The sequence below is a fragment of the Citrobacter braakii genome, assembly GCF_002075345.1.
In the GTDB taxonomy this organism is placed as follows: Bacteria; Pseudomonadota; Gammaproteobacteria; order Enterobacterales; family Enterobacteriaceae; genus Citrobacter; species Citrobacter braakii.
The window spans coordinates 1-57,671 of the sequence record NZ_NAEW01000019.1 but is presented as its reverse complement, the minus strand read 5'-3'; the positions used below and the strand labels follow the sequence as shown (position 1 = coordinate 57,671).

The window sequence follows — 57,671 nt, the reverse complement described above, 5'->3', positions numbered from 1 at the left end:
ATACAAAACAAATAAACATCCGCTAAAAACTTTTTATCTGTCTGTTACGGCCGGTATGTTTATCTCCATTGCGTTTGTTTTTTATATCACCGCCACAGTTGGCACTGCAGGGATACCTTATGGAATTGCAAAACTGATTGGTGGGATTTGTTTTTCACTCGGTCTGATTTTATGCATTATCTGTGGGGCTGATCTGTTTACATCGACGGTACTTATCGTAGTGGCGAAAGCCTGTGGTCATATTACCTGGCGGCAATTGCTGTGGAATTGGGTGAACGTTTATATTGGAAATTTGATAGGAGCGCTCTTTTTTGTCTTACTGATATGGTTATCAGGTGAGTATATGACAGCGAACGGTGGTTGGGGGTTAAATGTTTTACAAACAGCTGACCATAAAATGCATCATACATTCATCGAAGCTGTTACTCTCGGTATTCTCGCTAATTTATTGGTTTGCCTTGCTGTATGGATGAGTTACGCTGGCCGTACCTTGGTAGATAAATCAATAATTATGATTCTTCCTGTGGCAATGTTTGTTGCAAGTGGTTTTGAACACAGTATTGCAAATATGTTTATGATCCCGATGGGGATTATTATCCGTTATTTTGCAAGTCCTGATTTTTGGAATGCGATTAATTCAAGTCCGGCAGATTTTGCGCATCTTACTGTAGTGAATTTTATTACTGACAACCTATTTCCGGTTACCATTGGGAACATAATCGGAGGTGGAGTTTTCGTCGGATTGGCATACTGGATTATTTACCTGCGTGATACTAACCATGACTGATGTGACTAAAAACGATATGGTGTTGTTTTTTTTATTAAATTCTGTATTTGGGTTTTGTGACAGCCTGTATCTGATTTATAAAAAGCAACAGGTATTTACATTAGGGAAAAATCAAAAAATAACTGCTTTTATAATTCTCAGGAGTAACTTTTTAAATTTAACACATTAAGGGGTAATGAGTGAAAGAAACATGGTCCTGGATGGATGCAAATGAGGCAGCGGAATTTATCCAGCATAATGATTTGGTTGCTTTTGGCGGATTCACGCATGCGGGTTCGCCAAAAGTGTTACCCGCAGCTATAGCCGGTCGTGCCAGTGAAATGCATCATGCACAGAAGCCTTTTCAGATTCGTTTGCTCACGGGAGCATCCATCAGTGCGTTTGCTGATGATATATTGTCTGAAGCTGGTGCTATCTCCTGGCGCGCGCCTTATCAGACGTCCCCAGGCTTACGACAGAAAATTAATCATGGACAGGTGAAATTTGTTGATATGCACCTGAGTGAAGTGGCGCAGGCAGTCAATTATGGCTTTTTTGGTGATATTGATGTCGCTGTAATTGAAGCTTCAGCCATTGCATCTGATGGACGAATCTGGCTTACCAGCGGAATCGGTAACGCTCCAACCTGGTTGCAGCGTGCCAAAAAAGTGATCATTGAGCTTAATCATTATCACCATCCCGGGATAGCTGAATTAGCTGATATTGTATTCCCCGGGGTGCCTCCTTATCGTAACTGCATTCCTGTTTTTCACACTCTGGACAGAGTTGGAACCAGGTATGTGCAAATTGATCCCAATAAAATTGTTGCGGTTATCGATACGGAACTTCCCGATAATGGGGGATTGCCTTCTCCGGCAAATCCCGTCTGCCTTCAAATTGCTGATAACGTAGTAACTTTTCTTCTGAGTGAGATGGCTGCCGGGCGGATCCCACCTGAATTTCTTCCGCTGCAAAGTGGTGTGGGTAATATCAACAATGCGGTTATGGCGCGGCTTGGCGAAAGCCCGGATATTCCGCCATTCATGATGTATTCTGAAGTACTGCAGGAGTCTGCGGTACATCTGCTGGAAGCAGGGAAAATTACAGGTGCCAGCGCTTCCAGTCTGACAGTTTCAACCAGTTCATTGCAGAAAATCTACGATAATATGGATTTTTTCGCAAATCGTATTGTGCTCCGACCGCAGGAAATTTCTAATAATCCTGAGATTATCCGGCGACTTGGCGTTATTGCATTAAATGTCGGGCTGGAGTTTGATATTTACGGACATGCTAACTCAACGCATATTTCTGGTGTCAATCTGATTAATGGTATTGGTGGAAGTGGGGACTTTGTTCGGAATGCCAGTCTTTCCATTTTTATGGCACCATCCGTGGTCAGGGAAGGTAATATTTCAACGATTGTCCCAATGTGTAGTCATGTGGATCACAGTGAACACAGTGTTAAGGTTATTATTACCGAGCAGGGCATTGCCGACCTGCGTGGGCTGTCACCAATTCAGCGTGCATACACAATTATCAAAAACTGTGCGCATCCACTTTATCAGGACTATCTGTATCGTTATCTGGAAAATGCTCCTGGTGGGCATATACATCACGACCTTTCACACGCATTTGATCTGCACCGTAACCTCATAGAAACAGGCTCGATGCTTGGTTAGTTTTGTATTCCATTTAATAAAAAGTAGCCTTTGTTAGGCTGTATCCCTTAATTACATAACTTCTTGTAAAACAGTCGGATGCAACCCAGTTTAACCATCGCCAGATAATTCCTCGCCGTTTTGTCGTAACGTGTGGCGATGCGACGATATTCTTTCAGGCGACCAAAGCAATGTTCTACAACGTTGCGATTGCGGTAGACATCACGATCGAGCTGTGAACGACAATCTGACGCCATTTTCTCTTTTGATTTGCGAGGGATGACGGTTTTTATACCTTCGTTTTTCAGCTCGTTACGTAACGCATGTCTCATGTCTGGAGTAGGCTTTATCAGCCAGTACAGTATGACCACGACGTTTCATGCTGCCGTTCTGACGCTGAACACCAATGCCGTCCAGAAGACGTAATGCGAACTGACTTTCGTGGGCTTGCCCGGGACTTAGCACGATATTTTACGGGAGGCCACTTCCGTCTGTCGCCAGATGGATTTTGGTGCCAAAACCACAGCGAGAACGACCCAGGCTGTTATCTCCGGTGATATCGGGATGTTTTCTTGCGCCCCTGCGGCACATCTGAGCGCCCGGATATTACTGCCATCCAGTGCGGTGGCAGACCAGTCAATAAGACGGTTTGCATCAAGTAACGTAAGTAACCTGTTGAAAATAAAGTTAATCACTCCCGACTTCGACCATCGATTGAAGCGATTATAAACTGTTTTCCATGGACCATATCGCTCAGACAAATCGCGCCATGGCGAGGGCGAGCCTGAACACAGCACCCAGAACTTACCGTTGATGATCATCAGGTCCACATTAATATAGGGGAATTACATGCACAAGTTTAATAAAAAGTTAGCCACCACCTGGGAAGATTTTACCAAAGGTGACTGGCAGAATGAAGTAAACGTCCGTGATTTTATCCAGAAAAATACACTCCATATGAAGGTGATTGCCTGTTTTCACAACACATTGAACTATGACTCGCTACGACCTACCCGATGAAGCATGGACTCTCATCCAGCCCTTATTACCTGCTGAATCAGCAATACCACGGGCCGGACGCCCGTGGGCAGAACATCGTATGATCATCTCCGGTATTTATTGTATCATTCAAGGCATGCTTATCTATTCAGTTCAGCCAGCTTAAGCCATGTCTGAACGATGGTATCAGGGTTCAGAGACAGGCTGTCAATCCCCTCTTCCATTAACCAGGCCGCAAAGTCTTCATGGTCGGACGGGCCCTGACCGCAAATTCCAATATATTTGCATTGTTTTTTCGCAGCGCGGATCGTCATCGACAGCAACGCTTTCACCGCGTCATTACGCTCATCAAACAGTTCGGAAACCACGCCGGAATCGCGATCCAGCCCCAGCGCCAGTTGTGTCATGTCGTTAGAGCCGATAGAGAATCCGTCGAAATACTCAAGAAACTGCTCAGCCAGCAAGGCATTAGACGGGATCTCGCACATCATGATGATCTTAAGCCCGTTTTCACCACGTTTTAACCCCTGGTGCGCCAGCTCTTCGATGACCGCTTTCGCCTGATCGACCGTACGCACGAACGGAATCATGATTTCGACGTTGGTGAGTCCCATATTGTTACGCACATATTTGACTGCTTCACATTCCATTGCAAAGCAGTCACGGAAGTTCTCGGAGATGTAACGGCCAGCCCCCCGAAAGCCCAGCATCGGGTTTTCTTCATATAACTCATACCGCTTACCACCGATCAGGTTAGCGTATTCGTTTGACTTAAAGTCTGATAGGCGAACAATAACGCGTTTCGGATGGAAGGCGGCACCTAACGTCGCAATCCCTTCAGTCAACCGACCAACGTAAAATTCACACGGTGAGTCAAATCCCTTCATCTTTTCACGGATTTCGTTTTGTAGATTTGTATCCAAATTATCAAATTCTAACAATGCTCGAGGGTGTACGCCTATCATACGACTAATGATAAACTCCAGACGTGCCAGACCCACACCTTCGTTCGGCAGGGTGGCAAAATCAAACGCCCGCTCCGGGTTACCAACATTCATTGTAATCTTCAGCGGCAGATCTGGCATAGTATCTACATCGGAGTTATTGATGCTAAAGTCAAGCCTCCCGTCATATATATAGCCTGTATTCCCCTCGGCACAGGAAACCGTGACCTCTTTACTGTCTGCTATTTGTCGGGTTGCGTCTCCACATCCCACTACTGCAGGAATACCCAATTCACGGGCGATAATTGCTGCATGACAGGTACGACCGCCACGGTTGGTGACAATCGCCGCCGCTTTCTTCATGATCGGTTCCCAGTCCGGGTCGGTCATGTCGGTAACCAGGACGTCGCCAGGTTCGATACGGTTCATTTCGCTGATGTCCTGAATGACCTTGACCGGACCCGCGCCAATGCGGTGACCGATAGCACGACCTTCAGCAATAATTTTACCCTGAGCATGCAGCGTATAACGCTCCATCACCTGGCCGCGCGAGCGCACGGTTTCCGGACGCGCCTGTACAATGAACAGCTTGCCGGTATGACCGTCTTTCGCCCATTCGATGTCCATCGGACGACCGTAGTGCTGCTCAATCTGTACCGCCTTCTTCGCCAGTTCCTGCACTTCAGCGTTGGTCAGGGAGAAAACATCGCGCTGTTCCTGCGGTACATCTTCAATCGTTACCTGCTTACCGTGCTCCTGGGTTGGTGCGTAGACCATACGGATTTTTTTCGAACCCATTGTGCGACGGACAATTGCCGGACGGTTAGCCGCCAGAGTCGGTTTGTGCACGTAGAATTCATCCGGGTTAACGGCTCCCTGCACGACCATCTCGCCCAAACCCCATGCCGAGGTGATAAAGACGACCTGGTCAAAACCGGATTCGGTATCGATGGAGAACATCACCCCTGACGAGGCAAGATCGGAGCGAACCATCCGCTGCACGCCCGCTGAAAGCGCCACGCCGCGATGATCATATCCCTGGTGAACTCGATAAGAGATGGCGCGATCGTTAAACAGAGAGGCAAATACGTGTTTCACTGCAACCAGTACCGCATCGAAGCCCTGAACGTTAAGAAACGTTTCCTGCTGACCCGCAAACGAGGCATCTGGCATATCTTCCGCCGTGGCGGAGGAACGTACGGCAAAAGAGGCATTTTCATCATCCGACGAAAGCTGCGCATAGGCATCACGGATGGCGTTTTCCAGCGCCGGCTGGAAAGGAGTGTCGATAATCCACTGGCGGATCTGTGCGCCGGCTTTCGCAAGCTCGATGATATCGTCAATATCCGTTTTATTCAGCAGTTCATAAATGCGCTGGTTTACGCCGCATTGAGCCAAAAACTGGTTAAACGCATCTGCAGTGGTTGCAAAACCATTCGGTACGGATACGCCCTGGCCGGAAAGGTTAGTAATCATTTCACCCAGGGAAGCATTTTTGCCCCCAACTCTATCTATATCATTCATGTCAAGTTGATTATACCAGAAGACCAACTGTGATGAGCTATTATTGGGCATAGAAATGTTCCTTGAGTTAGATATAAATAGGCTGAAAAGATACTTGCTACAGAACAACCATGACAAACTTATTGTTCTGAGTAAAATAGTGAATCGTTTTTGCTTTATATTATTTATTGAAATAATCAATAGGTTGCTTCATGATTTATTTTCATCATGGTGTTTGTAATACTTACATTTCTATTCAATGTTCCTGTTAATTTATTTTCTTACAGACTTAGAGCCTATCCCAATCGGTCCCTCCTGTTTGCAGGTGTCCATATAATGCTGGATAACGCGAAAATAAATGATTTCATTTTAGATGTCTTTGAAGGTACTTTGCATGCCAAGCGTATAGCTTCTTTAACCTGAGTTCGGGATAAGCGATTATAAGAGAATAACCAGCATTGTCATCTCTGAAAGCGAAAGTATGGATTGACGACCCCTGTGTTTTTTATCATTTGAAATCATGTGGTTATCGATTTGTTCTTTGACGGATTGCCAGAAATCATCGACGAGACAGTAAAGTTCGGTAATATAGTCCACAGGCACTCCCTGAGTTGTGAAATCTTGCTTTGAAAATCAGATTTAACAACGAAAAGGAGTGCTTTTCTATTTAAATCAATCGGCTATACATTTCCTTATCCCGAACTCAGGTTGAGGTTATATTATCCGTTCGGTGGAAAAAGATATTAGTGAAGCCTCCGATAGGTAAATCCAAACAATACCCTGAAATAACTTTATTTGCCATTCATGCCAGAGAAGAAAATGAAACGCCAGGAAGGAAACCTCTTGAATGGAAACTACTTACCAATATTCCGGTCGTCTGTAATAACGATGCTATCGAAAAACTCGAATGGTATGCACATCGTTGGGAAATTGAGACTTTTCATAAGGTTTTGAAATCAGGCTGTAAAGCTGAAGATTCTAAACTCAGAACAGCAGAAAGTCTGAGTAAACTGATATCTTGTTTTTGCATTATAAGCTGGAGGATCTTCTGGCTGACAATGGTTAGCCGTGAGTATTCAGATATACCTGCCGGAATAGCCCTGACACAGGCAGAATGTGAATTACTTGATAATGTTATCAAAGACAATAAAAAAACTGAAAATATCGCGCCCCTACAAAGGTATATTATAAAGCTTGCTCAGTTAGGCGGATATTTAGCCAGAGCCAACGATCGTATTTACTTTATCGCGTTCTGACTTCAGTTCTTCTGTACGCGCATTAGCTTCGGCAGAAATTTGCTCCAGTCGTTTCAGCAGGTCTTCCCGCGTGTTTTTGTGCTGGGCCTGCGCCGCATTAAGCGCATCCTGCAGCACAGTCTTCTGCTCCTGATGCCTTTCCTCGTCATTCAGTTCGGTCGCCAGCTGGGTGATGCGTTCGGACAGCGCGGCGGAGACGGCCTTCACTTCTTCAGCCACTACCACGGGCAGCCCGACAACGGGTTCAGTGACGACCGTGCTCTGCGATGCCTGGTATTCGTCCCATATCTGGCGGAGACGTGTCGGATTGCCGCCGCCCACCTGGTTACGCAGCGCGAACCCGGTGATATTCCGTCCTTCAGCATGCAGGGCCAGCCCCGCTTCAATAATTTGTTCTGGTTCGTATATCGCCGGACGCATCTGTCAGTCTCCGCATAAAAGGGGAACCAGCAGGTTCATCGCTGCCACACTGGTCTTTCCCCGGTTCCCTTTCTCATCGAGGACCACGTTTACATCCACGCCACAACGTTTTGCATTGATTTAGGCCCTGGCCACCTCCGGAGATGTGAAGGAATACGCGGGTTACTGTCAGCCGGTCATTCCGTGGTGAGTTTCTGTTTAACACACTCTGTGCTGACCACACGGAAAACACCTGGTGTATCCTGGCTGAATGCCGTGCTGCGACGGGTATTGCTGATTTTTCCTTTTATACCCAGGCGTTGTTTCATTTTTCTGTTACTGACCATAATGTCACCTCATTTTTTTGCGTCATACGATTTTAATATCCGGTACAGCTCATCCTTAATATACAGCTTCTTTTTTTTCAGCATCTCCGTTCCGGCATCCCCGAAGCCGGAAATCATTTCTCTCTGTTTTATTTCAGCATCCAGTTCGTTGTGCTTATGAAAAAGCCCTGCAAAATGTGCATCCTCATTTTTCAGGCGTGATATCAGCGCTCTGTATTCCGGAAACATAGACCCTCCACAGGTGATAACATTGTTTACTCTTTAATACAGGCACAGGGAGAATGTAAAGCGTCCTGACAGGATATTATGTACCGGAATATTACCATCCTGCACGCTCGTTACCGGACGAACTGCCACACGCGGGCAGGCACTTTGTCATACAGACGGTTCATCGTCAGTTCTGCCAGACGGTGGTCTGCCGCGGAATTGAACATTTCCAGCTCATCATCTGACAATTTATAACGGTTAGATTCGGCAACTTTTTCCAGAGTTTCTTTATTACTGCATTTTCTCAGTTGATATAACCATTCATGTTTATTTTTCATCTTTATCCTTTTTCCGGAAGATAATTGTTTATAAAAAAATTATTTAACTTATACCTGCAGTTGATGAGAATAACAATCGGGAAAGAATAATACCGGTCATTACGCAGATGCAGATTTCACCCGTTCTTCGTCTGCCGGCTGATTTATCCATACGTCGCAGCGCGCTTCCCGGACGGACCTGTGTGAAGCCTGGACAAACTGACCGTGGCTTTCCAGAAAGTGCCTGACTTCCGGTATATTACGCCAGCGGCTGAGGAACAAAAAAAAAGCCGGGCCCGGCAGACTGCGGGTCAGCCAGCGCTGCCCCCGATACTGCCTGTACCACATCCCGGGGGGAATGGTGGCGAATCTTTCGGCATAGCATTCAGTCACTGCTTCCAGTCCGGGCAGCGGGCTGATGTCCAGCTCCCCGATGGTCAGCAGGCTGCGGCGCAGGTTATCAGCGAGCAGCAGCTCCACGGTGATCAGCATGACGATTTTTTACGGGATTCTCCGTCAGAGGGATACCTTCTGAACCTGTTCTGTGCATGGATACCCATTCGTTTCTGCGTGTCGGACGCCACCCGGTATACATCCTCAAAATATTCTGTTGCCGGTTCAGGTTTTCTGGCATTTTCCAGACACTGACTGCGGCGGGCCGCCAGCCAGGCCCGTTCCTCACTGTCACGGCACCGGTCCAGCACGTCCAGCCAGCGTCTCGCCGCCCGGCGGTAAAGCCCCGCAGACTCCAGCGCTTCCGCCACGGCGTCCCTGCCCGCCGGGTACTCTTCGTTTTCTTTTCGTCCCATCGCAGCCCTCCCGCGCATGACACACGTAACATTATTCCCCCGTCGCCCGGACGCGGAGTGAGGCGTAAAAACAACGCGCATGAACCGGCGGCATGCCCCACCCGGTGACCAGATGAGAGAAAAAGGTGACCGTCATCAGTCCAAAAACTTCATCGTGACGATCCCGCTCAAACACCACGCCTTCTCCGCTACCGTACCATGCAATATACAGAAGCAGCCCGTCCAGCGTGTTCCGGCTGTCCGCAAAATACGCCCGGGCCAGCGCCATCAGTTTTTCTTCGCTGCTGACCGTAACGCCCCACTCCCGCATGTCAGCAGTAAATGACCGCAGTACCGCCAGTGCCTTATGGCTGGTCACATCCGTCGTCCTGTGCATCCCCGTATCCTCAACGTAACGTAATGAGGTATTCTTTCGCGCGAAGATAAACCACATCATTTACATGGCTAATAAGTATAGAATGTAATCACGGCAGATTCAGGAGAGCAAGCCTGTCCGCACCGCATGGCACCTGTTTTTTGTGTAAAAAAGATACTGGCTTATCACTTCACCGGAGGAGGACGCTGGCCATCAGTACCGGACCACTGACCCCGAAAGAAAAAAAACAGCTGGAAGACCAGATTGCGGTATGGGTCTGCAGGAAAAAACGCCCCGTGACCGCCGATGAAATTGCCAGGTATTTTGACCTGCATATCCATACCGCCCGGCTGCTTGTCCACGCCATCATGCGCCGGACTGACGGCACCCTCTGCAGGCTGGAAGGACGCTATGTCCGCAACCCTGTGAGCAAACGGACGCGACAGGTGAAATACTTCAGCGTGCTCAGTCTGCCGGACTCACTCAGTCATTCACGGAATGAACAGGACGGCAGGGAGTGATGTATCAGGCTTCTGCGGATACCCGGTCCGGTCGTCAGCGCGGGCGGATTTTCCTCATGGGACCGCACGGTTGCCAGTGAAATGACTTCTCCGTATCCCCGGCTTTTTTATGCCGCCGGTAAGGACGTGTCTGCGGGATATCTTTCCCCAGGGACGCAATATACCCCTCACGGATACGCTGACGCGCCTGCGCGTCCGGCAGACGCCCGGTCTCTGCTGCGGCCTGGCGGTACAGGGACTCAAGGACAAACTGTTCATACGGGCTTAACGCCGGCAGTTTTCCTGTCTGAATCATGCTGGTATCCTCCCCGCATGGAGCAGGTTGTCCCCACTCTCCGTGTTGTTATGTGAACCGTCAGTAACGTCTCTGACGAAAAAGTAACCTTTCCCGGCAACGACACGCCCTTTCCCGGGCAAACAGCCATCCACTGCGGATGAGGAGCCCGGTTCGCAATCTGCTGCCAGAGTGAGGCCGGCGCCACGCCCAGCAGGCGGCCGTCCTGTTTCATCCGTTCACTCATCATGCCCTGCTCCTCCGGCTCAGGGCGTCTGCGCCAGCACCGCGCGGAGTTCCGCTTTTCTGGCGTTCTGCGCCCGGACCTTTGCCAGCCGCGGCAGCGCGTACTGCTCTTCCTCCACCGTAATATGCTCCGTCACATACCCTTCCGTGTTATACCGGCAGGCCCCGGCCTTCATCGCGCCGAAATATACTTCAGAACGGGCAATGGCTTTCAGCGCACGGTTTAACTTTTTATGTGACAGCGGAATTCCGCGCCTTGCGGCATCCTCAAACAGCACCTCATGCACGCCACAGGCGAAAATACGGGGGTGTCGCCGTCAAACAGCCCCGGCCACCAGGGCTTCAGGGTACTGACGGCCTCATTCAGCGGCGTCAGCTTCAGGTAAACCGCCAGTTCCTGTCCGGCCTGCGCTTTCTTCACCGCCAGCTCCGCCTCCCGGGCCGCCTTCTCCGACAGTTTCTGCTTCTTAACCTTCCACTTTGGCGGTGTGGTGACGTTAATCACGGTCTTCCTGCTGCGGACGGGCGCGTCGCCCTCAGTCCTGCGTTTCAAATCTGTAACGACCTGCGTTTGCTCTCCTCTGGCCCACGTGCTGGTCTGAACGAGATCAACCTGCCGGAACTGCAGGCTGGTTCTTCTATCATGCCAGCAAAAGTGAACCCAGTTGTTCCAGAAGTCGTAAACCAGGTTTGCTTTAAAGTCATCGGTAACGACATCACCGTTACCATGGCATCTGAAGCTGGTCAGCTGCAGTTGAACGTAATGGAACCGGTAATCGGCCAGGCAATGTTCGAATCTATCCATATTCTGAGCAACGCTTGCTACAACCTGCTGGAAAAATGCGTTAGTGGTTTCACTGCTAACAAAGAAGTCTGTGAAGCGTTTGTATTCAACTCCATCGGCATCGTTACTTACCTCAACCCGTTCATCGGTCACCACAACGGCGACATCGTCGGTAAAATTTGTGCCGAAACCGGTAAGAGCATACGTGAAGTTGTCCTGGAACGCGGTCTGTTGACCGAGTCTGAACTGGACGATATATTCTCTACACAGAACCTGATGCACCCTGCTTATAAAGCAAAACGTTATACTGATGAACCGGGGCGATCATAATGATTGCCCCATCAACTGTTACAGTTGCCTTCATCTCTTTTGATTGCTGTGCCATGTCACACCTCTCGCCCTCAACTATTGATTCTGCCGGGCAGCTTGCTGGTTTTGCTGCTATTAAAAGTAGCCATTGTGCGTTTATTAATCCGACACTTGCCACTTTTTTCAATGAATATGGTACCCCGGCTGGTTTTGTTCGCGCATTAATAATGAATCAGATGGATTATAAACCTGCCGTTAATGAATTAATGATAGAAAGTCTATGTGTAAATGAGTGTTATCGGGAAATGGGGATTGGACAAATCCTTCTTTCGCATATTAAATATTTAGCTGGTCAGCAGGATAAAAACCTTACTCTGGATGTTATTGCAGAGAATAACGGTGCAAGAAGATTTTATGAACGTACCGGTTTTTATGAAATTGGGCGAAAAAAATTCTTTTTTTTCCGCCCCTCTGTTTGGCTTTCGGCACGTAATAAGAATGCAGTTCAGTCCACACAGTCCTGACTCAGGATCCATGATGAGACAGTCCTGAGTGCCCTGGGCGAATATGCGAATCTCCCTGACAGCAGAAAAAATCCCTGTTTCCCAAAAGGCCACTGAGAGGAAAGCTGATAATCAAACCATTCGCTGCGTAAAAGTCCGTGAGTTGCCCCCGGTAATTTCCTGATACAGCGGGGAGTGCCCGCTGGTAGTGCTTTGGCTCAGACCGCGGCTGTTTCATCAGCGTCTACATTCCGGTCATCCTTGTCCATCAGAATTAATACCGGAGTATGTGTGCCGGAAATATCTTTTTTCGCATCAGCCAAGGAATTCCTTCGTTCGAAGTCCTGGCGCGTACATTGGGAGTTGCAGGGAAGAACAGCTGCTGCTTCTGTAAACTGGCGGTCAAAAACCACTGCTTCATGTTTTTTAGCATCCTGAATATCATTCAGGGAGCGACCTTCGCCTTTAAGTCGTTGTCCTGTACTAATTTCTTCCAGCACGACTTCAATACGACGGCGGTCTTCTTCCAGAGAAGCACCACTAAAATTTTGCTCATATTCTCGCTGTTATAGGAAAAACGCAGCATCGTCGCGTTGGGGAGTTAATTACGAAACAACTTATCACTGACGGTAATGGTTCCGCTCACGTTCAGCGTTTCTTTCTAGCTTCGCGAACAGTCGACATAAATTTCGCCGCAGTAGTGATCAAAAAACAGATATCGCCAGAAAAGAACATCGAAACCGCCTGTGCGTTTTTTGCCAGCGCAAACGTCGGCCCTTTCGTCCCTCCTGTCCCGGTGACCTAGATAATAAACAGGTCGACAGGTATTTGCAGCGCCACACCACCCAACACTTATTACGGATTAAAATCAGGACAGATTTCATAAAAACCTGTCCGTAACGAACTCAAATTACACCAGTTTTGGTAAAATATTCAGTATGTTACCAAACCAGCAAAAGATAACGACAATGCCAAAAATAATCACTACTGCTGGAATGATGCATCCACCCCATACTGTAAACATCTGATTGGGAAATTTTTTACGCGACTTCAATGCCAGTACCGCAGGAATAATAACAGCCCATATCGTTGCACATAATCCTGCGCCACCTATCCCATAGATAAAACCGTTAGGAAATAGCAGATAAAGCAGTGTTGGTGGCAGGAAGGTAAGAAGGATTGTTTTAAAACGACCAGTATGTGAGTTGTCAAATTTGAATAAATCAGCAAGAAAATCGAATAATCCCAGCGTCACACCAAAGAAAGAACTCGCCACTGCCAAATTAGAGAAAACGAGTAAGCAGAACTCAATCATGCCACTCTGATTTGTCCCAAGAAATGATCCTACCAGAGCATCAACATTTCCACCGGAAGCAATGATACCTTTGAAACTCTCGCGAGGAATATTCCCCATCGTGCAATACAGCCAAAACAAATAGATAACCAGCGCCAGAAAAGACCCCAATACAACACTTTTTATTAATTTATCTTTTCTCTTCCCATAACAAATGATAAGACTGGGAATATTACCATGAAAACCAAAGGATGCCAGACATACGGGAACCGCCATAAATATATAGGGGAAGTAGGAATGACTAGTCTCATTTACGCTGCTGATACCACTTAAAATTGAGTAATCGACCTGAAAGAAAAGTGAACCAAAAACAATAATGAAGGCAATAATTTTTATACCGAGGAAAAGCGAAGTAATCCGACTCGCAGCTACCGAACTAAACCATAACACCCCTGCCACGAACAGAGCGGTACAAACACCTATGATTCTGGGGTTAACATGTTCTCCTGAATGCATAGATATCGTTTCACTAATAATAGCTCCGTTTGCTGAAATATATGCATACGTTAATATGTATAAAACAAAGGCAACCGTAGCGCCACTAATGATATTCCATTTGTTACCAATTAGATCTTTAGTAATAGTATTGAAACTAGAACCCACTGGATAGTTTAGGTTTGCTTCCAGTAGTAACAATCCTGAGTGTAACATTGAAAACCAAGAGATTATTAATATAAACGCGCCCCAAAAAAACCAGGCACCTGCAAGATCAACGGGTAAAGCAAACATCCCTCCACCAATTACAGTTCCGGCAATAACCATAATTCCCCAAAAGGATGAATGCTTTGAACTGGAATTCTCTTCCATGCGAGCCTCTTATCTTGAGTTATATATCTTCATTGTCATGTCATTTTTATAGAGCGAGATAGAACATGAATGGCCATTAAATATGGCCATTCATGTTCGGTTGCTAATTGTCAGATTTCTTTCAGTCGGGCAGTAAAGTGACGCAGAACTTTAGGCTCATAAGTAAACGTTAATCCTTTAATATTATTGGCATTTTCTTTCACATGACCAAACGCCTCAATAATAAAGTCCATATGTGATTGCGTATATGTAGCGCGTGGAATGGTTAAACGGAGCAATTCTGCCGGACAAGGTAATTGAATTCCTGTTTTAGGATCTCTTCCCAATAAGAACGAGCCAATTTCAACAGCCCGAATCCCAGCAACTTTGTAAAGCTCACACGCCAGGGCCTGTGCAGGAAACTGTTCGGCAGGGATATGAGGTAACAACTTTCCTGCATCCACAAAAGCGGCATGTCCGCCCGCCTGCTGACAGATGACACCTATGGCTTCAAGGCCATCAACCAGGTACTGGATCTGTGCGATGCGATAGGCCAGCCAGTCCTGATCCATACCATCATAAAGACCAACGGCCAGACGCTCCATTGCCCCGCCTTCCAGACCACCATAGGTTGGGAAGCCCTCCTGGACCACGCAGAGTGTTCTGCATTCGGTGTAGACATCAAAATAACTGTCATCTTTAATGCATAACAATCCGCCCATTGGCACCATTGCATCTTTCTTCGCCGACATAGCTAACATATCAGCATATTTATATGTTTCTCGGGTTATGTCTTCAATGCTCCAGTCTTTATAAGCGGCTTCTCTTTGTTGGATAAAATATGCGTTTTCAGCGAATCGCGCTGAGTCCATTACTACCGGAATGTCGTACTTTTTCGCTACCTGGTACGTTGCTTTCAAATTTGCCAAAGATACCGGCTGACCGCCTGCGGAGTTGCATGTAATAGTGGCAACAATATAGGGGACATTATTTGGACCGACTTCCTGGATTCCGTTCTCCAGTTTATCAAGGTCAAAGTCTCCTTTGAAATCACAACGAACTGAAGTATCAAATGCTTCTTTAATATAAACATTACGAACGGTACAGCCATTTATTTGACTATGCCCTTGGGTGGTATCGAAGAAATAGTTTGAAAATACAACCATTTTGCTTCTGTCGAGTCCTTTTTCCTGCTCACGTTTACGAATTAGTACAGGAATATAAATCTGCTCGGCCCCCCTTCCCTGGTGCGTTGGAATAGTATAATGATATCCAAAAATATTCTTCACAGCCTCAGCAAGTGCATAGTAACTTCGACTTCCGCTGTATGCCTCGTCTCCCCGTAGCATTGCGGCTTGCATATTTTGGGTAACTGCGCCTGTACCACTATCTGTCAGCAAATCGATAAATACATCTTCACTGTCAAGCAGGAACGGGTTCATCCCTGATTTGAGAATGGCATTTTCACGATGAGCCCGTGTTGTACGTTTTACGGGTTCAATAACACGAATACGGAATGGCTCTGGCAAATGTTTGAAGTTCTTCATGGAATAGTCCTATATTAGGTAAAAGATATGTCAGCCTGCAGCAACTCATTAAACATGAATTACCGATGTAATTTATTTAAAACCCGCAAAATTAATCCATAATGATATTATTAGCACACCAAGCACTCCCTTATCGCAGGCTTTTTTCAGGCATACAGACAGAGAAACGTGATTGTGCAGAGAATAATTTATGGATTATTCGGGGCATGCAAAACAGACAGATTCTTTAATCTGTTTTTGTTCATCATTGCATTTATAAAGAGGAAGGGAACTTATGGGCGATGATTGACAATGATGGTATCAATGTTGAACCATTTGGGAGTTGTGTATGTATTAATTAAGCTAATCATTAGATGTCAACCCTTATTAAACATGGTGACATCATTATAGTGCGGCGAAATTTTGTCCATTATCAGATCAACTTATTGTGATAAAAGTCACTATAAATTTGTGTTGCTACGCGCTGTCGCGTGGACTCAAAATGTCCCTTCAGAATGGCAGATTCATCAACATGAGGATTTGAAAGAAACCGGTAAGCCGCTTTAGTTCCAGCGCAGTCCTGACAGGCAAACGGGATCGTGTTTCCTATATTGTTCCAAAAATTCTCCATGATCTCACGAAATCGCCGACCGAGTCTGCGATCATTGAAACTGCTTTCGTCAATCTCCTGAGCTAACCATTCTGTATCGCCTTGAGTTTCAACATATTATTCCATTAGTTGAATCCAATAAGAAACTTTCGGTTTACAGAAGTTGTGGGTAATTACAAGGCTGAGACGGCGCTTACGCCAAAAATCAATCAGCCAATCACTTTTTTGGCCCCGCTAATTAGTCTACCGTTCAGCGTCAGCGTCAGCGCCGTGGACGTGAGGGTTTCCAGTGAAATCCTAAGCACGAATAATCGCGCATTTTGCGCAAAATCAGATAAGTGATTGTTTAAAAAATTTATTGCTGTATAGACTTACGATGCAAACGTCTGTTGTCGCGCCGTAAGCGCCCAAGCTATTCTGGCAAGTTTGTTTGCCAGTGCGCAGGTCACAACAAAGTTGCTTTTTCTGCACAGTAATTCCCTGACCCAGTTCGCCAGTTTACCTTTCTGGTGTTCCAGTTTTTGTATGAACACTCTGTACAAAAAGACTGACAATACCTGCACAAAGCTTCACTATATATCGGGTAACAAACACCTGCATACTGTTAAAGAAAGGTTTTATTATTGTTAATTCATTTAATGTATGTCAGGACTGAAAGCGGAATAGATTTCTCAGACAACAGCCGGTACTTTTCCTCATTCTGTCTGCCAGATGCGGAAAAATGTGATTACCGTCACTACCAGACCAGTATTAAATACAGCCCTGCATAAAAAAAACCTGACGGAACGCCCGCCAGGTTTTTGTTTTTTCAGTAACGTTATGCGGCCAGACGCGGTAACTGCGTGACGGGCAGGTCGACTGCTGCAGGTTAGTCAAACTGCTCACGAACCCACTCAACCGCCTGCCCCACAACATCACCGTAGTCTTTCGCCGTCATGTTCACGCGGTGCGTATATTCAGTCACCACTGCCCCGGTAATGCGGTTAATCAGGCCGCATTACCTCTGGCTCCCGGGGTGCGCGCTTTCCCGGCAACACGACTCTCTGTTGTACGGACTGATCGGGACATGCCGGCTGAATGGTATAGATCCTGAGCGTTATCTATACCACATGTGAGCTGCCTACTTTTTTGTTGACATCTACTGTCTGCATACGCGAAAAACTCCTCAAGCACTTGGTCTACCAACTACAGAGCGCCATAAAGGTGCCGAAATATTCCATGTATATTAACCCGGGGGGAGGGGTTGAAAACGCCCCCCTCTTTTTTGCTCTTTGAATTTGTGCAGAAATATTAATCATGAAAGTTGTTATACACTCCCTCTATCTTATTCTCGCAATGATCGCATTCACTTTCCGGCGTGCAGATGTTGCCGTCAGGGCTGATTATGCTGAAGAAGATTCCATTTTTTAAGAAGCGGGGATACCTGGCAGAAATCCTGCCGTTCCTGATTTTATACTGGTTGATGGTTGTCGTTCAGATTATCTGTATTACGGTGCTACTGGTTGGTACATTTGATATGGTACTCAACAATATTGGCGAACCAGTTTCCGGTTCACTCGGCACCATAACCAGAAGCGAGTGATAACGGTTAACTTCCGCTGGCTTACTGCGTAGAAGATATCTAACAAAGAGCATCATAAGGTGTCGTTCAAATTCCTCTTTGACGTGGGGTGCTCATATCACCCTTCTTTTTTTTGGCGGAACCATGAATACGCGTTGGCTCATCATGCCTGGCGTTGGTGTTATTTGTGCGTTTATTATTATTCTTATCGCTGCCATTAATGAGTGCCTGTATAGGCACGACAGTTGATTACCGGCACGCCCCGTACAATCCACCCTCTTCCCATAAACAGCGTCAACCATCTGCCGATTTTATTTTTTTGTTGACTTCCACCCGCTGCAAGCACGAAAAAATAATTATTCCTATGTATAGCAGAGTGTCGAAAGGCACCATGCAGTTATCGTGACTACCTTTGGGGCTTACCGGCCCCTCTTTTTTTGTTTGTTCTCTACGGATGCTTTAAGTGATTTCTCCATATGGATTATGTTGTATCGCCCTTTTGCTGTTTTTTACCGTGATTGTTATACTGATAGATCGGCATTTTTGATGGGTTATCATAAATCGATGTCTTTATTTGCGGTTCGCCACTGATTCTGTCATAAGTGAATGGTGACGCCCGAATACACGACGCAACGTGTTCCAGGATTCAACTCACGTTGTCGGGCGTCACACCCTCCCTGTAATACCTGCACATCCTATCCGCTTGATCTGCACCTGCTGCATATGAAATAAAATTCTTGCATTAACCTGAGTTCGGGATAAGCGATCATGCTGTCAACACAGGGGCTGATGTACTTATCGACAGACTGGGCTTCTTGTCCATCAGGCAATAAGCCACCAGTCCTGATAATAAATTGACTATGAAGTTATTAATTGAGCGGTGCCAAATATGCTCATATCTGATACAGCTTTTTAAGCTCATCAAAAATGGTTTCAATAGCAGAACGCTGGATTGGCCCCTATATTTCCATACACTTTTTATCACTTAACCCATTACTGTTCGTCGCCGCAGATATTCCCATGGTGGACGATACCCCTGTGCACTGTGCGGATGCCATTCGTTGTAGTGTTCGAAGGCCTCCGCAAGGTTCTTTACCGCTGTTAACCCGTCGGGTTTCGGCATGATATTGTGTAGTCGCGCTTCATCGTTTTGACGAAGCTCTCTGCCATCCCGTTGCTTTCCGGGCTGCGTACTGCCGTATGTTTAGGCTCGAGTCCTACCATTCTGGCGAACCTACGCGTCTGAGGCTGAACCGTTATCCGTCAGCCACTCAGCAGGTGATGTCGGCAGACTGCTGCCGAAGCGGCGTTCCACAGCACCCAGCATCACGTTCTGAACCGTTTCGCTGTCATATCCACCGGTACTGGCCGCCCAGTGCAGGGCTTCACGATCGCAGCAGTCCAGCGCGAACGTTACCCGCATTTTTTCGCCATTATCACAGTTGAACTCGAAGCCGTCAGAGCACCACCGCTGGTTACTTTCACCGACGGCCACTTTCCCTGTATGCGCCCGTTTCGAGGGCGGTATTGCAGGTTTACGCTCAAGCAGCAGCGCATTCTGACGCATGATGCGGTATACGCGTTTGGCGTTGATAACGGTCATGTCGTCAGTTTCTGATTGTCTGCGCAGCAGTGGCCACACCCGACGATAACCATACGTTGGCAGATCGCCGATAACTCACTGAATCGTCTGCCCGTTTCTTCAACTAAACGTGTGTATGGACAAGGATGTCTGCTTTTCGCTCGTAGCAGACCTTGCTGACCAAAAGTCGTTAAAATTTTTAGCAGGATTTTAAGCGTATGCAGAGCATTTATTTTTCACATGCAGCAGTTAACCCTAACCCTCAAAATCATTATTCGCCGGCTTCTGTTACTGATATATTGTAAGTCTTGGCGAGGATTATTTTATGTCGTTAACAGCCCTTATGGCTTTTGCCCTGATTATGTCCGCCGGTATCGTCACCCCCGGTCCGACCGTTCTGCTTGCTTTAAATAATGCTGCCCGCTTTGGTATCAGACAGGCGGCATGGGGGATTATTGGCGCAGCAACAGCAGATATCCTTTTGGTAGCGCTGGTCGGTTTAGGGCTTGGCGTTGTTCTGGCTGCTTCAGAAACGCTTTTTGTCACTCTGAAATGGGTCGGTGCTATATGGCTTGCTTATATCGGCTTACGGATGTTGCTATCTTCGAACACGTCTTTGCCTGGGGGAATGGAGGAAACGGCCCCAGCGCGTCGTTCGCTTTTTTTCAAAAGCTTCTTTGTTGCCATGAGCAATCCTAAATATTATATATTCATGACCGCATTGCTCCCTCAGTTCGTCAGTACGGCGCAACCAGCTTTGCCGCAGTATGCCAGCCTTGCGGCAGTAATAGTTTTAATTGATGTGACGGTGATGCTGGGCTATGCGGTTTTGGGTAAAAAATCCGTCAGTCTCTGGAAAGCCAGCGGTATTAAATGGATGAACCGTATCAGCGGATCGCTTCTGTTAATCCTCGCTGGTTCGGTTGCTTTGTATCGTAAAAGCAGCACGTAACTTTCCTTCCGAATGAAAGCCGCCATCAGACGGCTTTTTTTGTCCTTTGTCCGCTTATCGCATCATAGATGCCCTTTGGTATTGTCGTGGGTAGCCCTGTGCCAGGAGCGAACGTTCATTGGTTCTAGAAATGCTCTCATGTCGTGGCCAATTTTTGTCGGCCACTTCAGGATGTGTAAACCTCGCTACCCAGATATTATGGTTAATATCACAGTGGAAAGGAGGGGCGTATCTATGCGGACATTAATAGTGGTGCCATACGATAAGCAATGGCCGCTGATGTTCGACTCTGAAAGTTTGCTGATACAGGCGTTGCTTGGTGAGGTAGTTAAAGGCGTTCACCATATTGGTAGTACATCCGTGCCAGGTCTGGCAGCAAAACCAGTTATCGACATACTGCTGGAAGTTGCCGGGGTAAACGAATTAGACAAATATCATTCTGCAATGACACGAGCCGGATATATTGCGCGTGGTGAGAACGGAATTCGCGGGCGCCGATATTTTATTAAAGGTGGTGATAAGCGTAGTCATCAGGTGCATACATTCGCAGCGGGTGATATGCAAGTCGTAAAACATCTGGCTTTCCGTGATTATCTGATAAAAAACAGGGAGGAAGCAGAGCGATATGCCGAGATAAAGCGTGCAGCTGCGTTAGCAAGTCAGAATGATGCTCAACGCTACAGTGAATTAAAGGCGGGCTTTATTGAGCACCATCTGCATCTGGCACTCGTTGGTTTTGAAGGATAGATAGACTTCGTCACCCAAGTATTATGGTGAATACAGCGACAGGGGTGTTCAGGCACTTTTGGACCATTGCTCGCTTCGAAGTCCTCTATGTGCCAAAAGCGAACATTGCTGACATAACTGTGAGATAACCATCTGCGGGCAGGTTAAGGTGTACTACGTGGTGAGGGTCTTCCGCAACTTGGGTGGAAGAAAATCAATGAAACTTTTTAGTTAACAAAGATCTAAGCTGTTTTAAGTTATGGATGACGAGATGACCTCACTTAAAACACTTTTGCAGCTACCTTGTGGATGGCAATCCAGCCGACAAATTACTGGCTCTGATGGGATCTCCCTCCATCTCCGTGCCACGCGTAAAACAGCGCAATGCCCTGAATGTCTAAAACGCAGCCGCTCTGTTCATAGTTGTCGTCGACGACGGATACAACACCTCCCATGCTCCGGCCGGACACTCTGGTTAATCTTTGCTGTCCGGCACTGGTACTGCCGTAACCCGTCCTGTTCACGCAAAATCTTTGCGGAATCGCTGGCTCCTTTTGCAGGTCCACAGCAGCAGTCTTCAGCGTTACTTCAAAATCTACAGCATCAACTGGGACTCATTGCCGGCGGAGAGGCTGGAAGACGAGCTGCGGTAGCCTCAGGAATACAGGTCAGCCCGGATACGTTGCTGCGTAGGGTCGTTCAGGCTCCAGAGCAGACGGAGAACAGGACCCGGCATGTCGGTATCGACGAGTGGGCATGGCATCGGGGCCACAGGTACGGCACGCTGATTGTTAACCTCGATACGCATCGCCCTCTGGTACTACTGCCTGGTCGGGAGCAGCGCACTCTGACTGCATGGTTTAAAAAATACCCGGAGATACAGGTCGTTTCACGCGATCGAGGAGGTATTTACTCCATGGCTGCCCGGGAAGGAGCACCTCAGGCCAGACAGGTGGCCGATAGATGGCACCTGTTAAAAAATATTGGCGATGCGCTTGAACGAATGATGTACAGACATATGCCTCTGATACGGCTGGTTGCCAGTGAGTTGTCACCAAAGAAATCACCTGAGCCAGAACCCTCTGTGCCGACACCAACTCTCCGTCGTCCGGAACGACTTAAACAGCAGACCCGAAATAAACGACATCAGCGCTGGACAGAGGTTATGGCCCTGCATAATAAGGGGTGTGGGTTCAGGGAAATATCCCGCATCACTGGCTTATCACGCGTAACAGTCAGTCGCTGGGTGCAGTCAGGGGCATTCCCTGAAATATCGACCCGGCCTCCAAAGCGAGGCCTTCTTGACCCATGGCGAAAGTGGATGGAAGAGCAACGTGAAAGTGGTAATTATAATGCCAGCCAGATATGGCGGGAAATGGTGATGAAGGGGTTTACAGGCAGTGAAACCATCGTCAGGGATGCCGTTGCCAGATGGCGTAAAGGCTGGCTCCCACCGGTTACTGCCACCACCCGACTTCCTTCCGCTTCCCGTGTAAGCCGCTGGCTGATGCCCTGGCGAATAATCAGGGGTGAAGAAAATTATGCCTCCCGCTTCATCGGTCTGATGTGTGAAAAAGAGCCGCAGCTGAAAATAGCACAGCAACTGGCGCTGGAGTTCTACATGATCCTGAAAACCAAAAATAAATCCCAGCTAAGCAGTTGGTTAACCCGTGTTCGAGAAAGCGGTTCAACAGAACTGCAGCGTGTCGCTACGGGGATGGAAGCCGATGCAGCTGCTATATGTGAAGCCATCACCAGCAGATGGAGTAATGGTGTTGTCGAGGGTCATGTAAATCGCCTGAAGATGTTGAAACGCCAGATGTATGGTCGGGCAGGATTCGAGCTACTGAGACGACGTGTGATGAGCCCTCTGGCTTAAAGAATTCCACCCAAGTTGCGGAAGACCCTGGGAACAATACGCGCACGCCTCCAGCGTAAATTGTATTCCCGGAAATGAAATTTTATTGTTGGCAAAGAAGCCACTTCAGGGGCTGAAGCCGGGCCCGTTTTATCAACGTGCGAGGAGTGAATACGACATAACAGGTCATACCGATGTTCGCTATCGGGGGAAAGGACAAACCCCGACGTAAATTAACTTTAATCACAGGTCACTGGTACGCATATTTGCTATTCTGTCATGCCCTGTGACGTCTGTCGTCCCCGGACATTATCCGCTCAGCGAAAGAAACGTTTTTCCCCTTATAATGCGTACCGTCCAGAAGCCAGATATCATGCGGCCCCTGTCCGCCAGTCAGCGATTCTGTGCAGGTACGGTGAGCATCCACCAGTTCAGCCTGAACGAAGAGCCTCACGCCTTCTTCCGTTTCAAACTCAATGAATCTCACCCGGTGGTACTGCGGCCGGGTTTTCCGGTCAGAGGCATACAGAATATAACTGACGACACCGTGTGTCAGTCCCGTCAGTCTGCTGATTTCCCGGACGGAAATATCGCCCTGTGACGCATACAGTTCGCGTACCGCTTCCACCTGTTCGTGGGTATATCCGGGTACCCGAAGGCTCAGTTCAAGCCTGACCGCCATGTTGCGTACCGCTGTAATATTTGTACCCAAAGCGTCCGCAATTTCCCGGGCTTTCAGTTTCCCGGCATTCTCCCGCAGGTAATTAATCCGCTCTTCCGTCCAGGAAAAAGCCATCGGTATTTCCCTCTCAAATAAACATAATAATAATGGTTAAGTTATGCTTAACACCTGCTGGCGGTAATGTTCAAATGATTACGTAAATTAAATAAAGCAACCGCGAGTTAAATATCAAATACGCAATCATTCAATACTCAATTTAATAAACAAACACTAAACAAGATGATGATTCGCTCATCATAAACGCCGTATTTTACTTTTTTACGGAACTTCTCAGTTAAAATCATTAACAGATGCCCGACAAACTATAACAGGCATCCCTTATGACAAATCATTATGCCTTTGTATATTTTTCTTATTAGTAATAAAAGGATGAATTTATATCGCTCATTATTATAAATAAAAGCATGTGAGTTTTATTTCTACTTGTTCAGGAATAAACATTATGGAAACCACACCGCAAAATTACGTACCGGAACTGGCCTGTGGCAGGAAAAAAACCGCCCAGAGTAACCATGACACGTTCGTTATCCCCCCTTCGTTACAGCAGTATGCTGACGAACCACTCTACATTCTGATTGCCCTGTGGGCGCAGCAACAGAACGACTGGGTCAGTCGTACAGACATTTCCGAAACCTTTGGTATCAATGACCGGCGCGCGTCCTTCCAGGTCTCCTATATCTCCCGGCGGAACCAGCGCGTCACCTGCGAAGTTCGTGCTGTCCGTAACGAAGGTTCATCAGCCCCCCACAATCAAATCAGGGTGACCGCCGTGGTACTGACCCGGGACACGGAAAAAGCTGTACCGGTTGCACCAAAAAACAGACCGCTGAAACACAGTCATGTTGGCAATGCCTCACCGGAACTGCGCAGCCTGTTTCACTCCCTGATGGGTTCGCGAAGAACCTGTGGTAACTGACCCCTTTATACGGCCCCGGAGACGGGGTCGTATGTATCATTATGGGAGGCTGTTGTCTTACTCTCCCGGCGTGTAAGAGCGAAGAATACGATGCATTTCATCCTTCAGGTGTAATTTTTCCCGTTTCATTTTCATCAGACGGATACTGTCAGGCGCTGGGCGAGCCTCTTCCCTGGATATTTCGTGATCCAGTTCATTATGTCGCTGAAACAGCACCGTAAAATGAGCATCCTCATTCTTAAGTCGCGAAATAAGTTCTCTGTACTCTGGAAACAATTTTAACCTCCGATCATTTGTCATTAATACGACTGAATATGCCATTCACTTTCAGCTCATACTAGTTCACTTATTATCTTGTCATTTTCTGACTATCCCACATACGCGCATACCGGCTTTTTTCCTGGATAAGCAATTCCTGGTGTGTACCCTGTTGTAAGATACGTCCATTTTCCATCACCACAATCTGATCAGCTCCAGCTATCGTCGATAAGCGATGTGCCACAACAATAACTGTTTTATTGTATACCAAAGCATCAATTGCTTTCTGAACAGCATACTCAGATTCGGAATCCAGTGCCGATGTAGGTTCATCAAGAATGATGACCGGAGCATCTTTCAAAATAGCTCGTGCAATTGAAATTCTTTGACGCTCACCACCTGATAATGCACAGCCACTTTCACCAACTATTGTGTCGTATCCAAGAGGGAATTTCATTATCGTTTCATGAATATTAGCTTGTCGGGCAGCCTTTTCTATCTCATTCTGAGTTGCGTCTGGCTTTCCGATGGCTATATTTTCTTTAATGCTGGTATCAAATAGCCATACTTCCTGATAGACAACCGAAATATAACGCATTAGTTCTTCGGGTGAAAAATTCCTTAAGTTATATCCTCCGAATTGAATAATTCCCTCCTGGGGGTCAGCAAATCGGGTTAGTAGTCGCGTTACCGTACTTTTCCCTGAACCTGATGCACCTACTAACGCAGTCATTGTACCACTACGTAACATCAAGTCTATATTTCTTAATGTAAACTCTGATCCGCCATGATAACAAAAACTCACATTATCCAGTTGAATATCAAAATGATTTACGACTTTTTTTTCTGAATTAGATACTATCGGCATAGGGGGTTCAGCTAACAGATCTCGAATTCGCTCCAGGGAAGTGTCTGCCATCTCAAATAATTTGCTCATAGTCGCAATAACCCCCAGTGGCTCACTTAAAAATACTGCCATTACAACAATTGAAGCCAGTGTGGTCGATGATAATTGTGCATGAACCACCAGACTCGTACCAAGAGCTACAGTCAATACTAGAGCCAGTTGAACAATAAGTTGTCCGCCAGCAATCCATAATACTGATGATTTTCGGGTATGGCTTTGATATTGATGTTGATTCCTGAATGCCTGCTCAAGCCGCTGAGCAGCAGCCCCTGCCTGCCCAACAGATTTAAAAACAGCAAGCCCCTGAACGTATTCAATGAGATATGCTGCACTACGGGCATCTGCAGCATCAACATCACTATACCCTGAACGAGTATCCTTCTGTACTTTTCTTACTAAAGGTATTGTGGCAATACATGCAACAAATAAAACCAATCCCGTTTTCCAGTCCGTAATAAGAATAACACCCACCAGAACCACTGGTACAATAATTAACTGTACAAAGATAACAGACAGTGAAGATATTGCTGATGCAGCCATCATTACATTAGCCCCTATGGTTTCAGCAATATCACCCGCTTCACGGCGTCTTAACATCTGAAGCGGCATCGCATAAAGTATATTTCCAAGGGCCATTCGACGTGCTTCAATAACTTTATGCCAATAACGATAGGTAAACTTTTGTTCATTAATTCTCAACCATGCTTCTAGAACAATCGTAGTAATCATAACCAGCAACCAAAAAACTATCTGGCTGATATTAAGTTTGTTTCTGGATAACTCATGAAGAAGTGGCAACCAGATCGTACAAGCAAGAGCCTGTAATACAGACGCAAATGCCGCATAAATGAGAGTCTTACGGAATTGAGGCGCGTAGTCACCAGCAACCAACATCATAAGATTAAACAGCCTTTTCATTATCACCCTCCTGTCGATTACGAACCCCCCAACGGCATGCCTGATTATAGTGATCCCACAGACGAGTATAGTGTCCATCTGACATTAATAAATTTTCATGTGTTCCTTGCTCAACAACCTGACCATTCTCCATCACAAAAATCTTATCTGCCCCAGTGATAGTCGCCAGCCTGTGAGCTATAACTATTACCGTCCGGCCTTTTATTAATCTTGCCAATCCCTGATGAATTTCCGCCTCTCCTTCGGGATCGGTAAATGCAGTGGCTTCATCAAGTATTACAATTGGTGCACTCGAGAGAATTGCTCTGGCAATGGTAACTCGCTGACGTTGCCCCCCTGACAAGCGACATCCCAGTTCTCCAACCTCTGTCTGATAGCCATTACTGAGTTCATTGATAATAAATTCATGCGCATTTGCCATTTTAGCAGCCGCCTGAACTTCCTCATCACTGGCATGCTCGTTACCAAGACGAATATTATCCAGAACACTGCCAGAAAACAGAAATGGTTCCTGAAATACAATGCTAACTAGCTGTAATAGCTTTCTGCTGTCCATATTTCGCACATCTGTTCCACCAATACGTACGGTTCCACTACTGACGTCATAAAATCGGGGAATCATTCTTATTAAAGTTGTTTTACCAGAACCTGAGGCTCCTACAAGTGCACAGGTTTCCCCCTCTTTGATCGTTAAATTGATATTTTTAAGCGCAGGCTGGCGATTATCATCGTATCGAAATGTTACGTCTTCAAACTGAATGTCATAACGCTCAGGATATTCCGCCAATTCAGGCTCAGATAACGGAGCTATCGTTAAAATATCATAAATTCGGTGCGCTCCTGCCTTGGCATCATTGAGCATATTTGAAAGATACATCAAGGGCATAACAGCCTGAACAGGCAAAGTGCCAACCATTAAAGCTATTACCAGCTCACCAACAGTAATTTCACCGAACCAAAGCAAAGGAACAGAAAAAAGCGCCAGTATCATTAGTGTTGGTAATGGTGCAATCAGAATCCTGTTTGCAATCCCCGAACGTCTGGATACTTCAAGCCACTCAGATACTGCCGTACTGAATGCCTCGACTTTTCTGCTGAAACGACTGAATGCAACCCGACCTGAATCAAACGTACGAACAACCGGCATGCCCTGAACAAACTCAATTACAGCAGCATTAACTTCTTCGCTGGCCCGGTTATACTGCGCCCGTAATCTGATATGATCACGGGTCATAAGCATCATACATACTGCGACGATGGGGAACATCAGAATGACAATCAGCAGAAGTTTCCACTGTACCCACGCCAGTAGTACAACAGCAGCCAGGGGTTGACCTATCCCTAATCCCACAAACGGAGTGGCATCAGCAACAGCAGCATGTAGCCCCTTAACATCATCCTGAATAATTTTTTTTATTCCACCACTCCCGATTTGCTGGACCTTCCCCAGTGGGAGCGTAGCCAGTACAGCAACTAACTGGCGACGTAGTACCACCTCCAGTTGGAATGATGCTTCATGTGTCATCCCCTCAGCAATACTACGGAATAAATATCCACCTGTAAGACCCAGGAAAGCTCCTGTGAGCCAGGGAATCAACTCCCCGGAGCTAACGATATTTTTAAGCACTAAGCTTACTACTATCCCGCAACATCCCATTCCCACTACAGTTATAATACCGCCTAATCCACTCATCAACATACCAGCTAACAGACGATATTTAACCCCCGGAGATAATTGTACCAGACGGGCGATAACTTCAAATCCGCGCATAATTATCTTCCTTTAGTAATTTTTTCTTCCAAAAAAGTTGCGACACCGGACACATTACCGTCTTCAATACAGGAAAAATGGTTACCTTTAATTGGTATAATCTCCAGTTCTCCCAGACAAATATCACGCCAGTAATCAAGAGTGCTTTCATCCATATGTGGTGCAAACCCTGATGATTCTTCCGGTAGTAAAAAACAAATATTGCCAACATAGGGCGCAGGATAATAATTTGCAGCAAAAAAGCTTTGACGAAATACGTTGAACATATTAAGAGCCATCTCAAAAGGTAATTCCTGTCCTGTTTCACGCTTTACGGCTTCAATATATTTTTCGAAACGTTGTTCTCGTGTATAACTCCCCATTAAAGAAAATAGTGCATGTACCGCGCCTTCAGTTTGCTGTAAAGCACCTGCCGGAAGCTTTCCATTGTTTTTACTGAAAATATTCACAAGAACATCAATTACATTATCTATATGCAAATCACTAAACCCAGTCTGTTGCAGATTAATATGCAAATTCGGTATGAAGAGTAGTTCAATTAACATATCATCTTCAACTTCAATTAGAATTGGATGGCTGCTAATGAGAACTAAATCACTCACATCAACACCCTGCTCAGTTAATCTGCGGGCAACTTCTATTGCATAAAGCCCCCCAAGACAGTAACCAATAAGCTGAATGTGAGTACATCCTTGTGAAATAATATGTTTAGTGTATTCTTCCGCCAGTGTATCGATTACCTGTTTTGAAGGTAATGCGCAATAACGCTCTCCATCTTTAATGGTAATTCCAACTACTCGCCCCTTTTGTTGATTATCCAGTTCCCTGATAAGTGGACGGAAACAATCCATTGTTCCTAAGCCCGCGTGAAAAATGACTCTCAAAATTCCTGTATCACCTCCCCCATAACGAGTCAACACACCAAAATCAAATTGCATTCCATTTTCTATAATTTGTTTTTCTTCCTTTACCTTATCTAAATTAAAGTTACCATCTGGAACAGAGCCCCTGATAAAGTCGACTAATTCTCCAACTTGAGGATAATTCAGCATATAACGTACTAATACGTCAAATGAAATAGATGAAGCGCTTTCTATTTCTTTACGTATACGTCCTGCCATACTGGCTATCACTAGCGAATCAGCGCCCAAATCATGGAGGTTATCACTCATATTCAGCTCAGTAATGTCCAGCGCATCTTGCCACATCTCCTTAATTTTTTTATGAAGAGCATCCTGTACTTCATGGTAAACAATATTATCAGATGGGGTCTCACACTCCCAGTTCGTAAGAGCTTTACGATCGATTTTTCCATTGGAGGTTAATGGCAAATGATCCGTCAGTAAGATATAAGACGGTACCATATATCCAGGTAAACGTTCGGATAAATAAACACGTAGTTCAGATAAATCAATGTTATTTCCCTGGACCACTGCCAACAATTTATTGCCCCCCGATTTATTGCTCAGTACAACACCTGCAGCTTTGACCCCAGGAAAACCTGTTAATGTATTCTCAATTTCACCGGGTTCAATACGATACCCCCTTATTTTTATTTGATTGTCAACACGTCCAAGAAACTCAATTTCACCGTGGGGTAGATATCGTCCTGCATCACCTGTACGGTACAGACGTTCAGCACTTTCTGGGTGTGATATAAAATGCTGTTGTGTCTTATCGGCATCCCCCAGATAAGCCGATGCAAGTCCAGCCCCTCCAATATACAGTTCTCCGCGCGCCCAGACAGGGCACATCATCATATGCTGGTCCAGAACATAGAAACGCTGATTGTTTAATGGTTTTCCATAAGGAATGGATTCAGTGTACAGAACCTTTCCATGATAATCGTGGCAAATAGACCAGATAGCGGCTTCCGTAGCTCCACCAAGAACTGCAAGTTGTATTTCCGGCCAGCGTTCACACACAGCATCAGGCAAACCAGAAGGAACCCAATCCCCCGATAAGAGAGCCAGTCGAAGGGAAGAGAGACTGCCAGAAAAATCCATCTTGAGATATTCTTCCAGCATCTGCATTTGAGCTGGCACACTGTTCCAGATGGTGACATGATGTTGTTTTATCAGAGTGGCCCAATGTGAAGGATCTCGTTGTCTTTCCGGCTCGGGATAAACAATTTTTCCGCCAGCCGACAATAGCCCAAAAATATCATAGACTGACAAATCAAAACCTAATTGAGCCAGCCCCAAAATAGTATCACCTGCCGACACACTATAACGTTTATTAATATCCAGAACAGTATTTAATGCAGCTTTGTGACTAATGACTACCCCTTTGGGTAACCCGGTAGATCCGGATGTATAAATCACATATGCAGCGCTCTCAGGTTCAGAAAATGATATATTTTTCATCCGCCCAGCTGTTTCCAGCAATGCGGATGATATTTCCACTACATCATCCGGTAAGTCAGTATTTTCTCTATCTGTTAGCATCAAGCGGATTTTAGCATCATCAAGGATCACATTTCGTCTTTCATTGGGTTGTGACCAATCGACTGGTACATACACACCGCCACAAAACATAACACCTAATACAGCAGCCACCTGCGTACTGCCTTTATACATCCGTATAGCAACTCTCTCTCCCTGCTGACAGTCGCGTTCAAGTAATAACCAGGCAAACTTTCTGGCCATATCAAATAATTCGCTGTAACTCATAGCTCCTGCGGAATCAATAATAGCAACCGCATCCGGTTCCCTAAGTACCTCATCAATAAACCTGCTATATAACCCTCCTTCTGGTAACGTCGCTAATGTATTGTTCATCTGCCGAACCATCTGTTGCTGCCAGTCCGGAAGATTAATTTTTGCAGGTTGTTGCCATCTATTTTCATTGGTTGCCAGGGATGTCAATAACTCCTGAAACGCAGCCATCATGTCATCAATCATTCCATCAGGAAAAACACCATCCCTGACATCCCAGTTAATATGCAGACCATTACTGTCATCCATAGCCTGACAGTCAATAAACACCTGAGGTGTTTGGGTAATACCTCGTCCGGAGATTATACCGCGCAATGGCGCATCACGATTTCCCAGACCTATGGCACTCGTAAAAACGATGGGCATTAATATAGCATTGCCACCCCGTAATCTGTTCAGATCACGTAAAACTTCCACACCAGAATAGAAACGATGGTCCAGGTCATCGAATAACTGTCGACTTAACGACATCGCATGTTCCCTGAAATTCTCTATTACTGACCAGTTTAGAGACAACAAACTTACAGATGTGAAATCCCCCACGATCTGTTCTATTTGCGGATGCAACGGAAATCGATTGAGTACTGTCAGGTTCAGAGTAAAAATCTTTTCGGAACTCCAGCGAGCCAGTACAGCAGCATACGCTGTCATAACTGCAACAGTAGGTGTCAGTCCAGCTTTCGCTGAATGGTATTTAAATTTAGACCAGTCATCTGATCCCAACCGGGCCACATGTCGAGTAAAATGAACTGTTTGTGCCTGAACAGGTCGTAAAGGCAACTGAGGCGCTGGTGCAATCTGCTCCAGTCGTTCCTGCCAGTATTGTCTATCCCTCAGCCATTCTGCCCCTTCACGCAACCGCCTGACAGCAAACATATAATCCCTAAAACTCAATGTTAACTCAGGCGGGTTCAGTGTATTATCATGATTAAAATACAACATCTCAAATTCAGCCAACAAAAGACGCACACTAGCCCAGTCTGCAATTAAAAAATCAAGCGATAAATGCAGCACTGTACTGTCTGGTCCCTGAGTTAATGCCACATCAAATAATGGCCATACATCTGGCTCATATATTTTATGACCCAATTTTTGTTCATATTCATTTCGTAGAAATTCAAAAGAACTACTATTAATTCCTTTTTTACATTCAATAACCAAATCAGGAACCACGTCTATAATCCTTTGACTCCCCCTCATATCAAATACTGCGCGTAGCATTTCATGTCTTATAACCAGTTTATTCCAGACATCTTTCACACGCGACTCATCCAATCTGGAATAATCAATTTCCAGATATAAATGACAACCTACCCCACCATATCCAAACGCCTCATTACGCCCAAGCAAATAAGCAAACTGCACGTCAGATAATGGGAAGGACTCATATCGATTAGATTCATCCGTTATCCATTGGTGCCTTTTTTCTTCTTTAACTAACCACTCGATAATAACTTCTTTTAACTCTTTTAATTGCCCAATAATTTCTGGCGTCATCACCCCTTTTGGGGCACGGTAATGGAGTTCCCCCTGTTCATGCCATATATGACATCCTAACGCATTCAGTCTGTCCAAAAATTTTTTAACGGATTCTAATTCTTGCATATTAATTACCTCGAATATTGGGTTGGATATTTTCCTGTCTGCTAAAAATACTGCCTTTCAGCGCAGAACAGTCGGCACCATACAAGATTACTGATTGTACATGGGTATATTCAGCTGTTACGGTCATCAACCAATGATCGTCAGGTAAAAATTTATCGAAGAAAAACTGGTCGTTACTACAACACCCCATCAGTATTTGCTTAATCTCCAGAGCACCGTTCGGATGTACAACTTCAGTCGGGCGTTGCGAAGGGAAATAAGGCGAAACAATGAATGGCAACTGACCGGGTTCAGGCAACATAAAACTGTAACGAACCAGTTGTCCATCAGGTCGACGGCGTTTTCCTGCAATAGGACGGGATAACGTAATCCCTGAGTTACGAAGACTCAGATACAAATCTTGTAAAGAGATGATGTCTTCAGTCCCAATAGACGACTTACCCGCTTTTTCTTCCAGAGCAACATCACACCAACCTTCAGGGCAAGTCGCCCAATAGGCCATACGTTGCCCGGCGGGAGAACCATAGAACCAATTCAGTGGGTAACGTAAAAGTGCATAACGACGAGGTAACTCTAAAAATTCAATGAAAGGTCCACTCCTGAACCGAATAAAAGCATTAAATGCTTTTTTAGGCATGCTCCCCCATTGCACGTCAAAACCCCTTTCTCGATATTCCCTGACAATATCTTCAAGACAGTTGACTTTATAAACCACATGACTGCACTTCAGCATAATGGCTCCTTACTCGACACGAATAATCGTTGCCCAAGAGGACTCAAAGGATGATTTTCGTCAGGAAGAACATGGATATTAATGAATCCCGCTCTTACAAGCGCCCGCTTCCATTGCTCCAAAGACAAGAAATGTTTTTGTGTAATTTTCCTCTCATCATCAGCCTGAGGCATCATAAAGGCCTGGGACGAAAGAATTTCCAGATGTTCACGAGTTGCTTCACTAAATAGCATCAATCCATCATGAGACAATAGTGGTGACAAAGTGGACAAAGTTTTATCCGTATTGATAGAATTATTGAGCACCCCAGCAAGAATTATGATATCAAACGTCCCCGATTTTATTCCCTGCTCACAACAATCCCTCTCCATATCAAATACGCCGAACTTCATCCATGGTAAATAATTAAAACGTTTACGTGCTCTTCTTAAAAAGAAAGGTGATATATCTGTAAATTTATATTCAGAAACACATCTCTCTCCTATTTTCATAAGAGCATTTACCACTTTATTTGTTGTAGCTCCAGTACCTGCACCAACTTCCAGAATACGCAATGTTCCCAATTTTCTTATGGCAATCTGACTGATAAATTCAGCTATTAATGTATTGAGATAACGAGAAGTTATCATATCGTTATAAATAGCATCCGCGATATCCATTCTACCTTCAGGAAAGAGCAGCATCGCAGCATCCTGTTCACCACGCATTAACTGTAAAAGGCACTTTCCATTTTGCCTGAGGTAATCAATGAACGTTTCTGGTCCCAGTCCTTTCCAGGCCAGTCGCGCATCTTTCCAATAACGTTCAACTTCATCTGATTCCAGAAACAATGTGAGACGTAAATTTTGGCCATTGCTTTCCATCCTTTTATTATCAAGCAAAACATCAATCCATTTTTTTATTAGGGGTTGATGACGCTTGGCTACTCCCAGGCCATTTATCAAATTGTCAGGCGAGATCAATTTTCCGGGGCTATCAAATCCACCGGACGATTGTAATGTTATTTGCATTGTTCTCAGAATTGCTTCATCAAGACAATAAACAAAGTGTTTTGTTTGCAAGATAGTGATATCTGATATCAAAGCATCAGACCGTTTAACAGCGTTGTTTAGTAACACAGAAATCGTAAACTCAGGATCGTTTTTATCTTTAAATTCTTTTGTTGGAATTAGAGTATCATTTTTCCGGTCAAGAGATAAATTATCAACAGATATGTATTCATAATGTTGTTCACAAAGTTCAGGATATCCAAGTTCTGAGGTTGTCTCCTGCCATAATCTGCACAACATAAGCATCTGCTGAGAATAGTGATGACTGACTGAAGAAGCAGACAACAATGCAGCCATGTCAATAAGATCACGTCCGATAGCTTCAGGCCAGTTTATTTGCAGATTTTTTGCCTGAGAAACACCCGTAGCCCCATCAAGAATACTGAATAAAGGCTGTTGAAGATGGGTAACATTACTAAAACTGAAATCATTTTTGACCGACGCAGGAATAAACAATCTTGGGGTCCAGGTTACCAGACCATGCGGATCATGCAAATCCAGCGTTCCACCTTCAGTTCCCAAAGTGATACGATGAAACAATGGCAAGTGGTTATCTGGATCAACTGGGTCTACCTGATGATGCAAACGTAATAATAACGGGATCCCTCCTATCTCTCCTGCTAATATCCGCATCGGTATTTTTTTATTTACTTCGTAGTCCAAAAGCTTTATATTCCACGGACGAATATTCCCTGTTACCTGCATTAATATATGTAATAAAGGAAATAAAACCTGATTTGCCGCACTGGCATCAATAAATAATCCGGATTGTTTATCAAGTAATACTTTCGCGGCAGAAATGAATGAACGAGCGGATTCAAGCTGTGTATAAAGATCTGCCACCTGAAAAATAACGCCATTTTTTTGGGCGATACGCAGGCAATCAGCCATTTCGTTTTGATGTAATGGTGGTTCAAATAATACATTGATTCCTTTCTCTAAAATTGCTTTTGCGTATTTTATACCATCGCCACCCAGCACACCTGATCGCATAACGATGCAAGCCAAATCTATATCTGAAGGCAATACATCAGTATTCGTATAAAGTGGAATGCCATAACGACCAGCACACTCCTTTGATCTCTGACTGCCTTGCGCTAATAAACCAGCAATTTCAAAATTTGGAAGTGTAGACAACGCTGAAAGATAAAATTGCCCAAACGTTGAACCACAGACTAATGTACGTATTTTTTGGGAAATCACAGTACACCTCCGGATATTTGCATCAGATCATCAATAGTGCAATCAAGCACCTGTAGGTAATTACCGGTATGAGGATCATTCAGTCCATTAATGATAGAGTCTGGATTGCATATTTCAGCTGCCATTCCAATCTTATTCTCGATATCCCTACGAAGCACCGACATTGTTATAGCAGCCACCATATGTCCGGTCATTGCAGAAACCCCAGCGCCTTTCAACAGCATGGTATAACTATTAATCTTGTTATCGTGACTGATACCATCCATTTGCAAAAGATAAAGGATATAAGGAGTTAGCCCTGCCAGATCGAGGTCTGCGGCTTCACACAAAGACCGAACAGACTCCATACGCGATGAAGAAGACATTTGTAATAAAGCCCTGTTAACATACTTACCATCCCGGGCAATATAAAATTCCGCGTTTTCAAGACCGAGAGCGTTTTGAACTCCTGAAGTTTCTCCATCATGATAAGCAACAACCGTTACCGGACGTGGAAAAAAAGGGAGAACCATTTCTGATTTTTCTAGAAATTTTGAAAATGAAGAAGCATTTCCTCCCCGATAACAGATACCTTCCAGAAAATCTTCTGCTCCTGATAACGTAAATCTATCCAGAATCCCACAATAAAATTTGAGTGAAGCTGGACGAAAAAATCGTTGAGCTAACCAGCGAGGCAAGACCCCAGAAACACCCGGTAACGCACCCGCAGAAAATATCAGGTTATATTGCTCCGAAATACGGTCTGCTAACATAGAAATACACTGCTCTCCTCCTGCATCAATGTAGTGTATTTTTCCACGTAAAGCAGCTTTCAGTGCCGGGACTGAAGTATGAATTGATGGACCGGCACAATTAATTAGTATTTCACAACCATCAACAAAGCTGGAAAGGCTTTGAGCATCACTAATATCAACAATTTTATAATATACAGAAGGTTTTTTTAACTCACTAGTCTGTATATTTTTACTCCGTATGCCTACACGCATTTCACCTACATTCCATTTATGTAGCAGACGCACGACCTGCTGCCCTACAGCTCCATTTCCACCTAAAATACCAATCATATTTTTCCCTCATCATCATCTTGTTTACACTGTTCACTGAGTATGTTCTGTAGATGTTCAGCAACAAGGTTCAATGTTGGGTACATAAATAGCTGACTCATGGACATATCGACACCAAGAATCTGGCGAACCTGAGCCAAAAAACGCGTGGCCATCAGACTGTCACCTCCGATATCAAAGAAACCTTGTTTCTTGTCCAAAATTTCAGTATCGAGTAAGGTTTCCCAAATTTCAGCGACCCACAATTCCATCTCAGATTCTGGCGGGACAAAACTATTACCCGGCGAATAAGACGAAGTAATCCGTCTCAAAACCGAGCCATCTCGTTTGCCATTACTGGACAAAGGCATCACTGGTAAAATTACAATCTTCCCCGGAATCATAAATTCCGGTAATCCTATTCTTAATTTCTGAAATAAATTCAGGGAGTGTATTTCAGGTGAATCAGAAGCACGAACAGCTTCAATATCCATCAGGAAAGATCGTCCTACATAATGACTTGTACATTTATCAAACCAGGCAGCACCCAGTAACTTACACCAACGGGAGCCACTTAGTGTTGGGGATCCGGCCTGCCGCCTTTCTGTATCAAAATCGGTATAGCCCATTTCCAACACAGCTGAGGTAAACAGTGCAAGAGGTGATAAATGACTGAATTCGGTTGCCAGTAATAAGCCCCCGTGTTTAAGCAAAAGACTCGCAACAACAGCGCCTTCCTGTGGCTCAGGATATCGATGTAATGAGTTTACACATAATACGACATCAAACTGGTAGAGTAACGTATCCGGCACTGACCCTGGTGGAAGTTGCTTCGCGCTATGACCCGTTAGTCTCTGACTGGCAGAGTTGACTAAAGTAGAAGAAGCATCCAGAAGCGTATAATTGACATCTACCCCAGCCAGAAGTCCCAACAACCGTTCAGCAAAAACCCCACTACGACCACCTAACTCGGCAATATTCAGAGTACGCCCCAGCAATCTTGCTCGCTCACGCAATATTGATGCCCATATGCTCTGAAGTCTGATGATATCTGGATCATTATTCATCAGAATTTCAGGAGCTAAAATCGGATCATCAAGCAAAATCCGAGCGTCCAGTTCGCCACATAATATATTCCGATAATCACCTGTACGGCGTATTACGGCATTTGCGATATCAATGATACGTTTCTGTTCATCATTAACAGGCTCAGGAATACAGGCTGATATGCCTGATGAATGCAACTTCCCATCATTATCTTCAATCAGACGACCTCTACCTTTTAGCCAACTGATCCATAAATTATAAAGAGGCTTAGCCGCGTCACTAATTGATAAGTTTATTTGTTCTCTGAAACCCAACAAATCTGTTAAAATTGATTCGACTACTTCGGATTCAAAATTAGTATCCGGTAATATCCCGGCAGAACACATGTCGAATAACATTCCTGATGCAGGGCACAAAGCAGGCACAACCCCGGCAATTAATGTTTCCCTGCCTTTTTCATTTCCTTTGACTACTATAGCGCCCCCAACCGAGGGATCAGAACATAACGCAGCCTCTATTTCTCCAGGCTCAATACGGTGTCCCCGGATTTTTATCTGCTGATCCTGACGTCCAAGAAACTCCAGTGTGCCATCCGGCCAGTACCGACCTATATCACCGGTACGATACCAGCGTTTGCCCCTTTCATCTGACACAAACTTTTCTGCAGTTTTTTCCGGATCGCCACAATAACCCAGTGCCACTCCCCGCCCACCGATCCACAGTTCCCCTGCAACCCAGTCAGGACAGTCCCTGCCCTGACTGTCTACCACCCGGTAGGACTGATTCGTCAATGGATAACCATAAGGTATGGACTTCCAGTCCGGGCCTATTTCCTCCACCTCATACAGGTTCGACCACACTGCTGCTTCCGTCGCTCCTCCCAACGCAGCAAATCTGCATTCCGGCGCTATCCTTTTTAGCCATCCCGGCAGGTTCAGTCCAATCCAGTCACCGGATATCAGTGCAAGTCTCAGACCCGGTAGCATTTCCCTGCCTTCCGCTACATTCAGGAGCATTTCCAGAAGTACCGGTACTGAATTCCAGATTGTCACCCCATGCTGCTTGATCGATTTCAGCCATGCTGTGGCATCACGTCTGGTTGTTTCATCAATCAATACCAGAGAAGCCCCCGCACCGAGTATCCCAAAGATGTCATACACAGACAGGTCAAAATCCAGCGCTGACACTGCCAGCAACCTGTCCTGCGCTGTTACCCCGAAACGGCGGTTAATGTCTTCCAGAGTGTTAACCGCAGCCGCATGGCTGACCATTACTCCTTTAGGTTCTCCGGTCGAGCCGGATGTGAAAATAATATAGGCCTCTGACTCCGGATCCACTCTGATATTATCGTCAAGAGCTTCCATTTCACGCGCTTCTTCCGGTGTTAGTTTCGTGTCACCATCGCTTTCTGTGCCAATCTGCCATCGGATATTCGCGCTCTGGTAAATTCGCTGACGCCTTGCTGCTGGCTGGTCTATTCCCACCGGTACATACACACCACCGGCAAACAACACGCCAAGTACGGCAGCAATCTGCCCCGGACCTTTAGGTAACGATACCGCTACCCGCTCTCCCGGGATCATTCCCCGTCTGACAAGCAGCGCGGCGATTTGTCTGGACCATTCAGAAAGACAGGAATAACTCAGCGTGACATCGTCCCCGAGCAAAGCAGGATATTCGGCTTGCTGTAACGCACGTATAAAAAAGCCGTCATGTAAAAGAGAACATGAATATGGCGCTGACCGACACACTTCCCGACGTTGCTTCAATACGGATTCAGTCAGCAAATCAGGAAGTTCTGATTGCCACCCCCTGGCAATCAGAACCTCCAGTTGTTTGAAATAAGCAGAAAAAAGAATATCCAACATTCCGTCATGAAAAAGTTCCTCAACCGCATCCCATGACACTTCAATATTACCGTCAATTTCAGCCACCTGAAAATCAAGCCACACTTGTGGTGTTTGAGAAATTCCCCAGCAAGGTTCAGACAATAAGCAGGAATGTGAAGATTCAAAAGGTAATCCCAGAGCGCTGGTAAATACTACCGGCATCACAGAATGAACCTGTTGTTGCCGACGTGCTCGCTCGCGCAATACAGATATTGCTGAAACTTGTCGATGATCCAGTGCTGCCCACATTTCTCTTTGGATATTTCTTACAGCATTAATCCATGTCTGCCCTTGCTCGCTAAAATATGGGATCAACAGAAGAGAGGTAAAATCCCCAAGTATAGAACTAACATCAGGGTGGAGTTCTGTACGTTCAAATAAAGTCAAATTAATAGTGAGGGCAGATTCACTACTCCAGCGACTTAAAACGTGACAGAAAGCCGTCAAAAGAAGTGCTGACGGAGTAACACTATTTTCCTGACATCCTTTCAATAATATTTGCCATTGTTCTTTATCTATACGACTGGAACGACGTTTAAAGCGAACAGACTTGATCTTTTCAGGGGTAATGGCCAGTGGAAGCTGTGGTGAGGATGGCAATATTTCAGCTTTTTTCATCCAAAAATTTTGCGCCACAACAAGCGATTTTTTATCCGGAATAGCACAATGTAAATAGTCCCTGAAGGTTGCGTTAACTGGCGGTAATGTTACTGAAAGATCCTGATAGTAGGCATCAAGCTCCCGGTAAAATATCATTACACTAAGTGCATCCAGAATAAGATTATCAATCCCTATTGCTATCCGGTATCTTCCATTCTGATGAGCTACTGACACAGAAAACAGAGGCCATATTTCGGGATTAAACACCTGATGAGATGCAAGACGTAATTGTTGAAAAGCATTAATACCTTCATATATCGTAACCCGATACTCTGGTACCTCAGGAAGCACTCGTTGTTTTCCACTGCCAATATCAAAAACTGCACGTAACATATCATGACGACAAATCAGTTTACCAAGAGCCTGTTCCAGCCGCGGTATATCAATATCAACTACATTAAATTCTTTGTAAAAATGACAACCAATTCCTCCCAACGTCAGGGAAGACTGTCGACCGTACAAATATGCCTGCTGAACTTCAGTAAGTGAAAAGGGTTCAAAACGAGCTTCATTATCCTCCTGCCAGTATAGGGGGGGCTGTATTGCTGTCGCAGGCGGCAGATAAAGGCAAAAATCATGTAATACAGGACGCAAAAACAATTCCGATAAGGAAGCATGAACGAAGCCACAAGCATGTAAGCGAGAAATAACTCGTGTAGCCTGCAGAGAATCACCACCCAGCGAAAAAAAATCCTGGTATCGATCAATTGAATCAGTTCCCAGTATCTCTGACCAGATGGCAGCTACTGCAACCTCAGTTTCTCCCTTCGGAGGTTCAATAATTTCTGCTCTGTTATTTTTTGATTCCCGAAAGATTTCACTTAAGCGTTGTCGATCAACTTTACCATTAATGCTTAATGGTATGTCAGATAATACAAACAGATGATCCGGGATCATTTCTGGTGCTAACACTCCCCGTAACCACTGTTTTAAATCTTCCGCTGTAGTGGCATCACTCACAGTTACAGCTGCAACCAGACATTTATCATGCACTGTTGCAATAACCTGTCCAACTCCAGGACAGGATTTTATAGCAGCTTCTATTTCGCCTGTCTCAATACGGTGTCCCCGGATTTTTATCTGCTGATCCTGACGCCCAAGAAACTCCAGTGTGCCATCCGGCCAGTACCGACCTATATCACCGGTACGATACCAGCGTTTACCCTGTTCATCTGACACAAACTTTTCTGCAGTTTTTTCCGGATCACCACAATAACCCAGTGCCACCCCCCGTCCACCGATCCACAGTTCCCCTGCAACCCAGTCAGGACAGTCCCTGCCCTGACTGTCCACCACCCGGTAAGCCTGATTAGTCAATGGATAACCATAAGGTATGGACTTCCAGTCCGGACCTATTTCCTCCACCTCATACAGGTTCGACCACACTGCTGCTTCCGTCGCTCCTCCCAACGCAGCAAATCTGCATTCCGGCGCTATCTTTTTTAGCCATCCCGGCAGGTTCAGTCCAATCCAGTCACCGGATATCAGTGCAAGTCTCAGACCCGGTAGCATTTCCCTGCCTTCCGCTACATTCAGAAGCATTTCCAGAAGTACCGGTACTGAATTCCAGATTGTCACCCCATGCTGCTTGATCGATTTCAGCCATGCTGTTGCATCACGTCTGGTTGTTTCATCAATCAATACCAGAGAAGCCCCTGCACCGAGGATCCCAAAGATGTCATACACAGACAGGTCAAAGTCCAGCGCTGACACTGCCAGCAACCGGTCCTGCTCTGTTACCCCGAAACGGCGGTTAATGTCTTCCAGAGTGTTAACCGCAGCCGCATGGCTGACCATTACTCCTTTAGGTTCTCCGGTCGAGCCGGATGTGAAAATAATGTAAGCCTCTGACTCCGGTTCCACCCGGATATTATCGTCAAGAGCTTCCATTTCACGCGCTTCTTCCGGTGTTAGTTTCGTGTCACCATCGCTTTCTGTGCCAATCTGCCATCGAATATTCGCACTCTGGTAAATTCGCTGACGCCTTGCTGCTGGCTGGTCTATTCCCACCGGTACATACACACCACCGGCAAACAACACGCCAAGTACGGCAGCAATCTGCCCCGGACCTTTAGGTAAAGACACCGCTACCCGCTCTCCCGGGATCATTCCTCGTCTGACAAGCAGCGCTGCAATTTGTCTGGACCACTCAGACAGACAGGAATAACTCATTGTGATATCGTCCCCGAGCAAAGCCGGATATTCCGGTTGCTGTAGCGCCCGGATAAAAAAGTCATCATGTAATAAAGATAATTTCTCAGTGGTCATTGTGAGTAGTTGACAACGTTTATCCAGTATATTTTCAGAAACTATTGTTCCTACCGGATTAAGCCAACTTTCAGGCTGACTAATTAACTTTTCAACCAAATCAACATAAGCGGCAAACATCAAATCCAGCGTTTCAGGAAGAAACGCCTCTTCGCGTGCATCCCAATTAATTAATAACCCACTATTGAGTTCAGAAATCTGGATATCCAGTAAAACCTGAGGTCCCTGGGAAACAATCCAGACAGGCTCACCAAACAGCGCACGAACATCCTGATTGAAGAGTTCCCCTAACCCAAGAGCACTTGTAAACACGATAGGGGCATAAACGGGCTCCTCGTGATAACGTGAGAGATCACGTAACAGTTCAATCCCTGAATAATTCGCATAAACAACATCTTCATGAAAACGTTGCTGAAAACGTCTTGCTCTTTCACAAAAACTACCAGGACAACTTCCATTCCAGGCAAGCAGGACCGATGAAGTAAAATCACCAACTAAGTGTTCCACCTGATGATGCAATGGCTGTCTGTTAAAAAGCGGTAGATTTACAATAAAATCAGGTATATCACTGAAAGCCGTTACTATTTCTGCAAAGGCACTAGCGAGCGAAAAAGCCATTGTTATTTCATACCGACTTGCAGTCTGCTCCAGTATTTTTCGTTTTTTAGCATCAATCCATACATGGCGACGCACAACATTATTTGCCGGGACAGTCTCTGTAAGAGATATTGTAGGTAGCAATGGTGAACCCGGAAGCTCAGGTAAGCGATTACTCCAGTATTTTCGAGACAGCTCATAATGGGCACAAAAGTCGGATTTACGCTGCTCTTTCCTGTAGTCAACCAACCAGTCAAAGTATGTATAATCGAGAACTGGCAATGACTTTTCACAGTAGAATTTCTCAAGGTCAGACAGGAGGATCCGCAAACTCATGGCATCTGCAGCAATCATATCCATACCAATATGCAGTCGTACATTTCCCGAACATACGCCTTCTGGCAATAAAGTTATCTGTATATCAAATACTTCTCCTTTATTTACCACCATTTGGCGAACAGAGAGATATTCACGAGTAGCTTTGAGATGTCGCAACGCCTGTTCATGACTCGCCAGTCGTAAGTCATGAACAACGAGTTTTTTAGCCGATACTCTGTCTGGTATAAATTGTTGTCCTTCATCTGATATGGAAACCCGCAGCATTTCATGTCGTTCCATCAGTCTGTCTACAGCTTTTTCCAGACGGAGAGGGTCAATATCCCTTGCATTAAATTCATGGTAAAAATGAGATGAAACTCCACCAAGAAACTGTTCCTTTCGTCTTCCAATCCAGTACGCATGTTGCATTGGAGCTAAAGCCAGAGACTTATTATCACGTTTAATTTCATCCGAATTGATTTTTCTGTCATTCTGATTTTCACAGACAGAAGCATTGTTTAACAAATTTTGCCATGCAGACAAACTGGGTGATGATATTAACTCATGAAAACCAATAATTACCCCCTGCTGTCGCCATCGTCCGGATATACGCATCATAGTGATAGAGTCAATACCCAGGCCTATCAGATTGGCATCCTCGTCAATTTCGTTAACATCAAGGCCAGTGAATCTGGCAATAATACCTGGAAGTTCTGATGCCAATTTCTGATGAATATTTTCCATTTAACCAGTCTCCAGCTCAATTGGGATAAAAAGCCAAAAGAAAGATATCCGGTATTGTTTTAAAACTGCTGAACCATATGTCGAATAAATACCGCATTTGGTTACAAAAACTCCCGGAGTTTCAATCACAGTCCTGAAACCGGATCTGTTTTCAGATCCGGTCCATAGTAAATACACTACGAACATTTATTTCTGACAAACAATGTAGCTACCTACGCTTTGCAACTTTTCAAAGGTTTCTTCGAGCTCTCGTTCTGGCACTGACTGATCTATAATTCCAGCCCCGGCCTGCAGAGCAAAACCTTCTGGTAGATGAAATAACGAACGTAATATTAATGCTGCATCCATTTCACCTTCGCTGTTCAGCCACATAACGGTACCGCTATATGCTCCTCTCTCTTGTTCTTCATGCTTGTTAATTGCTTTCAATGCAGACGCTTTAGGAATACCAGAGGCTGTTACAGCAGGGAATAATGCAGCCAGAGCGTGCCAGGGGGTAAATTCAGGAGATAGTTTCCCTCGTAATCTCGAAGCGAGGTGTTGAACACTACCACGTAACGATACATTCATAAAATCGACAACGCGTACAGATTCAGCTTCACAAACTGATTCCAGCTCTTCAAATGCCAGTTTTACAGATACTGCATGCTCAGCGATCTCTTTAGTATCGTTAGTCAGAACCGAACGAAGTCGGGAGTTAATTTCTTCGTTTTTAGTTAATGCCCGTGTCCCCGCAAGAGGCTGAGTACTTACATCTCTTTGAGCACTAACTTCCACTATTGTTTCAGGGCTAAACCCTATAAATCGATGCTGATTCATCCGTACAGCAAAAGAACGTGCAGGTGTGTTATTGCGTCTGCCATGATAATAACTGGCCAGTAAATCAAGTTTTTCATTAACAATAATTCGCCTTGACAAAATAACTTTTTGATAATCACCCCGAGATATTTCAGACACTGCATTAGAAACTTGCTGACAATATTCCTCACCATCCTGATCACGTAACTGCCGCTTAATTCTTTCAATCCAGATTTCATCAACACCTTTTATTTCGACAGATTTGTTAGCTTGTTTTACACTCTTTTCAATATAGTCCAAATCATTCGAATTCAATGCCTCAAATGATGCAACACCATCACTCAAAGTGACAAGATATTTGGGAATAACTATTGTCAATAAAGGAGTATGAGAGTCTTGTGTCAATCTAACCTGGTGAAAAAGACCGGCAAGTTCAAAACAACCTACAGCAAACGCACTCCATGATTTTAAAGGTAACGCATCAATTGCCTTAGTAAGATTTGATAGCCAGTCACTGCCGACCCAGGAATTTATTAAACCAGACTCGTTTTTTAATTCAACCCGATCGACGTAAAGTGTTATTTCAGACAGACAATCAAGACCAATAAACCACGAATTTTTCCTCTCATAAGCTACAAATCCAGACCAGTTACTGTCCAAAAGATTATAACAAACATCTAGCGACTCCACGTCTACAGGAATCGAACTCCGCAACCATCCGATATTTCTGAAACCCATTTCAGACAATTTTCTTTTATCAATTTTACCCACAGCTGTTAATGGCCATTGATTTATCAGCATAATTTGATCAGGCAATTTATAGTCGCTGATATTTTTATTTTGAAGAAACAATCTTATTTCGGAAAGTGATAATGTTCTGGAACTTTCTATGCAAGCACAAATTCGCTCACCAAGGTTTTCATCAGCAACTGCAACAACAACACTATTTTTAATATCTGGATGCTCATTCAGGAGGGTTTCGATCTCCTGAACACTTATTTTTTCTCCGGCCCTATTAATTTGTTCCTTTATACGCCCCTCAACAATCAAATTACCTTCAGGTGTCATTTTTACAATATCTCCGGAACGGTAAAAGCCATCACTGGAAAATGAACTTTCATTTTGAGTAGTTACATTATAATAATTATTTATAGTGTACGGACCTTTGGTCAGTAACTCTCCACTTTCACCTAAACTAACTGGAATTCCATTTTTATCGATAATCTTTATCTGATCATGTGAAGAAAGAGGTCTTCCTTGAGTATTAAAAATCACATCATCAGGATCATCAAGTCGTGTGCAACAAATAAGACCTTCCGCCATTCCAAAAACCTGTTGCAACTGGCAATTAAACACTTTCTTAACTTTTGACGCCAATTGACTATCAAGTTTAGAACCACCGACCTGCATGACCTGTAAACTTGAAATATCGCTATTATCCCATTCTTTCCATTCAAGCCAGAAATTTACTAACGGAGGTACAAGAGCAGTTATAGTAACTTTTTCTTTTTCAATCAGCGGAAAAAGTTCATCACAACCAGCAGTTTGTGCCAGAATAACTTTTCCTCCGGACAAAAGCGTCCCTAATACACCCGGACAAGAAAGCGTAAAATTATGAGCAACCGCCAGTGATGTCAGGTAGGTGCTTTGGCTATTGAGATTACACGCCTTTGCAGCAAGAAAAGCATTATAGTAATAATCACTGTGAGTTCTCGGGATCAACTTCGGTGTACCAGTACTTCCCCCTGAAAGCAATAAAAGAGCTACAGATTCAACGGGCGGTGATGGGAACTCTCTTTCATCACTTTGGTAATCAAACATCATAAAATCCGGATCTTTCACATCATCAATCCGCCATTGCTGCATATGCGGATATTTATCGTTCAACACATTCCCCATCGAGACGTAATCGTTAGCGAGGAAATGGCCTGGATGCAACCAGGCCACTGGACTTGCGAGTTGACAGATTGCATCAATATCAGCAGATTTTTGACCCGGCATTGCAAGAATTGGGCAAGCGCCTATTCGGAATAGTGCAAATAAAGAAGCAATCATACCGATACTATTTGGCATTTGAACCAACACAGTATCCCGCGCTCGAACTCCCCGGTCATAAAATCCCGACGCTAATCGGCTAGACAGTTTATCTAATTGCAAATATGTTAAGCGGTTTACACCACTGACAAGTGATATTTGGTCAGTATACTGCTTCGCCCATAAGGTCAGTTGATCTCCTAAGGGTTTTGCTGGCCAGTGTTCCAAATCTGAATATTGATTTTTCATTCTGTCCTTCCCATTAAATGGTTAACTATTCATTAAAAATCCCACATGACTTTACCGATAATCTGTTGACCCGCGCCCCAGAAACAACCGTATTCTTCGGAATAACATCCGGCGACATATCTTCTATCCAGTAAATTCTGTGCAGTTAATTGAACTTTTCCACCTTTCAATGAAGGTGTCAGTTTCCCAAGGTCATAACGTACTGAAGCATCCATCACCCCATATCCTCCGGTATCAAATTCTTCTTTCGCAGTTCCCCCCTTAGTACCGCCACTAAAACGCCCACCTAATGCAATACCTAACCCATTAACTACGCTATTATCAGGAGCTTCCCAGTCGACCCAGAGGCCACCATAACTACGAGGGATCATTATTGGTGTCTTACCCTTCCAACCGTCGTTATCTTTAATATATTTAACATCCTGGAGAGTGTAACTACCGATAAGGCTAAACTGATCAGTTAACGCAGCATGCGATTCAAGCTCAAGACCACGGGAGCGAATTTTCCCATTCTGAACCTTAAAATTAGGATTCAACGGATCCGTTGTCAGACTGTTTGTCTGAGTGAGATTAAATATTGCAGCAGAAAGAAGGGTTGAACTTCCAGTTGGCTGGTATTTAAGCCCGGCTTCATAGAGTTCCCCATAACTTGGTTTAAACGGTTTTTGATTCTTTGATAACCCGTTTACTGGTTGGAATGACTGAGACCATGTAAAATAAGGAGATAAGCCATTATCAAAAATGTAGTTTAAGCCAACTCTCCCTGTTGTAACACTGTCATTTTGTGTATAACTTTTATTGCTGATTTTATTCTCATTAACAATACGACTCCAGTCATGGCGAATTCCCAATGTTGTGCGCCACTTATTCCACTCAAGTTCATCCTGAAAATAAATGCCATTCTGGGTAGAATTAACCCGATTAATAACCCACGGATAAAGTGGACCATAATTCCCATGTCCATAATTTGGATTGTATATATCCAAATTTGAAACTGAGCCACCAAGATACTCAGAGTTTCCCCTCATGTTATCAACATTAAATCCTAATAAAATGTTATGATTTATATCACCAGTACCAAAACTTCCGTGTAATTGATTATCAAAATTCAGAGTGTTAAAATGTTCATCAGAGTTCTGATTCTGACGCACAATAGTGCGCATATCATCTAAAACCCCAGCCATCTGTACCGCTTTTATACTACTGGTTTCACCAAAATACTTCCCTTTCAAAACTACAGACCAGTCATCATTAAACATATGCTGATAGTTATATCCTACTGCGCTTTGTTTCCGAGAAAAAGTATTACTATCAGGCTCTCCCGGCCAAGCACTAAGAGGTAATTTACCATTAGGATTATGGAATACTGTACCTGCTACGGGTATTGAAGTTATCGCCCCCAGATAGGGATCATATTGAAATCGTGAATAAAGAGTCAGACTGTCATTTAAGCTCGGTATAAAAGTAACTGAAGGCGCTATAGCGTACCCTTTGTCCTTTGAATACTTCCACATTCCATCAGCGAGATGACCTGTCGCAACCATTCTATAAAGAACGTTACCGCTGTCAGTCAACCGTCCGCCTAAATCAAGGCTGGCACGCCCATAATTATATGTCCCCCCTTCAACTTCAACGTGGCGTATCGTTTCTGCAGTCGGTAACTTACTTGTCAGGGAAACAATCCCTCCGGGGTTAGAAAGACCATATAAAACAGATACCGGTCCCCTTAGCACATCTATCTGCTCAAGTAAGAAAGGATCAACTTGCTGCACTCCAAACATCAAGCCATTGGTATTACGAAGTCCATCAAGGAATACATCACCAGTTCCGTTTTCGGTAGCACTAAAACCACGAATTGTATATTGATCATACGCAGTCACGCCGCCCCACTGCTCAGCCCCTACACCAGGAGTATAACGTAAGGCTTCATTCAGGCTGCGTATGTTCTGGTCATCCATCTGCGAACGTGTAATGACTGAAACCGACTGCGAGAGTTCAGCTAATGATTTCGATGTTTTTGTCGCTGAATCAGTCTGATGTGCAAAAAGCTCACCGGCATGACTATTCTCCTGACCTATAACCACCATTGTGTCTGCAGGTGTTGCTGCCTTAAGCGCTGCTAATGGACACAAAGCTGAAATAAACAGGCCAGTTTTCATCAGTTCTGTGCTGGAAAATCTCTTAACTTTCATGACTTTCATGTTTGCCACCCATCCTAAGTGATAATGTTTATAAAAATGATAGTGATTCTCATTTCCAAAAGTGATATACCATATGTAGTGATGAAAAGTTAAGCATTTTTTGTATGAGTGGAAATCAAGGCAGGTAAGAATGAAATCCGGTTTGACACGTCGCACAGTTTTACAGGCTATGGGGATTGGAACAGGCTTAGTACTTGGGAATAAGTTACTTTTTGCCGGAGAAAAAAAACCAAGAAATGTATCCCGGGGGGGGATCCTGCGTGCTGCGTTTCCTGGCTCTGCTAACAATTCTGTCAATGTACTCCTGTCGACTAACAGTACAATTAATAACGTTCGTGCCCGACTGTTATGGGATCCATTGGCTGAAATAGATGGTGGAAACATATCCTGGCGATTAATGACATCCGCTGAATCAAACCATGACGCCACCCTATGGACTATTAAACTGAGGCAGGGGGTAACATTCAGTAACGGTCAAAAGCTGACGGCAAAAGACGTTTTATACAGTTTACATATATATACCACGCAACCTGGTAGCCAAAATGGATGGTTAAAGCCGCTGGATATATCCAGTTCTCATATTAAGGATGACTATACACTTTCATTGCAACTCAAAAGGCCTGTAGGAACTTTTGACTGGCTTTTGGCCCAGGCAATGTTTATTTTTCCTGAGGGAACAACAGATTTTACTAATGCTCCGGGAAGTGGGGCTTTTACTCTTGGTGCCTTCAATCAGGATAAGAGTGTACTTATTGCACAGCATAATTATTGGGATGATAATGCTGGCCCCTATCTGGATGAAATTCATCTGTATTCTGTTGAAGATTCAACAGCCAGACTCAATGGTTTAAAAGCGGGGCAGTTTGACTATTCCGGAGGTTTAACACTGTTGAGTGCGCGAACTGAACAAAAAAACCCTTTAATTAAAATCTGGCAGTCTGATAACTCACAGATGAATAGCCTTGCGTTCAGTATGAATCTCAGTAAACCTCCTTTTAATAATCCGGATGTTGTTAATGCATTAAAATATGGAATTGACCGTGAAGCAATGGTACGTTCAGTCACGCTGGGCATGGGAGAAGTAGCTAATGACTCACTTGGGGCTGGTCAAACCTGGTTCGATTCCAGTCTTCCTGTTCGTGAATACGATCCTGAACATTCAAAAGCTTTATTAAAAAAAGCCGGTTTAACATCAGTTACAGCGATGATCCGAACTACTGATTATCAGTATGGCACTCTTGAGAGTGCAATCCTGTTGTTGAAACAGGCAAGAAATGCTGGTTTTAATCTGACACTGAACAGGTTACCAGCAGCTGATTATTACAGTGATTTTACTACCTTGCTAAACACACCATTGCAAACTAACAGTTATCACTCAATGCCCCTCCCCGTTTCACTACCTTTTTATTACGGAAAAGACGCCCCATGGTCTTTCACCGGGCCTTCTTCACAAGAACTGACGAAGTTAGTTAACGCGATGCAAAGTTCAAAAATGGAAGGTTTACGCGAGAAAATGGCCGATCTCCAGCACTGGCTGTGGCTCTATGGAGGTGACGCAATTTTTGCCAGATTACCATCTGTGGCTGGTTCATCTCCCAAGGTAGAGAACGTCAAGGCAGCAGGTTTTTTTGATAGTCCACTGTTACGTGACGCCTGGTTGGCTTAATATGGGAGGTTACCAACTTTTTCGGGCATTACTAAATCGATGTTTACTGGCTGTTGCCACACTATGGTTGGCTTCCGTCATCATATTTATCTCGCTATCCTTTCTTCCTGGTGATGCAGCCACAACCCGACTCGGTGGTACAGGTACGATGACACAGGTCGCTCAACTACGAACAGAGCTGGGGTTGGATCGCCCATTACCATTGCGTTATATAAACTGGATAACAGGTATTCTTCATGGTAACTGGGGATATAGTAACATCAATGGGCAGCCCGTTAATAACCTTCTGCATGAACGAGGCAGTTACTCTCTTCTGCTTGGTTTAGTAGCCAGTTTCCTGCTATTCCCTGTGTCCATAATACTTGGTACATATTGCGGACTATATCCAGGGGGGAGATGCGACAGGATTGTAATATTTCTTACTCTTATATTTGTCGGAGTACCAGAATTTATTACAGGTACCTTTCTGGTCATTATTTTCTCACTCAGTCTACAGTGGTTACCTCCTCTGTCAATTATATCACCTCAGCATTCCATCTGGACACAATTGAAAATGATGATTTTTCCTGTACTCACAATTATAGTTCCCTGTATAGGACATAATTTAAGGATGATCCGTTCAGGTACAATATCTGCTTCATCATCGCCAGCTACCTTAAACGCAAGATTAAATGGAGTATCAGAATATACTGTAATTATAAGATGGATACTTCCTTTATCATTAATCAACGCACTACCCATAATGGCACGTTATTTTACCTGGTTACTTGGAGGAGCGTTCATTGCTGAGACCTTATTTTCATGGCCTGGCCTTGCCATACCGCTGCTGAATGCAACATTGATGAGAGACACTCCTGTTGTTATGGGAATCTCTTTCATAATATGTAGTTTAACTATACTCATAAACTTACTGGCTGACGTAATTATTATATTACTGAATCCCTCCGTTAAACGTGAAAATGTTACCAATGAATAAGTTACGCCATTTTGCATTTATTCTTTTTTTGTTAATATTAGCACTCTCATTAATCGGTCCCTGGTTAGCACCATACCCGATAGATGAGATACTTGACATTCCATTTTCTCCACCACAACCAACTATGCTTCTGGGTAGCGACTATCTGGGCGCTGATGTACTTAGCAGAATGCTGAGTGGTGGTCAGACTATCATACTCCTGACTCTTTTAGCGGTTGGTTTAGCATGGATTTTAGGTGGAACACTTGGCGTTCTTGCAGCCTTACGTGGCGGAATCACAGAAACTATTTTCCTCCGCATTGCAGATCTTTTACTTAGTATTCCCGCAATGTTATTACTAACGCTGATAGTAACGATTACTGGTACTGGCTATAAAGGGGTGGTAATTACAGCTATCCTGATAATGTTTCCCGACATTTTCCGTATGACAAGAGCCGCTACACTTCAACAGTTACAATATGATTATATCGATCTGGCACGATGCAGGGGAGAATCGTGGTTCACATTATTATGGTATGAAATCGCACCAAACTTATTATCACCAATGATAACCGATATTGGTATTCGCCTGCCCGGGACTATTTTTATTTTTGCAACTGCCAGTTTTCTTGGTCTTAGTACGAATCAACCTGTGGCTGACTGGGGATTAATGATAATGGAAAACAGCCCGGGGTTAACACTACAACCTCTGGCAACACTTGCTCCAGTTTCAATGCTAATATTATTGATTATTCCTCTAAATTTCTGGCTGGACAGTTTATTTTTACTTCGTCAACCCATAAATATGAACTACAAAGCATCAGATACAGAAATTTCCCCACCTGTACAAAGTGCTATACTGGATATCCAAAATTTTACATTAGCACACAGAGATTATTTATTACTTTCAAATATAAATTTAAAAGTATCCAAGGGAGAAATAGTTGCTTTGGTAGGTTCTTCCGGAAGCGGGAAAACAACATTATTACATAGTGCTCTTGCTCACTGGCCACCGAATACAAAACTGGAACAAGGCAATGTATGGATGCAAGGGAAATCATTACTACAAATGGATACTTCAGAGTTACGTAAACATCGCGCACGCCATATCGGTTATATGCCCCAAGACCCAAAAGTAACGCTGGTTTCATCACAACGTATTGGTTCTTTCCTTAATCTTATTGCAAACAGTCGCGGTTTAAGTAACCGCTCCCGGCGTCTTCAAATATATAATAACTTTCGTCAGCTTGGACTTCCTCTGGAAAAGAAATTCTTATCACGTTACCCGCACCAACTCTCCGGAGGACAACGTCAACGTATTTTACTTACAGCAGCATTGCTCGGGTATCCTGAGTTACTATTCCTGGACGAACCTTCCAGTGCTCTTGATCCATTGAATACCCGTGATATGCTTTTATGGGTTGCACAAACTGCTCGTGAACATAATATGACCGTATTAATGGTTGCTCATGATCTTCCCCAGGTAAGCCAAATCGCCAGTCGTATCCTGCTTATGTCCAAGGGGAAATTGCTGGAACAACAACAAACTAAAAGATTCTTGACGCATCCAGAAAGCCCTGAAGGTCAAAGACTTATTGATTCTTATACACCTGTTTTAATATCTGATTGTATCAAACAAAAATCTGAAACAATTCTTCATGTACATCAGTTAAGTGCATCATATAGAGGCTATACAGCCTTTCATCCACTACAATTTGATCTTACCAGGGGAGGTTGTTTAACCATTGTGGGTCCTTCAGGAAGTGGTAAGACAACTCTATTACGTACCTTACTCGGGCTACATCAAAATTGTCAGGGCTCAATGTATTTTTTGCAATCCCGTCTGGCCCCTGAACTTGCTCACCGTACAACCGAACAACGGCGAGCAATACAGTATGTTCCGCAAAATCCCTGGAGTTCATTAAATCCATTTTACACAGTAGCAGCTTTACTGGAACGTCCACTCTGTGTTCATAACCCAAAATTAACACATAATAAAAGACAAAAAGCCATCGCCAATATAATGGAACACGTAGGTTTATCACATCATCTACTTAATCGGCATACTTCAGAACTTTCCGGAGGACAGTGCCAACGAGTCGCTCTGGCTCGTGCACTGATAATAAACCCCACGATTCTAATCTGTGATGAAGTCACCAGCGCACTGGACGGACCCGGTAAGCGAGAAATTACTGAACTTTTGGATAAACTGAGACACACTCTTGATATAGCAATAATTTTGGTGACACATGATATATCACTTCCATTCCAACTGGGTGGAAACCTTATCGTTCTTGAACACGGACATGTAATAGAGTATGGACCAACAACAAAGTTGATAACCGCTCCTCATCATAAATTTACACGTCAACTAATTGATGCTTCAATTATAACTGGGGGTAACAAGTAATGAAAAAATCATGGATCCGTTGTATTCCTGGAGGAAAGCCAAATGCTTTAGCATTATTTTGTCTTGCTCATGCAGGAGGTAACTCCTCTCTTTTTAGGGGGTGGCGTGACATTCTTCCTGATGATATAGACCTGTATCTGATTACTTTACCAGGCAGACATGAATTACTTCAGCAACCTATGCCGGATTCCATAAACCAGCTTTCCAGCCAATTGGTAGATCAACTATTATCTTATATCAACAATCCTTGGGCAATTTTTGGCCACAGTATGGGAGCAGTTATCGCACATGAAGTAATTATTGAAGTCATGAGTAGAAATAAGAATCCTCCCATTATGCTGGGAGTTTCATCTCGTGAGGCACCTCAATTCCATCATTCAGGAATATTACATCAACAATCCGATCAGTTATTATGTACAGAACTGATACGTCTTGGGGGGACGGCATCAGAATTACTGGAAATTGATGAAATGCGAAATATTATTCTGTCTACTATGCGAACTGATTACTCGTTGATAGAAAGATGGAAACTTAGTTCACATCAAAAAATACCCTGTCATATTTGCGCCTTTATTGGTTGTGATGATCCAGATGTTAATGAAGAACAAGCGAAAGGTTGGGAAGTATGGAGCGAAACTGGATTTACTCTTGATGTATTTTGTGGGGGACATTTTTATTTCAACCAATGCCCCCAACTTTTGATCCAAAAATTGATTTCATATCTGAGAGGAATTATGAAAAAAACTATTTGACAGACCGAAGCAACCACAGGCTGCCTGCAGCTGCCAGTACACTAGCTGCACCAGCAATAATAAATAATAAATTCAGGGCTTCACTCCATGCCTGACGAGCTTGCGCAAGTAGTACTGAATGTCCGTTAAGCATACTAATCTCTCCCCGGGCAAGAGATTGTATAAGGAGTTCTGGATCTACAATTCCCTGCAATCTTAGTACTTCAGGGGGGAATTCATAAGATAAATATTGAGTCAACAAAAGACCAAAAATCGCAACACCTGTAGAAGTTCCTAAAGGGAAAAAAGTATTTGCTGTACCAGATGCCATCCCTGCCTGTCTTACAGGAACGACACTTACGGCCAAATCCATAAGATGAGGCATTATCATCCCCGTACCAATTCCCATCAATATCATCAAGGGTAAAATAGATACCCAGTCACTATCAGGTTTTATATTACTACAAACAAAAAGCCCAGATGCTACAACAAGCATACCTCCTGCAAGTAATACCCGAGACTGTATATGTTTTCCTGAAACTCCACTAAATATAGCTGCGATAACCATAATTATTGACTGAATGAAGAAAATAGCACCTATCTGCAATGGTGAGTACCCTAACAATCCACTTAACCAAAAAATGATGAACGGCATAAGTCCAAAACTAAAAATACGACCAGAAAAACTTAATATTATTGCCCCGATAAAAGCTGGTATACGAAATAGCTTAAGATTTAATAATGCACCATCTCCTCTATTCCATTCATTAAGAATAAAAAGAACGGATGCTATACAACCAACAATAAAAGTAACATAGACAGTCGTATCCTTGAATCCAACAGAAGGGAAAGTAATGACCGAATAATTAAGACAAAAAAGCGCAACCGTTATCAAAATTGCTCCCAGTAAATCCAGTGGATACAGGGAAGCATCAGGCGAATATTCGGTCACTTTTTTTAAAGTAAAAATAATGATAAGAACACCGATCGGTACATTAATAGCAAATAACCACGACCAACTGGCAAACTGGATTAACACCCCTCCAATTAATGGACCTACAGCAGCAGAAAAGGCACTTCCAGCAGCAAACACTCCCATAGAAAAGGTCCGTACCCCTGGTGCTTCGCCTTCACAGGCCCCTGCGATTAGTGCCGGTGCAGTCCCAAAAACCATGGCCCCTCCAATTCCCTGGATTATTCTGGCAATTATAAGAATATCTGCATGTACAGAAAGGGTGCAGGCAAGTGATGACACTGTAAAAACCACCATTCCAACGAGAAAAATTCGTCTTCTGCCTAACCGATCAGATAATGAACCGGATAGCAACAAAAAAGCAGCAAAGCTAAGCGTATAACCATTTATAACCCATTGCAGATGAGCCAAATCAGTTTGAAGTCCCTGTCCTATACTTGGTAACGCTACATTCACCACTGTAATATCAAGAGTCATTACAGCAGCACTCAAAGCCGCAACAAATGTAGTCCAGTTACGATTTGTTTTCTGATCACTATGTACCATCAGGTCACCATTATTATCTTTGCATACCATAAATAAAAATGATAAATATAATGATAATAATTATAATTACCATATAACTGCAATATTGTTATACATAATCTTCTGTTGTCAGGCAAGCATCACTGGTATGAGTTATGGAAAATAATCAGAGCTCCAGTTCACGTCTGAAACCGGGTTGGTGAAATGCTGCCGTGGCGGATCACACTGCCTGCCGAATAACCCATCCTCGTCACGTCAATACGGTTCGCGCTGTACGCTTACGAAAAATGTGATTACCGTCACTACCAGACCAGTATTAAATACAGCCCTACATAAAAAAACCTGACGGAACGCCCGCCAGGTTTTTGTTTTTTTCAGTAACGTTATGCGGCAAGACGCGGTAACTGCGCGACGGGCCGGTCGACTGCAGCAGGTTCTTCAAACTGCTCACGCACCCACTCAACAGCCTGCCCCACAACATCACCGTAATCCTTCGCCGTCAGGTGGTCGATATCCTCCACCTCTGTGTCTACCCGGAACGAGGCCATCTGCACGCCATTCCTGTAGTACACATTCGCCACAAACTGCACCG

Annotated in this window: 38 protein-coding genes and 13 pseudogenes (1 of these 51 running past the window's edge); 18 read left to right on the top strand and 33 right to left on the bottom strand. The window is 44.5% G+C overall.

The window, feature by feature from the left end:
• Both focA and scpC read left to right on the top strand, forming a co-directional pair.
• Window positions 1–787, top strand: the 3' portion of a protein-coding gene (gene focA, locus BZK42_RS23755) for a formate transporter FocA (RefSeq protein ID WP_080860495.1). 71 nt of this gene lie to the left of the window's left edge; the window shows 787 of its 858 coding nt (coding positions 72–858); its start codon lies off the left edge, out of view; its stop codon occupies window positions 785–787.
• 200 nt (window positions 788–987) lie between these two features.
• Complete coding sequence (gene scpC / locus BZK42_RS23750) at window positions 988–2,445, top strand: succinyl-CoA:acetate CoA-transferase ScpC (RefSeq protein ID WP_428839382.1); 1,458 nt, start codon at window positions 988–990, stop codon at window positions 2,443–2,445.
• A 47-nt stretch (window positions 2,446–2,492) separates the two neighbouring features.
• Here scpC and BZK42_RS23745 read toward each other — a convergent pair.
• Window positions 2,493–3,242: pseudogene (locus BZK42_RS23745) on the bottom strand (IS5 family transposase); the annotation flags it as partial.
• 31 nt (window positions 3,243–3,273) lie between these two features.
• Between BZK42_RS23745 and BZK42_RS23740 the strand changes: the two are divergent.
• Window positions 3,274–3,392, top strand: a pseudogene (locus BZK42_RS23740) (hypothetical protein); the annotation flags it as partial.
• A 26-nt stretch (window positions 3,393–3,418) separates the two neighbouring features.
• Window positions 3,419–3,553: pseudogene (locus BZK42_RS23735) on the top strand (IS5/IS1182 family transposase); the annotation flags it as partial.
• Window positions 3,554–3,563: 10 nt separating this feature from the next.
• On the opposite strand, the gene ppsA reads toward BZK42_RS23735, so the two are convergent.
• Window positions 3,564–5,942, bottom strand: a complete 2,379-nt coding sequence (gene ppsA, locus BZK42_RS23730; protein ID WP_080860493.1) for a phosphoenolpyruvate synthase — start codon at window positions 5,940–5,942, stop codon at window positions 3,564–3,566.
• Between the two features lie 372 nt (window positions 5,943–6,314).
• Window positions 6,315–6,467, bottom strand: a pseudogene (locus BZK42_RS29760) (IS982 family transposase); the annotation flags it as partial.
• A gap of 149 nt (window positions 6,468–6,616) precedes the next feature.
• Between BZK42_RS29760 and BZK42_RS23725 the strand changes: the two are divergent.
• Complete coding sequence (locus BZK42_RS23725) at window positions 6,617–7,126, top strand: transposase (protein ID WP_143329731.1); 510 nt, start codon at window positions 6,617–6,619, stop codon at window positions 7,124–7,126.
• On the opposite strand, the pseudogene BZK42_RS23720 reads toward BZK42_RS23725, so the two are convergent.
• From BZK42_RS23720 to BZK42_RS23690, 7 genes and pseudogenes are all read right to left on the bottom strand, one after another.
• Window positions 7,097–7,546 (bottom strand): annotated as a pseudogene (locus tag BZK42_RS23720) (DNA-binding protein); the annotation flags it as partial. The gene BZK42_RS23725 and the pseudogene BZK42_RS23720 sit on opposite strands and share 30 nt — an antisense overlap.
• 176 nt (window positions 7,547–7,722) lie before the next feature.
• A complete protein-coding gene (locus BZK42_RS28975) occupies window positions 7,723–7,872 on the bottom strand; it encodes a hypothetical protein (RefSeq protein ID WP_169922388.1) in 150 nt (49 codons plus the stop codon).
• Window positions 7,873–7,881: 9 nt separating this feature from the next.
• Complete coding sequence (locus BZK42_RS23710; RefSeq protein WP_080860486.1) at window positions 7,882–8,100, bottom strand: HP1242/YdcH family protein; 219 nt, start codon at window positions 8,098–8,100, stop codon at window positions 7,882–7,884.
• A 110-nt stretch (window positions 8,101–8,210) separates the two neighbouring features.
• Window positions 8,211–8,417 (bottom strand): hemolysin expression modulator Hha, encoded by a 207-nt coding sequence (hha, locus tag BZK42_RS23705; protein ID WP_080860484.1) that lies wholly within the window; start codon window positions 8,415–8,417, stop codon window positions 8,211–8,213.
• Window positions 8,418–8,516: 99 nt separating this feature from the next.
• Window positions 8,517–8,888: a hypothetical protein gene (locus BZK42_RS23700; protein ID WP_080860481.1), complete on the bottom strand. Its 372-nt coding sequence runs from the start codon at window positions 8,886–8,888 to the stop codon at window positions 8,517–8,519.
• Complete coding sequence (locus BZK42_RS23695) at window positions 8,882–9,205, bottom strand: PerC family transcriptional regulator (protein ID WP_080860479.1); 324 nt, start codon at window positions 9,203–9,205, stop codon at window positions 8,882–8,884. The genes BZK42_RS23700 and BZK42_RS23695 overlap by 7 nt, the downstream gene beginning before the upstream one ends.
• A 31-nt stretch (window positions 9,206–9,236) precedes the next feature.
• Complete coding sequence (locus BZK42_RS23690) at window positions 9,237–9,581, bottom strand: hypothetical protein (protein ID WP_080860477.1); 345 nt, start codon at window positions 9,579–9,581, stop codon at window positions 9,237–9,239.
• Between the two features lie 140 nt (window positions 9,582–9,721).
• Between BZK42_RS23690 and BZK42_RS23685 the strand changes: the two genes are divergently transcribed.
• The gene (locus BZK42_RS23685) at window positions 9,722–10,081 is read left to right on the top strand and encodes a hypothetical protein (protein WP_080860475.1); all 360 of its coding nucleotides are present in this window, start codon (window positions 9,722–9,724) and stop codon (window positions 10,079–10,081) included.
• Window positions 10,082–10,115: 34 nt separating this feature from the next.
• Here BZK42_RS23685 and BZK42_RS23680 read toward each other — a convergent pair whose 3' ends face one another.
• Together BZK42_RS23680 and BZK42_RS23675 are read right to left on the bottom strand one after the other, a co-directional pair.
• Window positions 10,116–10,376 (bottom strand): hypothetical protein, encoded by a 261-nt coding sequence (locus BZK42_RS23680; protein ID WP_080860474.1) that lies wholly within the window; start codon window positions 10,374–10,376, stop codon window positions 10,116–10,118.
• Window positions 10,377–10,621: 245 nt separating this feature from the next.
• Window positions 10,622–11,154, bottom strand: a pseudogene (locus BZK42_RS23675) (fertility inhibition protein FinO).
• On the opposite strand from BZK42_RS23675, the pseudogene BZK42_RS23670 reads away from it, so the two are divergent.
• Both BZK42_RS23670 and BZK42_RS23665 read left to right on the top strand, forming a co-directional pair.
• Window positions 11,152–11,715 (top strand): annotated as a pseudogene (locus BZK42_RS23670) (lyase family protein); the annotation flags it as partial. The pseudogenes BZK42_RS23675 and BZK42_RS23670 sit on opposite strands and share 3 nt — an antisense overlap.
• Entirely contained in the window at window positions 11,715–12,218 is a 504-nt protein-coding gene (locus tag BZK42_RS23665; RefSeq protein WP_080860472.1) for a GNAT family N-acetyltransferase, read from the top strand. The pseudogene BZK42_RS23670 and the gene BZK42_RS23665, both read left to right, overlap by 1 nt.
• 197 nt (window positions 12,219–12,415) lie before the next feature.
• Here BZK42_RS23665 and BZK42_RS29360 read toward each other — a convergent pair whose 3' ends face one another.
• The 6 genes and pseudogenes from BZK42_RS29360 to BZK42_RS23640 all read right to left on the bottom strand — a co-directional run.
• Window positions 12,416–12,697 (bottom strand): hypothetical protein, encoded by a 282-nt coding sequence (locus tag BZK42_RS29360; RefSeq protein WP_249025157.1) that lies wholly within the window; start codon window positions 12,695–12,697, stop codon window positions 12,416–12,418.
• Window positions 12,698–13,107: 410 nt separating this feature from the next.
• Window positions 13,108–14,358: a low affinity tryptophan permease TnaB gene (tnaB, locus tag BZK42_RS23655; protein ID WP_080860471.1), complete on the bottom strand. Its 1,251-nt coding sequence runs from the start codon at window positions 14,356–14,358 to the stop codon at window positions 13,108–13,110.
• A 110-nt stretch (window positions 14,359–14,468) separates the two neighbouring features.
• Window positions 14,469–15,884, bottom strand: coding sequence for a tryptophanase (gene tnaA / locus BZK42_RS23650; RefSeq protein ID WP_080860469.1), 1,416 nt, complete (start codon window positions 15,882–15,884; stop codon window positions 14,469–14,471).
• A gap of 272 nt (window positions 15,885–16,156) precedes the next feature.
• A complete protein-coding gene (locus BZK42_RS29755; protein WP_143329735.1) occupies window positions 16,157–16,234 on the bottom strand; it encodes a tryptophanase leader peptide in 78 nt (25 codons plus the stop codon).
• Between the two features lie 62 nt (window positions 16,235–16,296).
• Window positions 16,297–16,557: pseudogene (locus BZK42_RS29750) on the bottom strand (IS4/Tn5 family transposase DNA-binding protein); the annotation flags it as partial.
• Window positions 16,558–16,844: 287 nt separating this feature from the next.
• Window positions 16,845–17,021, bottom strand: a pseudogene (locus tag BZK42_RS23640) (IS110 family transposase); the annotation flags it as partial.
• A 483-nt stretch (window positions 17,022–17,504) separates the two neighbouring features.
• On the opposite strand from BZK42_RS23640, the pseudogene BZK42_RS28970 reads away from it, so the two are divergent.
• Window positions 17,505–17,585 (top strand): annotated as a pseudogene (locus tag BZK42_RS28970) (transposase domain-containing protein); the annotation flags it as partial.
• Between the two features lie 272 nt (window positions 17,586–17,857).
• Entirely contained in the window at window positions 17,858–18,055 is a 198-nt protein-coding gene (locus tag BZK42_RS23635) for a hypothetical protein (RefSeq protein WP_080860528.1), read from the top strand.
• A gap of 745 nt (window positions 18,056–18,800) precedes the next feature.
• On the opposite strand, the pseudogene BZK42_RS29355 reads toward BZK42_RS23635, so the two are convergent.
• Both BZK42_RS29355 and BZK42_RS23625 read right to left on the bottom strand, forming a co-directional pair.
• Window positions 18,801–18,984: pseudogene (locus tag BZK42_RS29355) on the bottom strand (IS982 family transposase); the annotation flags it as partial.
• A gap of 9 nt (window positions 18,985–18,993) precedes the next feature.
• A pseudogene (locus tag BZK42_RS23625) lies at window positions 18,994–19,712 on the bottom strand (integrase core domain-containing protein); the annotation flags it as partial.
• 229 nt (window positions 19,713–19,941) lie between these two features.
• Here BZK42_RS23625 and BZK42_RS23620 point away from each other — a divergent pair.
• From BZK42_RS23620 to BZK42_RS23610, 3 genes are all read left to right on the top strand, one after another.
• Complete coding sequence (locus tag BZK42_RS23620; RefSeq protein ID WP_080860464.1) at window positions 19,942–20,568, top strand: LysE family translocator; 627 nt, start codon at window positions 19,942–19,944, stop codon at window positions 20,566–20,568.
• 234 nt (window positions 20,569–20,802) lie between these two features.
• A complete protein-coding gene (locus tag BZK42_RS23615; protein WP_080860461.1) occupies window positions 20,803–21,315 on the top strand; it encodes a GrpB family protein in 513 nt (170 codons plus the stop codon).
• 238 nt (window positions 21,316–21,553) lie between these two features.
• On the top strand, window positions 21,554–23,173 hold the full coding sequence (locus BZK42_RS23610) for an ISL3 family transposase (RefSeq protein WP_080860458.1): 1,620 nt from the start codon (window positions 21,554–21,556) through the stop codon (window positions 23,171–23,173).
• A gap of 256 nt (window positions 23,174–23,429) precedes the next feature.
• Here BZK42_RS23610 and BZK42_RS23605 read toward each other — a convergent pair whose 3' ends face one another.
• The gene (locus tag BZK42_RS23605) at window positions 23,430–23,948 is read right to left on the bottom strand and encodes a MarR family transcriptional regulator (RefSeq protein ID WP_080860456.1); all 519 of its coding nucleotides are present in this window, start codon (window positions 23,946–23,948) and stop codon (window positions 23,430–23,432) included.
• Between the two features lie 388 nt (window positions 23,949–24,336).
• Between BZK42_RS23605 and BZK42_RS23600 the strand changes: the two genes are divergently transcribed.
• A complete protein-coding gene (locus BZK42_RS23600) occupies window positions 24,337–24,810 on the top strand; it encodes a CaiF/GrlA family transcriptional regulator (protein WP_080860454.1) in 474 nt (157 codons plus the stop codon).
• A 57-nt stretch (window positions 24,811–24,867) separates the two neighbouring features.
• Here BZK42_RS23600 and BZK42_RS23595 read toward each other — a convergent pair whose 3' ends face one another.
• The 10 genes from BZK42_RS23595 to BZK42_RS23550 all read right to left on the bottom strand — a co-directional run bounded on the left by BZK42_RS23595 (window position 24,868) and on the right by BZK42_RS23550 (window position 49,819).
• Window positions 24,868–25,086, bottom strand: a complete 219-nt coding sequence (locus BZK42_RS23595) for an HP1242/YdcH family protein (protein ID WP_080860526.1) — start codon at window positions 25,084–25,086, stop codon at window positions 24,868–24,870.
• 73 nt (window positions 25,087–25,159) lie between these two features.
• Window positions 25,160–26,893, bottom strand: coding sequence for an ABC transporter ATP-binding protein (locus tag BZK42_RS23590; RefSeq protein ID WP_158083381.1), 1,734 nt, complete (start codon window positions 26,891–26,893; stop codon window positions 25,160–25,162).
• Complete coding sequence (locus BZK42_RS23585) at window positions 26,877–28,664, bottom strand: ABC transporter ATP-binding protein (RefSeq protein ID WP_080860447.1); 1,788 nt, start codon at window positions 28,662–28,664, stop codon at window positions 26,877–26,879. Before BZK42_RS23585 ends, BZK42_RS23590 begins: the two co-directional genes overlap by 17 nt.
• 2 nt (window positions 28,665–28,666) lie before the next feature.
• Window positions 28,667–32,986: a non-ribosomal peptide synthetase gene (locus BZK42_RS23580; RefSeq protein WP_080860445.1), complete on the bottom strand. Its 4,320-nt coding sequence runs from the start codon at window positions 32,984–32,986 to the stop codon at window positions 28,667–28,669.
• Between the two features lies 1 nt (window position 32,987).
• Window positions 32,988–33,719, bottom strand: coding sequence for a VOC family protein (locus BZK42_RS23575; protein WP_080860443.1), 732 nt, complete (start codon window positions 33,717–33,719; stop codon window positions 32,988–32,990).
• Complete coding sequence (locus tag BZK42_RS23570) at window positions 33,713–35,971, bottom strand: bifunctional Gfo/Idh/MocA family oxidoreductase/class I SAM-dependent methyltransferase (protein WP_080860440.1); 2,259 nt, start codon at window positions 35,969–35,971, stop codon at window positions 33,713–33,715. Before BZK42_RS23570 ends, BZK42_RS23575 begins: the two co-directional genes overlap by 7 nt.
• The gene (locus BZK42_RS23565) at window positions 35,968–37,035 is read right to left on the bottom strand and encodes a saccharopine dehydrogenase NADP-binding domain-containing protein (protein ID WP_080860438.1); all 1,068 of its coding nucleotides are present in this window, start codon (window positions 37,033–37,035) and stop codon (window positions 35,968–35,970) included. The genes BZK42_RS23570 and BZK42_RS23565 overlap by 4 nt, the downstream gene beginning before the upstream one ends.
• Complete coding sequence (locus BZK42_RS23560; RefSeq protein WP_080860436.1) at window positions 37,032–44,537, bottom strand: non-ribosomal peptide synthetase; 7,506 nt, start codon at window positions 44,535–44,537, stop codon at window positions 37,032–37,034. The genes BZK42_RS23565 and BZK42_RS23560 overlap by 4 nt, the downstream gene beginning before the upstream one ends.
• Window positions 44,538–44,723: 186 nt before the next feature.
• The gene (locus tag BZK42_RS23555; RefSeq protein ID WP_080860434.1) at window positions 44,724–47,618 is read right to left on the bottom strand and encodes a salicylate synthase; all 2,895 of its coding nucleotides are present in this window, start codon (window positions 47,616–47,618) and stop codon (window positions 44,724–44,726) included.
• A 32-nt stretch (window positions 47,619–47,650) separates the two neighbouring features.
• Window positions 47,651–49,819 carry a TonB-dependent siderophore receptor gene (locus tag BZK42_RS23550; RefSeq protein ID WP_158083380.1) on the bottom strand — a complete coding sequence of 723 codons (2,169 nt, stop codon included), beginning with the start codon at window positions 49,817–49,819 and terminating at the stop codon, window positions 47,651–47,653.
• Between the two features lie 130 nt (window positions 49,820–49,949).
• On the opposite strand from BZK42_RS23550, the gene BZK42_RS23545 reads away from it, so the two are divergent.
• From BZK42_RS23545 to BZK42_RS23530, 4 genes are read left to right on the top strand one after another with little or no spacing between them, the layout of a single operon-like run.
• A complete protein-coding gene (locus tag BZK42_RS23545) occupies window positions 49,950–51,485 on the top strand; it encodes an ABC transporter substrate-binding protein (RefSeq protein WP_080860428.1) in 1,536 nt (511 codons plus the stop codon).
• 1 nt (window position 51,486) lies between these two features.
• Window positions 51,487–52,461: an ABC transporter permease gene (locus BZK42_RS23540; protein WP_080860425.1), complete on the top strand. Its 975-nt coding sequence runs from the start codon at window positions 51,487–51,489 to the stop codon at window positions 52,459–52,461.
• Window positions 52,454–54,850, top strand: a complete 2,397-nt coding sequence (locus BZK42_RS23535; protein ID WP_158083378.1) for an ABC transporter ATP-binding protein/permease — start codon at window positions 52,454–52,456, stop codon at window positions 54,848–54,850. The genes BZK42_RS23540 and BZK42_RS23535 overlap by 8 nt, the downstream gene beginning before the upstream one ends.
• Window positions 54,850–55,602: a thioesterase II family protein gene (locus tag BZK42_RS23530; RefSeq protein ID WP_080860419.1), complete on the top strand. Its 753-nt coding sequence runs from the start codon at window positions 54,850–54,852 to the stop codon at window positions 55,600–55,602. The genes BZK42_RS23535 and BZK42_RS23530 overlap by 1 nt, the downstream gene beginning before the upstream one ends.
• Here the strand turns inward: BZK42_RS23530 and BZK42_RS23525 are convergent.
• Together BZK42_RS23525 and BZK42_RS23520 are read right to left on the bottom strand one after the other, a co-directional pair.
• Entirely contained in the window at window positions 55,595–57,100 is a 1,506-nt protein-coding gene (locus BZK42_RS23525; RefSeq protein WP_158083377.1) for an MFS transporter, read from the bottom strand. The two genes, BZK42_RS23530 and BZK42_RS23525, sit on opposite strands and share 8 nt — an antisense overlap.
• A 362-nt stretch (window positions 57,101–57,462) precedes the next feature.
• Window positions 57,463–57,671, bottom strand: a pseudogene (locus tag BZK42_RS23520) (hypothetical protein); the annotation flags it as partial.

What these genes read in the sequence shown, in the direction of transcription:
- scpC (WP_428839382.1), top strand. Translation starts at nt 988, where the DNA reads ATGGATGCAAATGAGGCAGCGGAATTTATCCAGCATAATGATTTGGTT.
- ppsA (WP_080860493.1), bottom strand. Translation starts at nt 5,942, where the DNA reads ATGCCCAATAATAGCTCATCACAGTTGGTCTTCTGGTATAATCAACTT.
- BZK42_RS28975 (WP_169922388.1), bottom strand. Translation starts at nt 7,872, where the DNA reads ATGGTCAGTAACAGAAAAATGAAACAACGCCTGGGTATAAAAGGAAAA.
- BZK42_RS23710 (WP_080860486.1), bottom strand. Translation starts at nt 8,100, where the DNA reads ATGTTTCCGGAATACAGAGCGCTGATATCACGCCTGAAAAATGAGGAT.
- hha (WP_080860484.1), bottom strand. Translation starts at nt 8,417, where the DNA reads ATGAAAAATAAACATGAATGGTTATATCAACTGAGAAAATGCAGTAAT.
- BZK42_RS23700 (WP_080860481.1), bottom strand. Translation starts at nt 8,888, where the DNA reads ATGCTGATCACCGTGGAGCTGCTGCTCGCTGATAACCTGCGCCGCAGC.
- BZK42_RS23695 (WP_080860479.1), bottom strand. Translation starts at nt 9,205, where the DNA reads ATGGGACGAAAAGAAAACGAAGAGTACCCGGCGGGCAGGGACGCCGTG.
- BZK42_RS23690 (WP_080860477.1), bottom strand. Translation starts at nt 9,581, where the DNA reads ATGCACAGGACGACGGATGTGACCAGCCATAAGGCACTGGCGGTACTG.
- BZK42_RS23680 (WP_080860474.1), bottom strand. Translation starts at nt 10,376, where the DNA reads ATGATTCAGACAGGAAAACTGCCGGCGTTAAGCCCGTATGAACAGTTT.
- BZK42_RS23665 (WP_080860472.1), top strand. Translation starts at nt 11,715, where the DNA reads ATGATTGCCCCATCAACTGTTACAGTTGCCTTCATCTCTTTTGATTGC.
- tnaB (WP_080860471.1), bottom strand. Translation starts at nt 14,358, where the DNA reads ATGGAAGAGAATTCCAGTTCAAAGCATTCATCCTTTTGGGGAATTATG.
- tnaA (WP_080860469.1), bottom strand. Translation starts at nt 15,884, where the DNA reads ATGAAGAACTTCAAACATTTGCCAGAGCCATTCCGTATTCGTGTTATT.
- BZK42_RS29755 (WP_143329735.1), bottom strand. Translation starts at nt 16,234, where the DNA reads ATGATTAGCTTAATTAATACATACACAACTCCCAAATGGTTCAACATT.
- BZK42_RS23635 (WP_080860528.1), top strand. Translation starts at nt 17,858, where the DNA reads ATGCTGAAGAAGATTCCATTTTTTAAGAAGCGGGGATACCTGGCAGAA.
- BZK42_RS23620 (WP_080860464.1), top strand. Translation starts at nt 19,942, where the DNA reads ATGTCGTTAACAGCCCTTATGGCTTTTGCCCTGATTATGTCCGCCGGT.
- BZK42_RS23615 (WP_080860461.1), top strand. Translation starts at nt 20,803, where the DNA reads ATGCGGACATTAATAGTGGTGCCATACGATAAGCAATGGCCGCTGATG.
- BZK42_RS23610 (WP_080860458.1), top strand. Translation starts at nt 21,554, where the DNA reads ATGGATGACGAGATGACCTCACTTAAAACACTTTTGCAGCTACCTTGT.
- BZK42_RS23605 (WP_080860456.1), bottom strand. Translation starts at nt 23,948, where the DNA reads ATGGCTTTTTCCTGGACGGAAGAGCGGATTAATTACCTGCGGGAGAAT.
- BZK42_RS23600 (WP_080860454.1), top strand. Translation starts at nt 24,337, where the DNA reads ATGGAAACCACACCGCAAAATTACGTACCGGAACTGGCCTGTGGCAGG.
- BZK42_RS23590 (WP_158083381.1), bottom strand. Translation starts at nt 26,893, where the DNA reads ATGAAAAGGCTGTTTAATCTTATGATGTTGGTTGCTGGTGACTACGCG.
- BZK42_RS23585 (WP_080860447.1), bottom strand. Translation starts at nt 28,664, where the DNA reads ATGCGCGGATTTGAAGTTATCGCCCGTCTGGTACAATTATCTCCGGGG.
- BZK42_RS23580 (WP_080860445.1), bottom strand. Translation starts at nt 32,986, where the DNA reads ATGCAAGAATTAGAATCCGTTAAAAAATTTTTGGACAGACTGAATGCG.
- BZK42_RS23575 (WP_080860443.1), bottom strand. Translation starts at nt 33,719, where the DNA reads ATGCTGAAGTGCAGTCATGTGGTTTATAAAGTCAACTGTCTTGAAGAT.
- BZK42_RS23565 (WP_080860438.1), bottom strand. Translation starts at nt 37,035, where the DNA reads ATGATTGGTATTTTAGGTGGAAATGGAGCTGTAGGGCAGCAGGTCGTG.
- BZK42_RS23560 (WP_080860436.1), bottom strand. Translation starts at nt 44,537, where the DNA reads ATGGAAAATATTCATCAGAAATTGGCATCAGAACTTCCAGGTATTATT.
- BZK42_RS23555 (WP_080860434.1), bottom strand. Translation starts at nt 47,618, where the DNA reads ATGAAAAATCAATATTCAGATTTGGAACACTGGCCAGCAAAACCCTTA.
- BZK42_RS23550 (WP_158083380.1), bottom strand. Translation starts at nt 49,819, where the DNA reads ATGAAAGTCATGAAAGTTAAGAGATTTTCCAGCACAGAACTGATGAAA.
- BZK42_RS23545 (WP_080860428.1), top strand. Translation starts at nt 49,950, where the DNA reads ATGAAATCCGGTTTGACACGTCGCACAGTTTTACAGGCTATGGGGATT.
- BZK42_RS23540 (WP_080860425.1), top strand. Translation starts at nt 51,487, where the DNA reads ATGGGAGGTTACCAACTTTTTCGGGCATTACTAAATCGATGTTTACTG.
- BZK42_RS23535 (WP_158083378.1), top strand. Translation starts at nt 52,454, where the DNA reads ATGAATAAGTTACGCCATTTTGCATTTATTCTTTTTTTGTTAATATTA.
- BZK42_RS23530 (WP_080860419.1), top strand. Translation starts at nt 54,850, where the DNA reads ATGAAAAAATCATGGATCCGTTGTATTCCTGGAGGAAAGCCAAATGCT.
- BZK42_RS23525 (WP_158083377.1), bottom strand. Translation starts at nt 57,100, where the DNA reads ATGGTACATAGTGATCAGAAAACAAATCGTAACTGGACTACATTTGTT.